Source organism: Rhizobium sp. UGM030330-04, assembly GCF_003208455.1.
GTDB classification, from domain to species: Bacteria; Pseudomonadota; Alphaproteobacteria; order Rhizobiales; family Rhizobiaceae; genus Agrobacterium; species Agrobacterium rhizogenes_A.
This window is the reverse complement of record NZ_QKML01000006.1, coordinates 1-54,716: the sequence shown is the minus strand read 5'-3', so window position 1 is coordinate 54,716 and position 54,716 is coordinate 1. Positions and strand designations below refer to the sequence as shown.

The window sequence follows — 54,716 nt, the reverse complement described above, 5'->3', positions numbered from 1 at the left end:
CCTCCACCGTCGCCAACGCCTGCCCGGCCTCCACCTCATCGCCCTCACCCACCGAAATACCGGTGATGACGCCCGGCATGGGGCAGAGCAGCAGTTTCGATGTATCCGGCGGCAGTTTTTCCGGCATCAGCAGCGCCAGTTCCGCCACACGCGGGCTGCGCACATGGGCGCGAATATCCATGCCGCGCCAGCGCAGGCGGATCGCAGCACCTGCAAGATCGACCTTGGCGGCGATAACCTCACCCGCCACCGTGAACAGGCCGAGGCTCTGGCCGGGAAGCCAGCCGGTATCGACGGTGAGCGCCGCCCCGTCTTCAAAACGGACCGCCGTACCATCCGCCCCGGTTTCAACGGCGACCCTGTGGCGGGATGCGCCTGATGACACCACCCAATCCTGACCGACGATGCGGCGATGATTGCCGATGGTGCCGGAAATTTCGACCGCGCGGCTCTGCAGCCGCTGATGGATGATGGCGGCGATGGCGGAAAGCTGGCGCGCAGCGGCCTCATCCGGTTCCACGCCGGAAAACCCTTCCGGAAATTCTTCCGCGATAAAACCTGTCGTCAGGCGGCCGGCGCGGAAACGCTCGTGCCGCATGACGGCCGACAGGAAGGGCAGATTGTGGCCGATGCCCTCTACCTCGAAACGATCCAGCGCCTGCCCCATGGCATCGATGGCGGTTTCACGATCCTTGCCCAGAGCGCACAGCTTGGCGATCATCGGATCGTAATACATCGAAATCTCGCCGCCTTCGAAAACGCCGGTATCGTTGCGGATCACGGTGCCGTTTTCCTGCGCCCCCTCCTGCGGCGGGCGATATCGCGTCAGCCGGCCGATGGAGGGCAGGAAGTTGCGGTAAGGATCTTCTGCATAAAGCCGGCTTTCGATCGCCCAGCCGTTCAGCTTCACATCCGCCTGCCCAAAGGAGAGCTTTTCACCCGATGCCACACGGATCATCTGTTCGACCAGATCGATACCGGTGACGAGTTCCGTCACCGGATGCTCCACCTGCAGGCGGGTGTTCATTTCCAGAAAGTAGAAATTCCTCTCGCCATCGACGATGAATTCCACCGTGCCGGCCGAATGGTAACCGACCGCCCTCGCCAGCGCCACGGCCTGCTCGCCCATGGCTTTGCGGGTGGCTTCATCCAGAAAGGGCGACGGCGCTTCCTCGATGACTTTCTGGTTACGGCGCTGGATCGAGCATTCACGCTCACCCAGATAAAGTGTGTTGCCGTGCTTGTCACCCAGCACCTGAATTTCAATGTGGCGCGGCTGGGTGACGAATTTTTCGATGAAGATGCGGTCGTCGCCAAAGGAGGATTTCGCCTCGTTTTTCGAGGACTGGAAACCCTCGCGCGCCTCGGCATCGTTGAAGGCAATGCGCATGCCCTTGCCGCCGCCGCCGGCCGACGCCTTGATCATGACGGGATAACCGATCTGCGAGGCGATCCTCACCGCCTCATCGGCATCCTCGATGAGCCCCATATGGCCGGGAACGGTGGAAACACCCGCTTTCGCGGCGAGTTTCTTGGAGGTGATCTTGTCACCCATGGCCTTGATGGCGCCAACAGGCGGGCCGATGAAGACGACGCCCGCCTTTTCCAGCGCCTCGGCGAAGGCGGCATTTTCCGACAGGAAGCCGTAACCGGGATGGACAGCATCCGCCCCGGTCTTCTTGATGGCCTCCAGAATTTTATCGATGACGATATAAGACTGAGACGAGGGGGCCGGGCCGATATGAACGGCCTCATCCGCTTGTCTCACATGCAGCGCATTGGCATCCGCATCCGAATAGACCGCGACAGTGGCGATGCCCATCTTCTTCGCGGTCTTGATGACCCGGCAGGCAATCTCGCCGCGATTGGCGATGAGGATTTTCTTGATCATGCGGTTATTCTCCCCTCGCATCGTCATCATCGTCGCGGAATTTCTTTTCATAGGGCATCATCAGGATTGCCGAGGCGGTGGCGGCGGCGCCGAACAGGGATGCGATGGGCATGACGACCAGCAATACCGGCACGAGCGGATTTGCGGCGCGGCCGATGCGCGCGCCAATGCCACCGATATCGAGAAGGATCAGTCCCGCACCGACGCAGATGCCGATCAAAACACCGACTGCCGCATTGAGCGCCATGAATCGCAGCATCTGGCGGTGATCGTGCCGTGCAGCCTCCGGCGTCATCCTGGGTTTGAGGTTGCGGGTGCCGGGCGCTTTACGGGCGCTGCCGCTACGCCGCTGCCCTAGCCAGCGATGCAGCCAATCCATATCGATCTGAAATATGCCGACGCCCATTTTGCCTCCCTCCTCCATTCCCAAACGTCAGCCCGTCACCCATCGCTCTCCGCTGAGGAAACCTCGAACTCAGCCAGATAGGAAAAGGGCACGGCGTCCGTCAGCCAAACACCGTTATCGGCTCGGTAGAAACTGTAACCATCCGCAAACATCCGGCCGGCATCGACAATCAGGACCACGGGCTTTCCATGCCGCTGTCCGACGGCAATCGCAGTCTTCCGGTCAGCCGAAAGATGAACCTGTTGCCTTTCCCCCGGGCGCAAGCCTTCCCGCAGGATGGGTTCGAGGAAACGGGTCGCCGTACCGTGATACAATTGTGGCGGCGGCTCGACCGGCGGCTGGCCAAGATCGACCTTCACGGAATGCCCCTGCGCCGCCCGGATGCGGCGGCCGTCTTCCGACAGCGTGAAACGCTTCTTGTCGCTTTCTGCGACGACAGAAAAGAGGCCTGCCTCATCGAGCGGCGTGCCGCTCGCATTCGCCTTTGCCAACAGATCTGCGACATCCGCCCAACCCTGAGCATCAAGTGTCAGGCCGATACTTTCAGGCGCATGGCGCAGAACGTAGCTCAGAAATTTGCTGGTCGCTGTCGACATCGAATTTCATTCCCCGTTGGCGGATGACAGCACACTCAAATCTCGAAAAAATTCTCGAAGGATTCCGGGAAGTTCTGCCGCGCGACGCGCTCGTCAATCACCAGCATCGCCTGATAGGAAAGCGGATCGAAATTCTTCTCCGCCGGCACCACCTCGCGGCCGAAGAGCAGGTTGAGGCGGGCGGCGTCGAGATTGCCGCGCTCGAAAGGCTCGGCACCGAAATGGTGCCAGAGCGAGTGCAGGAAGGCGGCATCGATGCGATGCTCCTTGGTGTCGTTGCGCGCCCGGCGGGGTATCATCTTGATAGGTGTTACCCCTTTGGGGTTGGCGCGGCGGATGGTGAACTGGACGCCCGTGCTCGGCATGCCGGAGGGGAATCCCTTGTGTTTGGTCATTTCGGGCAGGTTCGCCATCTCTAGTCCTTCCAGAGCATTTCCAGTAAAAGCTGCCTTGCTTTTACGTCCGGAAATGCGTCAATTCAAATAGTTAGAGCGCTTTTGGCGCTCTAATCTTTGCTTATGCCCTGCCGATCTTATCCTGCGTCTTCGTCTCGAAGTCGGAGGCATCGTGGCGTTCATGCAATTGTTCGGACGGATCGCCCGAGGTCTTGTTGACGATCACGCCGCGCTTGACCGCCGGGCGTTCGCCGATTTCGAGCGTCCAGCGCATGACGTGTCTGTAGCCATCGGCTTCAAGGAAAGCACCGGCATCGCCATAGGCCTGACCGAGCGCGATCTTTCCATACCACGGCCAGACGGCCATGTCGGCGATGGTATATTCCGAACCCGCGAGATAGCGGTTCTCAGCCAGATGCCGGTCCAGCACGTCAAGCTGGCGTTTGACTTCCATGGCGTAACGGTCGATGGCGTATTTGATCTTCACCGGCGCATAGGCATAAAAATGGCCGAAACCGCCGCCGAGGAAGGGCGCGGAGCCCATCTGCCAGAACAGCCAGTTCAGCGCCTGCGTGCGGGCATTGCCCTCTTTCGGCAGGAAAGCGCCGAATTTTTCCGCGAGATAAACGAGGATCGAACCGCTTTCGAAAACGCGCGTCGGCTCAGGCGTCGAATGATCCATCAGCGCCGGGATCTTGGAATTCGGATTGACGCCGACAAAACCGGAACCGAACTGGTCACCTTCACCGATCTTGATCAGCCAGGCATCATAGTCTGCGCCCTTGTGGCCGGCGGCCAGCAATTCTTCCAGCATGATGGTGACCTTCTGGCCATTCGGCGTCGCCAGCGAATAAAGCTGCAGCGGGTGCTTGCCGACCGGCAGTTCCTTTTCATGGGTGGGACCGGCAATCGGGCGATTGATATTGGCGAACTGGCCGCCATTGCCCTTGTCCCAGGTCCAGACCCTGGGCACTTCATATCCAGCGGGGAAATTATCTGCGGAGGAATTTTCGGCCATAAAACTCTGTCCTTGTGCGTTTCGGGAGGACATCCGGACATCCGGGCGCCTGAACATCATTATAGTAAGGTGGCCGAAGCATTTTTCCAGCCCCGCAGCGGATCAGAGCGGAATGGTATCGTGTTTCTTCCAGCGGGTTTCGACACTCTTGTTGCGCAGCGAGGCAAACGCACGGGCGATGCGGCGGCGCGAGGAATGCGGCATGATCACCTCATCAATGAAACCGCGTTCCGCCGCCACGAACGGATTGGCGAAACGCTCCTCATATTCCTTCGTGCGCGCGGCGATCTTTTCCAGATCGGAAAGCTCGGAACGATAGAGAATTTCCGCAGCACCCTTCGCGCCCATGACGGCGATTTCCGCCGTTGGCCAGGCGTAGTTCACATCCGCGCCGATATGTTTCGAGGCCATCACGTCATAAGCGCCGCCATAGGCCTTGCGCGTAATCAGCGTCACCATCGGCACCGTGGCCTCCGAATAGGCGAAGAGAAGTTTCGCGCCGTGCTTGATGACACCGCCATATTCCTGCGCCGTACCCGGCAGGAAGCCCGGCACATCCACCAGCGTCAGCAGCGGAATATTGAAGGCATCGCAGAAGCGCACGAAACGGGCGGCCTTGCGCGAACTGTCGATATCGAGGCAGCCGGCCAGCACCATCGGCTGGTTGGCCACAACCCCCACCGTCTGGCCTTCGAGACGGATAAAGCCGGTAATGATGTTGCGGGCAAAGGCCTCCTGCAACTCAAAGAAATCGCCCTCGTCGGCCAGCGCGTGGATCAGTTCCTTCATGTCATAGGGCTTGTTGGAACTGTCGGGGATCAGCGTATCGAGCCGCGCTTCCAGCCGGGCCGGATCGTCGTGAAACGGACGTACCGGCGGCTTTTCGCGGTTGTTGAGCGGCAGGAAATCGAACAGCAGCCGCACATGTTCCAGCGTTTCGATGTCGTTTTCGTAAGCGCCGTCAGCGACAGAGGATTTTTTAGTATGGGTGGAGGCTCCGCCAAGTTCTTCGGCCGTGACGATTTCGTTCGTCACCGTCTTCACCACATCCGGCCCGGTGACGAACATGTAAGAGGTGTCGCGCACCATGAAGATGAAATCCGTCATGGCAGGCGAATAAACGGCACCGCCAGCACATGGCCCCATGATGACGGAAATCTGCGGCACGACGCCGGAGGCGACGACATTGCGCTTGAACACATCGGCATAACCGCCGAGCGAGGCCACGCCCTCCTGAATGCGCGCGCCGCCGCTGTCGTTGAGACCGATCACCGGCGCGCCGTTGCGCACCGCCATATCCATGATTTTGCAGATCTTCTGGGCGTGGGTTTCCGAGAGCGAACCGCCAAGCACGGTGAAATCCTGGGAAAACACATAGACCTGCCGGCCATTGATGGTGCCCCAGCCGGTGACGACGCCATCGCCGGCGATCTTCTGGCCCGCCATGCCGAAATCCACGGCCCGGTGGGTGACATACATGTCGTATTCTTCGAAGGAACCTTCATCCAAAAGCACGTCGATGCGCTCGCGCGCCGTCAGCTTGCCCTTGCCATGCTGCGCCTCGATGCGCTTGACGCCACCGCCGAGCCGCGCCTCAGCGCGCCGCGTTTCCAACTGCTCCAGAATGCCGGGCATGTTTCCTCCATGCGTTGTGCCACGATCAATAGCCCAGAAAACATTCGCCAAGAAGCCTTGATCGTGCGCGTATGCGTGCCATAAATATTTGCAATGTTTAATTTTGCAAAGTTGCAACATGGCGACGGAAAAACTCTTCATCGGCCGCAAGGTTCGCGGCCTTCGCGAAACCGCCCGCGCCACGCAGGCGCAATTTGCCGAAAGGCTCGGCATCTCCGCGAGTTACCTGAATCAGATCGAAAACAACCAGCGCCCGGTTTCGGCCAGCGTTCTGGTGACGCTGGTGGAAAAATTCCAGCTCGACATGGCGGAACTGGCGACCGGTGAAAGCGACCGGCTGGTTTCCGCCGTGCGCGAGGCGCTGAAAGACCCCCTGTTCCTGAATTACGAGCCGGGGCTTCAGGAGTTGAAGTTGATTGCCCAGAACGCGCCGGGTTTTGCCCATGCCCTGCTGCGCGCCCATCAGGCCTATCGCCAGAACAGCGAGCAGCTGGTGCAGCTGGATGACCGGCTGGGCCGCGGCACCGCGCAGGTGGAAAGAACCCCCTATGAGGAGGTGCGTGACTTCTTCCACTTCGTCGACAATTACGTCGCCGAGATCGATCTTCTGGCCGAGGAGCTGGCGGAAGAACTGGAGATAGAGGGCAGTGAGACCTACGGCATTCTGGCGGCGCATCTGCGCAACCGTTACGGCATCCACATCACAAGAACCGAAGCGGCGGGCGGTCTGATCCGGCACTACGATCCTGCCGGCAAAACCCTCGCCCTCAGCTCCTACATGGCCGCGCCGACCCGCAGCTTTCAGCTGGCGTTGCAGATCGCCCAGCTTCACGCCGGCGCTTCGGTAGACAGGCTGCTGGCCGGCGCCGGTTTCCGCAATGCCGAAGCCGCCGAAATCTGTCGTATCGGGCTGCACAATTATTTCGCCGCAGCCCTCATCCTGCCCTATGGGCGATTTCACCGGGCGGCGCAGGAGCTGCGCCATGATCTCGAGCTTCTGGCAGTGCGTTTCGGCGCGAGCCTTGAACAGGTGGCGCACAGGCTCAGCACGCTGCAACGGCCGGGCATGAAGGGCGTGCCGATCTTTTTTGCCAAGATCGACCGCGCCGGCAACATCACCAAACGCCACAGCGCCACACGGCTGCAATTTGCCCGTTTCGGCGCGGCCTGTCCGCTGTGGAACATCCATCAGGCTTTCGAAAGTTCCGACAGGATCGTGCGGCAGCTGGCGGAAACGCCCGACGGCGTGCGCTATCTTTCCATTGCCACCCAGATCGAAAAGGCCGGCGCCGGTTTCAATACCGAGAGGCCGCGTTACGCCATCGCGCTTGGCTGCGAAATTTCCCATGCGCAGAATTTCGTTTATGCCGATACGCTCGATCTCGGCAATGCGGCCTCCTTCAAACCCATCGGCATTTCCTGTCGGGTCTGCGAGAGGGTGGATTGCGTGCAGCGCGCCGTGCCGCCGCTGAAACGCAAGCTGCATTTCGACCACCTTTCGCGTGGAGCATTGCCCTACAGCATCGCAGATTTTTAGCCTTTGGAGCCCGCTTATGGCAGCGGCACCATGGCGCGACGCATGATATTGGCATAATAACCCCAGAAAAGCCGGGCGGCCACGGAGCGCCACGGCGACCAGAGTGTCGCCCGCTCCGCCAGCCATTTCGCTTCCGGCCTCACTTCCAGATCAAGCGCATGCGCCACTGCCGATCTCAGCGCCACATCGCCGACCGGAAAAATATCCGGATGCCCGCCGCAGAACATCAGATAGACCTCCGCCGTCCATGGGCCGATACCACGAAGCGCGACCAGCTCGGAAAGGGCAGTTCCCGGCTCCTTGCGCACTACGCCGTCCAGATCGACCTGCCCTTCCGTGACGGCACGCGCCAGCCCTTCCAGCGTCGTTGCCTTGGCACGGGAAAGGCCGAAAGTGGCGCGCAGCTCGTCGGGTGCGGCGAGATAATTTTCCGCCGTGACCACGCCGCCAGTGCCGGCAAGTATACGCGCCCAGATGGCATTGGCGCTGGCGCGCGACACCATCTGCGAGACGACGATATGGGCAAGGCCGGAAAAGCCGGGCTCATGAATGCGCAGTTCCAGCGGGCCGGCTTTTTCGATGACGAGGCTGAGCGCAGGATCAAGGCGGGCGAGATGCTCCAGCCCTTCGCTGATGTCAGCCATCCCGGTAATGATTTTCATGTCCATCATTCCATATGCCGCCAGCCGGCTGGTGGGGCGGTTTAAAACATGGCAGAAGAAACCATGCCTTCGCCTCTCCGTCAAAAACCGGTTTACCGTTTCGCACCAAGCCCCAATGGCCCGCTGCATCTGGGCCACGCCCTTTCCGCCTTCCTGAACCACGATATGGCGCGGGACAATGGCGGCCGCTTTCTGCTGCGTATCGAGGATATCGACCAGACACGCTGCACACCGGAATTGGAGCAGGCGATCTATGACGATCTCGGCTGGCTGGGGCTAGCCTGGGAAAATCCTGTCCGGCGTCAATCCGACCATTTCGATGCGTATCGCGTGGCGCTGGACAGGCTGATCGACGCGGGCCTTGCCTATCCTGCCTTTCTGAGCCGTGGAGAAACCAAAGCGATCGTCAAAGCCTTCGAGGCCGATGGCGGGCTCTGGCCGCGCGATCCGGATGGCGCGCCGCTCTATCCATCGATGGACCGCGAAAGGCCCGAGGCGGAACGGGCAATACTCCTCGCCGCCGGTCAGCAACATGCCTGGCGGCTTGATATGGAAAAAGCGATCCGCGCCGCCGGCAGCCCCCTGTTCTGGCAGGAGAGCGGCGATGGCGAGACGGGGAAAATCGAGGCCCTGCCCGCGCTTTGGGGCGATGTGGTGCTGTCGCGTTCCGACGCGCCTTCGAGCTATCATCTTTCCGTCGTGGTGGATGATGCGCTGCAGGGCATCACCCATGTGGTGCGCGGCATGGATCTCTACCACGCAACCGCCATTCACCGACTGCTGCAGCGCCTGCTGGACCTGCCGCAACCCGTCTATCACCATCACCGGCTGATTTTGGGCGCGGACGGGCGCAAGCTTTCGAAAAGCGAAGGCAGCACCGGGCTTTCCGCCCTTCGCGCCGAAGGCGCGACACCCTCAGATATCCGCCGGCTTGTCGGCCTCCTCTAGCGCCCGCTCCCGGCGGGCACCGTTGCCGCCTATATTGCGGCGGATGATCTGCCGCACCTTGTATTTCATCAGCGCGGCATTGACCTCGGCACCCAGCATGAAGATGACGCCGACCATATAAAGAAACACCAGAACCACCATGACAGAGGCGAGACCGGCATAGGTGGCGGCATAATTGGCGAAGGTGGAGAGATAATAGGCGAAGATCGCGGCACCGATGACCCAGAAGATCATCGTCAGCAGAATGCCCGGCCAGACATCCCAGATGCGCCTCTTGCCGGCGGGAAGCCACAGATGCGCCGCCACCAGCCCCGCCGTCAGCACAACGATGGTTCCGTAAAGACCGAGACTGGAAACGGTGTTCAGCACGTCGGTCATCCACGGAAACCGCTCCTCGGCAAAGGACGTGGCGACCGGCACCGCGACGAGCACGATGCTGATGCCGGTAAAGACCACCACCGCGATCAGCACATAAAGCAGGCTGAGCAGGCGGGTGACATACCACCAGCGTGTCTCGGTGACACGATAGGCGCGGTTCAGTGAGATTCTCAGCGCCTCGACGCCGTTGGAAGCAAAGTAGGCGGCCGCCAGCACCGAAATCGTCAGCAGGCCGCCGCGCGGAATGGTCAGCACCTGCTGCACCTGCGCCGCAAGCGGCCCGGCTATCGCCTCCGGCCAGGTATCGAAAATCAGGTGAACCGCCGTTTCGGAAAACTGGTCAGCGCCCAGAAAACCGGCGAGAGCCGTACCGAAGATCAGGAAGGGAAACAGTGCCAGCAGAATGGAAAGCGCCATATGGCTAGCCATCGCCCAGCCGTCATCCTCGGCGAAATGGGAATAGGCATCGAAGGCAACCTTGCCTGCCAGGCGCACTGCGGCAACCATGTCACCTCCATTCATCGGCATTTCATTTGTAACTTCGAGCCGAATATGGGAAATCAGCTTCGCTTTGTACAGCGCGCAAGGGCGGCTTTCGGTTCCGTGCCGAAAAGGATTTTGCGCAATGCGATTTTCACGGGCCGGTCAACCAGGCCAGAGCAACAGTCGGTTTCCCGGAGCGGCAGATGTCTGAAAAGCCCGTCATCATCATCACCGGATGTTCATCCGGCATCGGCGCTTATTGCGCCGGCGCGCTTCACCGGGACGGCTGGCGGGTCTTCGCCACCGTGCGACGCATCGCCGACATGGCGGCGCTTGAAAACCAGGGCATCGAAACCCTGATTATGGACTACACCAAGCCTGAAACCATCGCCGCCCTTGTGAACACCGTCGCGGCCCGGACCGGAGGTCGCATCGACGCGCTGTTCAACAACGGCGCCTACGGACAGCCGGGCGCGGTGGAGGATCTGCCAGTCGACGTATTGCGGGCGCAGTTCGAAACCAATGTCTTTGGCTGGCACGATCTGACGCGGCGGGTCATTCCCTTCATGCGCACCCGGCGCGCGGGCCGCATCGTGCATTGCTCCTCCATTCTCGGCCTTGTGCCCTACCGGTATCGCGGCGCCTATACCGCGTCGAAATTCGCGATCGAGGGACTGGGCGTCACACTGCGCATGGAGCTTCAGGGCAGCGGCATCCATGTCAGCCTCATCGAGCCGGGGCCGATCACCTCGAAATTCACGGCGACGGCGCTTGCGCATGTCAAGGAACACATCGATCTCGAAAATTCGGCCCATGCGGCGGAATATGAACGCCAGCTGGCGCGCATGGATGGTTCCGGCCCCGTCAACCGCCACAAGCTTGGCCCCGATGCCGTTTATGCCGTGCTGAAACATGCCCTGACGGCAGCGAAACCGAAACCGCATTATCCTGTCACCGTTCCAGCCAAACAGGGGCTGTTGCTGAAACGGCTCTTGCCTGCCGGACTGTTCTATCGTCTGCTGCGCAGATTCGATTGAGGAGGAGTAACCCCTAAATGTCCGGCTTCACCAGTGTACTGGCCCTTATTGTCATGGGCCTTGTCGTCATCGTGCTGATACGCGGCCTTTTCAACATGCTGAAGGGACAGGACGCCAACCGGTCCAACAAGCTGATGCAGCTTCGCCTTCTCCTGCAGGCCATCGCCATCGTGCTGATCATGCTCACTCTCTGGCTCACCGGCGGCGGTCGCTGAGATGGTGAAACTGAACAAGATCTACACCCGCACCGGAGACAAGGGCACGACGGCGCTGGTTTCCGGCCCGCGCCGCCTGAAGCACGATCTTCGCGTCGAGGCTTATGGCACGGTGGACGAGACCAATTCGGCAATCGGCATGGCGCGGCTTCATACGGGCGGGCGTGAAAGTGACGGCATGGAAAAGCTGGATGCCATGCTCTTCCGCATCCAGAACGATCTTTTCGACCTCGGCGCCGATCTCGCCACGCCTGACGGCGGTGAACCGCTGTCCTATGAACCGCTGCGCATCGTCGAAAGCCAGGTTACCCGGCTCGAAAACGAAATCGACGAGCTCAACGCGACGCTTGAACCGCTGACCTCTTTCGTACTGCCGGGCGGCACCGCGGCAGCGGCCGCTCTGCACATGGCCCGCACGATCTGCCGCCGCGCGGAACGATTGATGGTGGCGCTTTCGGTCACCGAAAACGAGATTGTCAGCCCGGCGGCGATCAAATATGCCAACCGCCTGTCCGACTTCCTGTTCGTGGCCGCCCGTTTTGCCAATGACACGGGCAAGGCCGATATTTTATGGGTCCCCGGCAAGAACCGCTGACAGAGCGTGATAACCGTTCAGACAAAGGGCATTCGATGTTCATACCGCTGCACGACGCGAATTCCCTCAAACATATCCGGTTGCAATATGTCACGATCGGCCTGATCGCGGTCAATGTGGTGGTCTGGCTGTTTACCGGCGTGATCGCCAGCGACACGCAGGCGAATGCGGCAGCGCTCGGCCTCGGCTTCATTCCCGCCGTCGTGTTCGATTACGCCTATCTGGAGCCCGCCCTGCAGGTGGTGCCCGATGACCTCACCGTCATTACCTATGCCTTCCTCCACCTCGATTTCTGGCATCTGGCCGGCAACATGCTGTTTCTCTGGGTCTTCGGTGACAATGTCGAGGACGCGCTCGGTCACTTCCGGTTCCTGATCTTCTATCTTGCCTGCGCCATTGCCGGGGCATTGCTGCACGGTTTCGTCGCGCCCACCTCGGAGGGACCGCTGATCGGTGCATCCGGCGCGGTTTCCGGTGTCGTGGCGGCCTATTTCCTGCTGCATCCCAAAGTGCGTGTCTGGGTGCTGGTCTTCATGCGTATTCCGCTGCCCCTTCCGGCCTTCATTCCGCTGGCGCTGTGGATCGGCCAGCAATTCCTGATGCTGGCGCTCGGGCTGGAAGAAAACGTCTCGTGGGGCGCGCATGTGGGCGGCATATTGGCAGGCGCCGTCATGGTGCTTTTCATGCGCAGGCCGGGTGTTCCGCTGTTTGACCACACCATAGTTCCGCCGAGGGCGGCGCAGTTCAAGAATCCGTCGCAAACGGCAGGGTTGTCGCAAATCGAACGGGGCTATGACGGGGGCGGATAAGCCCGTCAGGAAGAGATAAAGTATTTACGTTAACGTCAACGTAAGATATGCCTTACGTGCATGTGATAATGAACATTGCTCCGTTGTATTTGCGGGAAAAATGCTTATCCATGTCGCCAACCTGTTTTTGGAGGTCCGCGCGGTCTATTCACCAAGCGGACAGGAGTTTGAGGAAAGCCGCCGATGAAAATCCTTGTCCCCGTTAAGCGAGTCGTCGATTACAACGTGAAGATTCGCGTGAAATCGGATGGTTCGGGTGTCGAGCTTGCCAATGTGAAGATGTCGATGAACCCGTTCGACGAAATCTCGGTGGAAGAGGCGCTTCGTCTGAAAGAGGCGGGCAAGGCCGAAGAGGTTGTGGTCGTCTCCATCGGCCCGGCCAAGGCGGAAGAAACACTGCGCACGGCACTCGCCATGGGTGCGGATCGCGCCATCCTGATCGAGACCGACGAAACGGTCGAGCCGCTGGCCGTCGCCAAGCTCCTGAAGGGCGTGGCGGAAGCCGAACAGCCCGGTCTCGTCATTGTCGGCAAACAGGCGATCGATGACGATTCGAACCAGACCGGCCAGATGCTGGCAGCCCTTCTCGGCTGGGGCCAGGGCACCTTCGCCTCGAAGGTCGAGCCTTCCGATGGCAAGGTTGCAGTGACGCGTGAAGTCGATGGCGGCCTGCAGACGGTGGAGCTGAAGCTTCCTGCCGTCGTCACCACCGATCTGCGCCTGAACGAGCCGCGTTATGCTTCGCTGCCGAACATCATGAAAGCCAAGAAGAAGCCGCTCGACAAAAAGGCTCCGGCCGATTTCGGCGTCGACGTTTCGCCGCGCCTCAAGGTGCTGAAGACCGAGGAGCCGGCAGGCCGCAAGGCCGGCATCAAGGTCGGCTCGGTTGCCGAGCTGGTCGAAAAGCTCAAAGCCGACGGCGTCCTCTAAGGTTTCGGAAAAGGGAGATATTCTCATGACCATTCTTCTTCTGGCAGAACACGACAACGCAACCCTTTCCGACCTGACGGGCAAGACGCTGACAGCGGCAACCCAGATCGGCGGCGATGTCCACGTACTGGTCGCCGGCTCCGGCGCAAAGGGCGCGGCCGATGCGGCTGCGAAACTGTCGGGCGTCTCCAAGGTGCTGCTCGCCGACGACGCATCCTATGCCAATTCGCTGGCAGAACCGCTGGCGGCGCTGATCGTCTCGCTCGCCCCTTCCTATGATGTCATCATTGCGCCAGCCACCGCATCTGCCAAGAACGTGCTGCCGCGTGTGGCAGCGCTTCTCGACGTCGCGCAGGTTTCGGAAATCATCGAGGTCGTCAGCCCGGATACCTTCAAGCGTCCGATCTATGCCGGCAACGCCATCCAGACCGTGCAGGCAACCGACGCCAGGAAGGTCATCACCGTGCGCCCGACCGCTTTTGCGGCAGCAGCGGAAGGCGGTTCGGCAGCGGTTGAAACCATCGGTGCTGCCGAAAACCCCGGCCTCTCCAGCTTCGTTTCCGATGCGCTGGCGTCGTCCGACCGTCCGGAACTGACATCCGCGAAGATCATCATCTCGGGTGGCCGCGCGCTCGGTTCCTCGGAGAAGTTCAAGGAAGTCATCCTTCCCGTTGCCGACAAGCTGGGGGCAGCCGTCGGTGCAAGCCGCGCCGCAGTCGATGCCGGTTATGCGCCGAACGACTGGCAGGTGGGCCAGACCGGCAAGGTGGTGGCGCCGCAGCTTTACATCGCCGCCGGCATTTCGGGCGCCATCCAGCATCTGGCCGGCATGAAGGACTCGAAGGTCATCGTCGCGATCAACAAGGATGAAGAAGCGCCGATCTTCCAGGTTGCCGATTACGGCCTCGTCGCCGATCTGTTCGAGGCTCTGCCCGAACTGCAGAAGGCCCTGTGATTTAAGCCGATACAAGCGGCGGCGCGTTTTTTGAACGCGCCGCCTTCTCTTTTCCGGCGATATGCGTAACATCGCCGACAATGACGCAGACAAATCCCTAAGAGGAGACCAGCCTATGACCGCGCCCTTTAAAAACATCGGTGTCATCGGAGCCGGTCAGATGGGTTGCGGCATTGCGCATGTCTCGGCTGTCGCAGGCTACAAGGTCCATATCTACGATCTCTCCAAGGAAGGCATCGAGGCCGGCCTTGCGACGATCAACGGCAATCTCGCCCGTCAGGTCACCAACGGCAAGCTCTCGGACGAGGCCCGCAAGCAGGCGCTTGCGCTCATCAGCGGCTCGACCGACGTCAACGATCTGGCGCCCATGGATCTCGTCATCGAGGCCGCGACGGAAAACGAGGAAATCAAACGCAAGATCTATGCGCAGATCTGCCCGGTCCTGAAGCCCGAAGCGCTTCTGGCCACCAACACCTCTTCGCTCTCCATCACCCGGCTTGCATCCGCCACCGACCGTCCCGAGCAGTTCATGGGCATCCACTTCATGAACCCGGTTCCCGTGATGAAGCTGGTGGAACTGGTGCGCGGCATCGCCACCAACGAAAAGACCTTCGATGCGGCCAAGGACTATGTGCGCACCCTGGAAAAGGCGATCACCGTCGCCGAGGATTTCCCGGCCTTCATCGTAAACCGCATCCTGCTGCCGATGATCAACGAGGCGATCTATACGCTTTACGAAGGGGTCGGCTCGGTGGAAGCCATCGACACCGCCATGCGGCTCGGCGCCAACCACCCGATGGGACCGTTGCAGCTTGCCGACTTCATCGGTCTCGACACCTGTTTGTCGATCATGCAGGTGCTGCATGACGGTCTGGCCGACAGCAAATATCGCCCCTGCCCGCTGCTGGTGAAATATGTCGAGGCCGGCTGGCTCGGCCGCAAGTCCGGCCGTGGTTTTTACGACTATCGCGGCGAGACGCCGGTTCCGACGCGCTGACACCGAACCGATATCGTCCCTGCCTTCAGCCGAACTCTCAGGCAATCAGCAGGTAAGCAACCGCTCCGACACCGGCGGCAAGGACGGACACGGCCGTGAGCAATCCGCAATAAACGAGCGTTCCAGAAACAGCGGCGACGAATACGCGCCCTGCCGCGTTGGCGGCGAGAGCGGCGAGGATCGCGCTCGCCACGATATCGGGCGAAAGGTTCTGCGCATTGGTTCGCAGTGCGCTAAGGACGGCGACATCGGCATCGAATATGGCCGATAGAGCCGTGAGGGCAATGAAACCACCCGTGCCGATCCAGACGAGAAGAACGGCATTCAGCGTTCTCGTTACGGCAAAGAGCGTGGCGAAGATGGCAAGGGGTGCCATGTCGAACGGGTTTTTTGCGTCGATTTCCTGTCTGGACTGCGTGTTCCGCAGCCCTATCAGGCCGGCGCCGCTCAATCCGAGAACCAGCGCAGCGGCCAGCACCGCCGGTGCGATGAGGGAAAAGGTCGTCAGCGAGAGGGCGAGAACGATAACGAGAACCCGGAGCAGCGATACAGCCGCGGCCAGCGCCGCCACACCGGCCAGAGGCCACACGTTTTCACCGCTTTTCGCCTTCTGCCCGAAGCTGGCGGTTACGGCGGTCGATGAAACGAGCGCGCCCGCCAGCCCGGTCACCAGCAGGCCACGGGTTGAGCCGAGGAGGCGCACGGCAATATAACCGCAATAGGAAATCGTGGCGCTGAGTACGGTGAACAGCCATATTTCCCAGGGGTTGAAGCCGCCCCACGGATCGATCGCCCGGTTTGGAAGGATCGACAGGCCAACGGCGGTCATTACGGCCAGAACCAGTGCGGAGCGTAGCTCGATCCATGTCAGCCGTTTCAGCAGACTGTGGAGAACCTCCCTGCCCGCAAGCAGTGCGGCAAGGGCAGCACCACCAGCCGCCGCCGCCTGATATTGCGCCGTTACCGCAAGCCCGCCGAGGGCAAAGACGCAGAGCGCCGCGACCACGCCGGTGACACTGAAATCATCGTCATGGCGCGCCTCGCGCAGCTTGAACCACGAAAAGCTGAATGCGAATCCCAGAAAACCCGCCGCGAAGGCGAAGGCATTGCCCTGCTCATCGGCCAATATGCCGAAGACGCCACCCAGCAGGCCGGCAATGCCATAGGTCCTGATCCCGGCGGTGCGGCTGCCCGCCGGCGCATCACGTTCCCGCCAGCCACGCTCAAGGCCGACGAGCAGGCCGATGGCGAGGGCAAGACCAAGCCGGGGAATAAGCAACTCCATGTCGGTACCCATTCATGGCGCAAGTCAGGATCATTATACGAGGCGGGCACGGGCTTGTCTGTACCGGCGCGTCCGCTGGAAAAGCCGGCTTTGAAGGCGGTTGCGGCTCCCAACCCTCAATATCCAGCCGCCGGCATCATTTTCCAGTCGCAGCTGTCACCAGCGCCCTGGCATCCTCGCTGTCCCACGCCGCCGGGCCGTTCATGGCCGCAAGCAGGCAACCATTCTCATCCATCAGCAGGGTTGCAGGCAGGCCGAAGGCGAGGCCTTCCTTTTTCAGCACGTTGAAAACGCCCATGGAACTGTCGCGATAGGGCTTCAGCGCGTCGATCTTGTATTCATCCATGAAGGCTTTCGGTTTTTCATCCGCACCGACATCAATATTGACGGCAACGACCTCGAAGCCATCACCGCCCTTTTCCTTCTCCAGCGCGTTCAGGGCCGGCATCTCTTCCCGGCAGGGCACACACCATGTGGCCCACAGGTTGAGAAGAACCGTCTTGCCCTTGAGATCGGCAAGTGTCATGTCCTGCGCCTGCGGCCCCTTGAAGGACAGCGGGATGACACGTGGCTTGTCCGCCGCCGACATGGCCGCAACCTGCCCCTTCAGAAACGGCTTCAGCGAGGCGATGCGGTTTGCCGCCCCCTCACATAAACCGGCGTCAGCGACCGCTGCCCCTTGAACCGGGCTCTCAGACCCAATATGCCTGAACCAGACCGCGCCCGCGCCGCTTAAGACACCGGCAACGGCAGCAATTGCAACCAACTTGGCGGAAGGAAGCCTGAACGGCCTTTTTTCTGTCATCGAATACTCCAGGGCACTGCGAACATGGCTGACGGCACAGATCAGAAATCCTCCAACCAGATGTGGGGCGGGCGTTTCGCTTCCGGGCCATCTGCCATCATGGAAGAGATAAATGCCTCCATCGGCTTCGACAAGAAGCTTTATGCCCAGGACATCCGCGGCTCTATGGCGCATGCCACCATGCTGGCATCTAAAGGCATTATTTCACCTGATGATAAAGACAAGATCATCGAGGGTCTGAACACGATCCTGTCAGAGATCGAAGCCGGCAGCTTCGAATTCTCGCGCAAGCTCGAAGATATTCATATGAACATCGAAGCGCGGCTTGCGACCCTCATCGGCACCGCCGCCGGCCGCTTGCACACCGCCCGTTCGCGCAACGACCAGGTGGCGCTCGATTTCCGCCTGTGGGTGAAGGAAGAACTGCAGAAGACCGAGGGTATGCTGACCGCCCTCATCGCCGCCTTCCTCGACCGCGCTGAAGAAAATGCCGATACCGTGATGCCCGGCTTCACCCATCTGCAAACCGCCCAGCCCGTCACTTTCGGCCATCATTGCATGGCCTATGTGGAAATGTTCGGCCGTGACCGCGCCCGCGTGCGCCACGCCATCGAACATCTGGACGAAAGCCCGATCGGCGCGGCCGCACTCGCCGGCACCGGCTATCCCATCGACCGCCACATGACGGCGAAAACGCTCGGTTTCCGCGAGCCGACCCGCAACTCCATCGACACCGTCTCCGACCGCGATTTCGCGCTGGAATTCCTGTCGATCGCCTCCATCTGCGCCACGCATCTGTCGCGCCTCGCCGAAGAAATCGTCATCTGGTCGACGCCGCAATTCGGTTTCATCCGCCTGTCGGATGCCTTCTCGACTGGCTCCTCGATCATGCCGCAGAAGAAGAATCCCGACGCGGCCGAGCTGGTGCGCGCCAAGACCGGCCGTATCAACGGTTCGCTGATCGCCCTCCTGACGGTCATGAAGGGCCTGCCGCTTGCCTATTCCAAGGACATGCAGGAAGACAAGGAACAGGTTTTCGATGCCGCCGAGAGCCTGGAACTGGCGATTGCCGCCATGACCGGCATGATCCGCGACCTTGAAGTGCGCAAGGACCGCATGCGTGCGGCGGCCGGTTCGGGCTATTCCACCGCCACCGATCTGGCCGACTGGCTGGTGCGCGAGGCGGGCCTGCCCTTCCGCGATGCCCACCATGTGACCGGCAATGCCGTGGCGCTGGCGGAGAAGAAGGGCTGCGACCTCGCCGATCTTTCGCTCGAGGAATTGCAGGCCATCCACCCTGATATCACCAAGGGTGTTTTCGACGTTCTTTCGGTGGAAGCATCGGTCGCCAGCCGCACCAGCTTCGGCGGCACGGCGCCTTCCGAAGTGAAGAAGCAGATCGCCTGGTGGCGCGGACGCAACTGATAAGCCGATTTGACGTCGTCACCCCGGACTTGATCCGGGGTCCAGCGCGATCAAGTCTTTGATCGCAGAAGAGTCTTTTCACGTTGCAGACGCGCCGTGGCTGGATGCCGGATCAAGTCCGGCATGACGGAGGAGAGATTTTCGCGCTTTGCCCCAGTCTGAGGGTGCACAAGCGCCCTGTTTTTCGTTATCAGAGAGGCACATATTTCCTTTGGACAGGCTCATGCTTTCAAAAACCGCGCGTAAACTCATCGTTCCCATCGGCATGACACTCGCTGTCAGCCTTGTTCTCAGCGCCTGCGGGCGTAAGGGCGACATCGATCCGCCGAGCACGCCGGTCGAAATGCGCAACAAGCGCAATGCCGACGGAACGGAGACGAAGCCGGCGACGGCGGAGCGCCCGTTCATTCTCGACAAGCTTCTCTGACGGATAAAAGCCTGTGAACCATTTTGGCTATATCGACGGCGTGCTGCACGCCGAAAACGTGCCTGTGCCCGAGATCGCCAAGGCGGTCGGCACGCCATTCTACGTCTATTCGACCGCGACGCTGGAGCGCCATTACAAGGTGTTTTCCGGCGCCTTTGCCGATGTGGACGCCATGGTCTGTTATGCCATGAAGGCCAATTCCAACCAGGCGGTTTTGAAGACGCTGGCAAAGCTCGGCGCGGGCATCGACGTCGTCTCGGGCGGCGAATTGCGCCGCGCGCTCGCAGCCGGCGTGCCGGCAAGCCGCATCATGTTCTCCGGCGTCGGCAAGACGGTTGCGGAAATGGATTACGCGCTGGAAGCCGGCATCTACTGTTTCAACATCGAATCCGAGCCGGAACTGGAAGTCCTCAACCTGCGCGCCGTGAAAATGGGCAAGCGGGCGCATGTCTCCTTCCGCATCAACCCGGATGTGGATGCGCGCACCCACGCCAAGATTTCCACCGGCAAGAAGGAAAACAAGTTCGGCATTTCCTATGAACGCGCCCGCGCGGTCTATGCCCATGCCGCCACCCTGCCCGGCATCGAAGTGACCGGCATCGACATGCATATCGGCAGCCAGATCACCGAATTGCAGCCTTTCGAGGATGCCTTCCGGCTGCTGCGCGAACTCGTGGAAGTGCTGCGCACCGATGGCCACACGATCAGCCATGTCGATATTGGCGGCGGTCTCGGCATTCCCTATCGCGAGGACAATAATCCGCCGCCGCTGCCGGATGCCTATGCCCATATCGTCAAAAACGAGCTGAAGAGCCTCAACTGCAAGATCGTCACCGAGCCCGGCCGCCTGATCGTCGGCAATGCCGGCATTCTGGTGACCGAAGTGATCTATGTGAAGGATGGCGGCGAGAAGACCTTCGTGATCGTCGACGGCGCCATGAATGACCTCATCCGCCCGACGCTTTACGAGGCCTATCACGGCATCCGCCCGGTGGTTCAGCCCGTCGAGGACACACCGCGCATCAAGGCCGATATTGTCGGTCCCGTTTGCGAGACCGGCGATTATCTGGCGCTCGACCGCGAAATGGCGGCACCGCAGCCGGGCGATCTGATCGCCGTCAGTTCCGCCGGGGCTTATGGCGCGGTGCAGGCCGGCACCTATAATTCGCGCCTGCTGGTGCCGGAAGTGCTTGTCAAGGGTGACAAATTCCACGTCATCCGCCCGCGTGGCACCTATGAGGAGCTGATCGCCCTCGATTCGGTTCCCGCCTGGCTCGATTGATCTCACCTGCCACACAGTCGGTCGATCACAATTGAGCGAAGCTGCCTAAAAAATGGGGGTGAGGGTCTGGCTGCCCTCGTCTTCGCCACAAAGAATGTTATCCTTGCCTCCGTGATATGAACAGCGCGCCGTTCCGGGAATGGCGTTCGACGTGGCCAGAACCGGGAGAACGGATTGATGACCACTGCCGGAGAGGACAAGGCTGGCGGAGAGGACAGGACAGGCAGAAAGCGCCCGACCGGCGCATTCGCGCAACGGCCGGACCTTGCCCGCCGGGTTGCCGCCAAGCGCTTCTTCGCGAAAATCGTGCTGCTTTCGGAAAAAATAGCGCCGAAAACGCTGTGGCCTCTCTCCATCGCCGCCGTGTTTCTGGCGCTTGCATGGTTCGGTCTTTACCGGCATATGCCGGATTTCCTCCGGCTCGGCATCGTCTTCGTGCTGGTTTTCAGTTTCATCGCCACGCTTCTGCCGATCCTTCGGCTGAAATGGCCGACGGATCACGACGCGTCCCGCCTTCTTGAAGATCGCAACGGCCTGGCGCACCAGCCAGTCGGCGTGCAGGAGGACGAACCGGCCTTCGACACGCCTTTTTCCCGCACACTCTGGAAAGAACACCAGATCCGCATGGCGGAGCGCATCGCCGCGCTCAATGCCGGTCTGCCGAAACCCGACATCGCCCGTTATGACCGTCTGGCGCTGCGCGCCGTTCCGGCGCTGCTTCTGGTCACGGCCTTCGGTTTTTCCTATTCGAACGGCGCGGGCACGGTTGCCGATGCCTTCCGCAGCCGGCCAGCCGTCGGTCCGCTCAATCCCGATATCCGTCTCGATGCCTGGGTCACGCCGCCTGCCTATACCGGCCGCGCGCCGATTTTCCTGACCGGACGTGATGCCAGCGGTCGTGACGCGGTTTCCGTGCCACAATCCTCCAGGCTGACGATCCGCATGACCGGCGGCGATGGCGGTGAGGAAGTGACCTTCGAGCCGGAAATGGCCGGCGCATTGCAGAAGCTTGCGCCGGAAGCTGCACGCACCGACAGCGCAAGTGGCGATATCGCGGTTCAAACACCGACACGCTCTGCGGATCAGCCCGTTGCGCCGCGCACCTTTGCCATGGATGTGACCGAAAGCGGCATGATCACCGCCAATGGCGAACAATGGGTGTTCAACGTCATCCCCGACCAGCCGCCCAGCATCGCCTTCGACAACATGCCGCGCCGTGCCGTCAATGGTGCGCTGGAAATCGGCTTCACCGCCAAGGACGATTATGGGCTGAAGGAAGCCCATGCCATCATCGAGCCGCTCGGCGTGGCCGAAGGCGCGACCGCACTTTACCCACCGCCGGAATTCAAACTCGACCTGCCGCGGCAGAACAATCGCGAGATCAAGGGCCTGACCAGCCGCAACCTGACCGAACATCCGATGGCGGGAAAACGCGTGCGCATCACGCTGGTGGCAACCGACGGTGCGGGCCAAACGGGCCGCAGCCCTGCGCATGAAATGGTTCTGCCGGGCCGCAATTTCTCCGAACCGCTAGCAGCTTCCATTGCCGAACAGCGGCAGATTTTCTCGCTCGATACACGCCAGATGCCGAAGGCCATCGCCTATAACGAGGCCGTCGGTCTGCGTCCGGAAGAAACCATTCCCAACACCACGCATTATCTCCTGCTGCAATCGGCGCAGACCCGCATGCGGCTTGCTTATAATCAGGAGATGCTGAAGGACACGGCCGATTATCTCTGGGAGATTGCACTCGGTATCGAGGACGGCGATCTCTCGCAGGCGGAAAAACGCCTGCGCGATGCCCAGACCGCGCTTTCGGAGGCGTTGCAGCGCAACGCTTCCGACGAGGAAATCGCCAAGCTGATGCAGGAACTGCGGGAAGCCATGCAGCAGTTCATGAGCGAGCTTGCGCAACGCATGCAGAATGCGCCGCAGGCCAACATGAACCAGCAGGCGCAGAACGTATTGCGCCAGCGCGATCTGGAAAACATGATGAACCAGATCGAGAACCTTGCCCGCTCCGGCAACCGCGACGCGGCGCAGGAAATGCTCTCGCAGTTGCAGCGCATGATGAACAATCTGCAGGCGGGCCGCCCGCAGCGCCAGGGCCAGCAGGGGCAGCAGCAGAGCAGCAAGATGCGCCAGCAGATCGACAAGCTGGGTGAAATCCTGCAGCAGCAGCAGAAGCTGATGGACGAAACCTTCAAGCTCGATCAGGCGCTGCGCGACCGCATGCAGCGCGGCGACCCGCAGCAGGGCGGCGAAGGCGACGACCAGCAGATGGGTGAAAACGGCGGGCAGCAGCAACCGCAGGGCCAGCAAGGTCAACAGGGCCAGAACGGTCAGCAGGGCGGACAGCAGCAGACCGACCAGATGACCGCTGAACAGCTACGCGAAGCGCTGAAAAACCTGCGGGCGCAGCAGGATGCGCTCGGCAAGCAGCTTGGCGAATTGCAGCAGGGCCTTCGTGATCTCGGCATGGAACCGGGCGAAAACTTCGGCAAGGCGCAGCAGGAAATGCAAGGCGCCGGCGAGGCGCTGGGCAAGGGCCAGGGCGAACAGGCCGTCGAAGGTCAGGGCAATGCGCTGAACGCCCTGCGGCAGGGCGCACAGGACATGATGGGCCAGATCATGCAGGCCATGCGCCAGCAGGGCCAGCAGCCCGGACAGGGTCAGGAAGGCATGGCGGGACAGGGCGGGCAGAACGGCCGCGACCCGCTCGGCCGCCCGCGCAGCACCACCGGCCCGGATTTCGGCGATCAGGTGAAGGTGCCTGACGAGATCGACGTGCAGCGCGCCCGCGAAATTCTCGAAGCGATCCGTGAAAAGCTCGGCAACAATCCTCCGGGTGAAGTGGAACGGCGTTATCTCGAGCGGTTGCTGGATATTCGGTGAGGGTTCGCACAGTCGTACTGCGCTTCGATACAGCCTCAAAGCTAAAATTTTCCGTCATGCCGGACTTGATCCGGCATCCAGCCGCAGCGCGTCTGCGCGGCGAGGAAGAGTTCTTTCAGCCCAAGGACTTGGGCTGGCTGGATTCCGGCTCAGGGCCGGAATGACGGAGGTGGGGAATTGCGCAGAGCAGAGAATGGGGCAGACCAACAAAAAGGCGGCTCGAAGGCCGCCCTTTAATCTCTGCAATCCCGTCGCTCAGGCGGCAAGCGCGCGCGCCACGGCCTTGCGGATATCCGGAAGCGCGAAGGGCTTCGAGACGACATCAACGATCTTCTCCGCCAGATCGTCGGCGCGTTCACGCTGCTCGGCATAACCCGTCATCAGCAGGATACGCATGGCCGGGAAGCTCTCGGCGGCGCGATGCGCCAGCTCGATGCCATCCATGACCGGCATGCGGATATCCGAAAGGAGAAGATCGAAACTGGTTTCCTGGAGCTTCTCCAGCCCCTGCTCGCCATCCGCCGCCTCATAGGTCTCGTGACCGTCGAGACGGAGCGCCCGCGCCACGAAAGAACGCAGCGCATCCTCGTCTTCGGTAATCAGAATCTTCGCCATTACTCATTGCTCCTGGGCATCATTTCCAGCCGTGAGCAACATCGCAGGCTCCTCTTTTCAAGAGGTAAACACCCAGGCTTTGGCTGGGTGAATGGTTAATGAGGCGTCTCCGCCCTGTGCCGTTCCGATACGGTAAATAGGCTCAGGCGTCGCCGGTCACGACGCCGACAAAGGGCAGTTCGCGGAAGGCATAAGCGACATCCATGCCGTAGCCCACGACGAAATAGTCAGGACATTCGAAACCGACATAATCGGCCTCCAGATCTTCCTTGCGCTTCACCTTCTTGTCGAGCAGCACGGCGATGGTGACGTTGCGGGCGCCGCGCTCGTAGAGCAGTTCCTTGGCGAAACGCAGCGTGCGGCCGGATTCGAGAATATCGTCGATCAACAGGACATCGCGGTCTTTCACGTCGCTGTCGATATCCTTGACGATCCTGACCCCTTGCGAAACCGTGCCGCTGCCATAGCTCGACAGCGTGATGAACTCGACCTCGGGAGCAAGGCCGCTGTCATGCAGCGCGCGGATAAGATCGGCCGCGAAAATGAACGATCCCTTGAGCACGGCAATGACCAGCAAATCCTTGGTCGGGCCACCGGCAATGTGCTTGGCCATATCGCGATTGCGCTCGGCGATCTGCTCGGCGGTATAAAGCGGCTCGATATTTTTTCCACGGACGACGGGCATTCTTACTCCTGTGCTGCGCCTTGCCGATTTTACCTTTCAGTAAAAATAGAAGACACGCGTTAGCACAGTCAGCGTTCGGACGCACCCGCCTCGACGAAGGAAAGCTTGATCTCAGGCGTTTTTCCACCGGGATGGCGCAGTTTTGCCGAGAAACCGTGGCTGAAACCGGGCTGCATCTCTTTCACCGGCGGCTCGATAACCATGCTCGCCACTAGTTGTCCCTTGGCGGCGAAGAGATCGGCGCGAAGGGCCGGCACCTCTTCCAGATTGCCGCCATTGTTTTCCACGATGCCGTTGATGAGCAGGATATCCATGCCGTCCGCTTCCTGCGGGGTTACGGTGACATGGGAAATGGCGAGAGGATTGACCGAGGCCGCGACAGCCGTCTTTTCCGGCACCACGACCGAGAGGCCGCCCGAACATACGAAGACAAAAATGGCGAGGCCGGCCACCAGCGCCGAATAGGCATCCGCCGACAGGCGAGACAATCTGCGATCCACCCAGCCGATGAAAGCGAGGCAAAGAATGGCGAGGGTGACGGGCGGTTTTTTCACCTGCCGGCGCGCTGCGCCGCGATTGTCGTTTCCGGGCTGACGCGCACGGTTTTCCTTGATGGTGACAAATTCCGCGTCTACCACGTCGCGGTCGGGATTTGCCGCCTGCGACGTGCGGCGCACCGGCGTTTCCGGCATCAGGAGGTCGAAATCGAATGCCGCTTGCCGGCGAGATGAACGGAACATAGCCATAGAATTCCTTGGGTGAGGTTTTCCGGCCCGCAAAACTGGGCATTGCAACGAATCCTGCCAAGTTTTAAATTTAATTGGTTAATGCTTCGCAAAAACGGCTCGCGCAGGCTGCCGGATCCGGGTTAAACCCCGACATCCGAACCCCACGCGCCAGCGGCTTGCGAACCACCACGAAACGAAGAGACTGGAAGTCCGTTGATCCATTTCGAAAATGTCGGGTTGCGTTACGGCATGGGACCCGAGATCCTGAGGGACATGACCTTCGACATTCCCAAGGGTTCGTTCCAGTTTCTGACCGGCCCTTCGGGTGCGGGCAAGACCACGCTGCTCCGCCTGCTTTTGATGTCGCTGCAGCCGACCCGTGGCAATATCCGCATGTTCAACCGGGATGTGTCGCGTATTCCGCGCAGCGAGTTGCCGATGCTGCGCCGCCGCGTCGGCATCGTGTTTCAGGATTTCCGGCTGCTCGATCATCTGACGACCTATGAGAATGTCGCCCTGCCGCTGCGCGTGCGCGGCAAGGAAGAAAGCGCCTATCGCAACGACGTGATCGAGCTTCTGAAATGGGTCGGGCTCGGCGAGCGTATCAACGTGCTGCCGGCCATTCTTTCCGGCGGGGAAAAGCAGCGCGCCGCCATCGCCCGCGCGCTGATGGACCAGCCGGAAATATTGCTGGCCGACGAGCCGACCGGCAACGTCGATCCGCCGATGGCCAAGCGCCTTCTCAACCTTTTCCTGGAACTCAACCGGCTGGGCACGGCCGTCGTCATCGCCACCCATGATTTTGGCCTGATGGACCAGATCGATGCGCGCCGGATGATCCTGACCGAAGGGCGGCTCGACATCTATGAATGAGATCAACCGCAAACCATTGAAACCGGAAGCGGCGCAGCCGAAGCGCCCGCCCATGCGCATCCGCCCGATGGCGCCCATCCTGCCGCCCTCCAATATTCAGGGTAACGCGCTGATGGTGGTGATCGCCATCATGGCCTTTCTCGCCTGCCTCACCCTTGGCGCCGTCTCCATGGTGCGCGCCACCGCCGCCACCTGGCAGAGCCAGATTTCCCGCGAGATCACCATCCAGATCAAGCCCGAGGACGGGCTGGACATGGATGCGGCGCTCTCCAAGGCGCGCAATCTGGCGCTCACCTTCGTCGGCACGCGCGACGGTACGATCCTTGACGATGCGGCAACCTCCCGTTTGCTGGAGCCATGGCTCGGCAGCGGTCTCGATCTTTCCGAACTCCCTGTGCCGCGCCTCGTCGTCATCACCATCGACGAAAACAATCCGCCCGATTTCCAGGCGATGCGGGATATGCTGAAAGCCGAGATTCCGCAGGCATTTCTGGACGACCACCGCACCTGGGTCGACAGGCTGGTCTCCATGGCCAGAACCACGGTTATGATCGGTGTCGGCGTTCTTATCCTCGTCTTCACCGCCATGGTGCTGACGGTGGTGTTCGCCACGCGCGGCGCTCTTTCCGGCAATCGGCATATCGTCGAGGTTCTGCATTTCGTCGGCGCCGAAAGCAGTTTTGTGGCGCGCGAATTCCAGAAGCATTTCCTGAAGATCAGCCTCAAGGGGGCAGCGGCGGGCAGCGCGCTTGCGGCCGCCGTGTTCCTCGTCGCCGGTTTCTGGCAGTCGAGCACGGTCGCGACACCCCAGAGCGACCAGGCAAGCGCGCTTTTTGGCTCGTTTTCGGTCGGTCTCGGCGGCTATTTCGGTATCGCCATGACGATGATCATCATCGCGCTTCTCACCACCATCACGGCGCGCATGACGGTCATCCGCACCATTGACGATATTGACCGCGTCCGGTCCGATCCGTCAAAAAGCGACGGCCTTGCATCGTGAGATCATCCCCGAAATTCCGCGGGAAAACTGAAACCGTCACAAGTCGGATGTAACCTGCGGACGGTGGACAAAAATGCCTGTTCCTTGCCTTAATCGGCGAGTATTCAGGAGGAATGTTTGTGAGTCGGATGGACCAGGATCAGACGACGACGCGGCCGGCCAGAAAGGGCCTGTTGTCGCGGCGTGGTCCTCTGCGCCGTTTTATTCGCGGCCTCATCCTGCTTTGTGTCATCGCACTCGGCGCTTTTTCCGGCGGTTTCCTGTGGTTTGCCGATTCGGTCGCCTCCATGCGCCCGCCGGAGGGGGCAAGAGGCGATGCCATCATCGTTCTCACCGGCGGTTATCAGCGCATCGAACAGGCGGTGGGCCTGCTCCGGGATGGTGTGGGCAAGCGGCTGTTGATATCGGGCGTCAACCCCGCCACCACCCGCTCGCAGATCCGCAAGATGACGCAAGGGTCATCCGACATGTTCACCTGCTGCGTGGATATGGGCTACAAGGCGATCGATACGATCGGCAACGCCAATGAGGCGGCCAGCTGGATACGCGACCACAATTATTCCTCCATTGTCGTCGTCACCAACAATTATCACATGCATCGCAGCCTGCATGAGTTGCGCAGCGCCAGCCCACAGACGGAATTCATCGCCTATCCCGTCATCAGCGCGGATCTCGCCCGCACGAACTGGTTCGTGGAGCCGGATGTGGTCCGAACCATGCTCTACGAATATCTGAAGTTCGTGGCGGCGGCGGGACGCGACCTCACCGGCTTCGGCAAGGGCGACGGTCTGCGCAAGGCGGCCGCCGATCATTCCGCACCCAAGGTGGCGACCGCTTCTCCATGACCGGCGAGAAACGCGCTTGATGCGAGGCCTTGTTTTCGTGTAGGCGTCTGGCATCGGCATCCGGCATCGAGGCCTGTCCAAGGCTTCGGAACGGCTGCGCTCCGGGAAGGCTGTTGATGCTCAAGCTGCGCTCTTTTCTTTTCAATACGCTGTTTTATCTCAACCTGATTGTCCGCATGATCGTGCTGACGCCGATCTATTTCATCCTGCCCCGCAAGATCGCCTATGAAATCCCCAAGAACTGGGCGCGGTCCAACCATTGGCTGATGAAGACCATCGTCGGCACCACCTTCGAGATCGAAGGGCTGGAAAACATTCCCGAAACCGGCTGCATCTTTGCGCCCAAGCACCAGTCCTTCTGGGACACCTATGCGCTGCTGCCCAATCTTCCCGATCCGGTCTATATTCTGAAACGCGAGCTTTTGTGGATTCCGCTATTCGGCTGGTACGCCATGAAACAGCGCATGATCCCGGTCAACCGCGCCGCGCGCGGCAAGGTGATGCTGAAGGTGATGGAGCGGGCGCGCGAGGAAATGGCCGCCGGCCGCGAACTCATCATCTATCCCGAAGGCACGCGCCGCCCACCCGGCGCCGAACCCGAATATCGTTATGGCATTGCCCGGCTTTACCGCGATCTGCAGGTTCCGGTCATTCCCGTCGCCATGCATCCCGGCCTTTTCTGGCCGCGCCGTTCCACCATGCGTTATCCCGGCCATTTCAAGGTGCGCATCCTGCCGGCCATCGAGCCGGGGCTGGACCCCGACGTATTCTTCAAGCGCCTGATCGAGGTGACGGAAAAGGCGAGCGATGAATTGCTGCTGGAAACCGTGCGCAACAACCCGCATTTGCCGTTGCCGCCGACCGCCGTGAAGCGGATCGCCGAACTTCAGGGCAAGGAAACCGCCGCCGGCTGAGCGGCGAGCGTACCGACATTTTTCGCGATGCTCTCCAGCAGGGAGTCGCGAATGCCCATTTCCTGCAGATGCTGCACGGTGTTGAAGACATAATCCGTATTCGGCCCGGAGCGACCCGATGCGGCAGCGATGATGGTCGCCGATTCGGCAACGCCGAGGCCACCGATATATTGCTCATGCGCGGGATCGGCCACATAGGTCACGGCGCTGCTGCGCCGGCCATTGGCGAGCGCGATGGAAACCACACGCTCCTTGTAGACATTCGTCACCAGCTCGCGCTCCCGCAGATAGGCCATGACGGGATCGTGGTCCTGCGCCCGCACGCGGAAGGCAACGCCAAGGCAGGAGCCGCCGCGCTCCAGACCAAGGACGAGACCGGGCTTTTCTTCGGTGCCTCTATAAAAGTTGGAACTGATGCAGAGCGAGCGCCGATAGCCGTGCAGCCGCGCCTGCTGCCTCTCCTCGAAGGCGAAGCCGGGGTTCCACATCAACGAACCGTAGCCAAAGACCCAAAAATCGTCCATATCCCAAGCCAAATCGAAATTATCTGAAGTCTGTTCATCGGAGATCAATATGGCAGCGTCAAGCCAATCCGGCACGGCCAGGAAATTCCTCTGGCTCGCCATCGCCATCCTCGTGGTCATCGGACTTTATACCGCCGGGTGGTTTTATGCCGCCGACAGGTTGAAGCAGACGGTTCTGAACGTCATTGCCCCCTCGCAGGCCCGCAGCGTCAGCGGCGAATGCGGCGATATCGCCTTCAAGGGTTACCCCTTCCGCATCGGCCTCTTCTGCTCCAAAGTGACGGTGGATGACAGCGGCAACGGCGTTTCCGCTTCTTTCGGGCAATTACGCTCGGCGGCGCAGGTCTATAATCCCGGCCATATCGTCTGGGAACTGGATTCCCCCGCGGAAATCCGCTCCGCCCATGGCCTGACAGTCTCGGCCACCTGGCAGAACATGCAGTCGAGCATCGTCACCAAGCTGAAGGGCATCGACCGCAGCTCGCTCGTCATTGACGGGCTGAAGGCGCAGGCGGTCTCCTCCGTTACCGGCCAGACGATCGATTTTGATGCCGTCAAGACGGAAATGCATCTTCGCCAGAACGGTGCCGATCTCGACGGTGCGATCACGCTCACCGACTCGGCCACCGTCATCAAGGACTGGCCGCAGGTTCTTCCGCGCCTCGACGCCATCGTTGATGTCACGCTCGCAGGCAAGGCGGGCATGGTGGACGGCAGCGACACGTCAGGCCTTTATGGCACAAGCGGCGAACTTCGCCGGCTGGTGGCCGATATTGGCGAAGGCCGCACCATGCGCATCAGCGGCCCCTTCTCCTTCGACAATGAGGGGTATCTCTCCGGCCAGTTCAAGCTGGAGATCGAAAAGCTCGGCGCATGGTCGGACAATGCCAAGCAGGCGTTTCCGCAGCTGCAATCCACCATCGACACGGCCCGCAAACTGCTCGGCGCGCTTGCCGGCGGTGGCGACAGGGCATCCGTCGATCTCGTGGTGGATCGCGGCCGCGCCACCGTCAGCGGCTTCATCCCGCTGGGCAAGATTCCGCCGATCTGAGCGCCCGAATCTTCTCCGTCACCCCGGGCTTGATCCTGGCCCAGCACGATCAAGTCATTGACCGCAAAAAACTCTCCCCACGGCGCAGACGCGCCGCGGCTGGATGCCGAATCCAATCTGGCATGACGGGAGAGATATTTGCAGGCTTTGTCCCCTGCCCTACTTCTTCTGGTCCAGCGCGTGACGGCCGAAGTCCGGTGCGTCGACATCCTGACCAGCCTCAACGATGGAGCGGCGGATAGCGCGGGTGCGGGAAAACAGCTCGAACAGCTTGTCGCCCTCTCCCCAGCGTATCGCCCTTTGCAGGGAGGCGAGGTCTTCAGAAAACCGTGCCAGCATCTCAAGGATGGCATCCTTGTTATGCAGGCAGACATCGCGCCACATGGTAGGATCTGAAGCCGCCAGACGGGTGAAGTCACGGAAGCCGGAGGCGGAATATTTGATGACTTCCGATTCGGTCACCGTCTCCAGATCATCCGCCGTGCCGACGATATTATAGGCGATGATGTGCGGCAGATGCGAAACGATCGCCAAAACCTTGTCGTGGTGCTCGGCATCCATCTCGTCCACGCGCGAACCGAGCGCCCGCCAGAAATCCTTGAGCTTTTCCAGAGCTTCGGCATCGGTCCCCGGCAAAGGCGTGAAAATGCACCAACGGTCGCGGAAGAGGCCGGCAAAACCGGCATCCGGGCCGGATTTTTCCGTACCCGCCAGCGGATGGCCGGGAATGAAATGCACATTGTCAGGCATATGCGGCGCCATCTGCGCGATGACCGAAGCCTTGGTGGAGCCGACATCGGTAACGATGGCGCCAGGTTTCAGATGCGGCGCGATCTGCTGCGCCACGCTTTCCGAAGCCCCCACCGGCACCGAGACGATAACGAGATCGGCATCCTTTACCGCCTCCGCCGCCGAAACCGTGTAATCCGTGCCAAGTTCCAGTTCTTCCGCCCGTTTCAGCGTGGCTTCGCTGCGGGTGGAAATCGTCACGTGGCGGGCAAGCCCAAGCTCTTTGACATCACGGGCAATCGACGAGCCGATCAGGCCGATGCCGATCAGCGCGATGCGTTCAAACATGATCTCAGCCATCACGCCTGCCCCATGAACTCGGTAAGGGCCGCGATGACGCCGAGATTGGCCTCTTCGGAGCCAACGGTCATTCTCAGCGCATTCGGGAAGCCGTAACCGCGCACCGCACGCAGGATGTAGCCACGGCGGCTCAGGAACTCATCCGCATCCGCCGCACGCTTGCCGTCCTGATCCGGGAAATGGATGAGGATGAAGTTGGTGACCGAAGGCGTGACGGTGAGGCCGAGGCCGGTAAAGCTCGTGACCAGCTTTTCCATCCACAGCGTGTTATGCGCCACGGCCTTCTCTACGAAGGCCTGATCGCGGATTGCCGCAGCACCCGCCGCGATAGCCGGCGCGCTCATGTTGAACGGGCCGCGCACGCGGTTCAGTGCATCGATGACAGCGGCAGGGCCATACATCCAGCCGACGCGCAGGGCCGCCAGACCATAAACCTTGGAGAAGGTGCGGGTCATCACCACGTTGCGGTTGCCGGAGACCAGCTCGAGACCGGCCTCATAGTCGTTCTTGCGGACATATTCGGCATAGGCCGCATCCAGCACCAGCACGACATGTTTCGGCAGCCCGGCCTGCAGGCGACGGATTTCCGCGACGGGAACATAGGTGCCGGTGGGATTGCCGGGATTGGCGACGAAAACCATCTTGGTCTTCGGTGTCACGGCGGCGAGGATCGCATCCACGTCCACCGCGCAATCCTTTTCCTTCACCGTCACCGGGGTCGCGCCCGCGCCCATGATCTGGATCTTGTAGACGAGGAAACCGTGTTCGGTGATGATCGCCTCATCGCCGGCACCCAGATAGACGTGGCAAAGCAGGCCGAGGAGCTCGTCCGAACCGTTGCCGCACAGGATATTCGCGATGTTGAGACCATGCACGTCGGCAATCGCCTGACGCAGCGCAATGGCCTGACCGTCCGGATAGATTTCCAGATGGCTGGCCGCCGTGCTGAAAGCCTCTATCGCCTTCGGGCTCGGCCCAAGCGGCGTCTCGTTGGAGGAGAGCTTATAAACCTTCGCAACGCCGTCCACATGTTCCTTGCCCGGAACATAAGCGGCGATATCCAGAATACCCGGACGCGGAACAGGTTGGCTAAGCTCTGCACTCATTTGATCGACCTTTGGAAAAGCGCCGGAGAACCCGGCAAAAGCAATGCCGGAGGCATTAGACCGGAATGGGCGCTTTGTCGAGGGTCAGCGCGGCTTTCCCTGGCTTGCGGCAGCGCGGGTGGTGGGCACCCCCTGTGGCGCAAGCACGGGCACGAACACCCGGCGCGAGGCGCGCTGTGTGACGGGCAATCCCTGATAGAGACGTTTCTGGGCTTCCACCACGATGACGCCGGAAAACAGCGGCCAGAGGCGACGGCCGGTATGTTCGAGATAACGGCGGAACTTCAGCACCGGTCGGCTTGTGGTGGGCGGGAAAAACAGCGCCTCGGCGGTGGCGCCCGGCGTGAAATTGGTTTCGCGCAAAAGCGCCGTCAGCTGCCCGCGTGAATAGGGGCGGCCGGAGCCGAAGGGCGTGTGTTCCATGCGCGCCCACACACCGCGCCGGTTCGGCACCACGATGACCAGACGCCCGCCCGGCGCCAGCACCCGCCACAGTTCCTTTAAACTCTCACGCGGATTTTCGGCAAATTCCAGCGCATGCACCATGAGGACCCGGTCTATCGACGAATCGGGCAGGGGCAATTCCTCGTCGAACACCAGCGCGGTGGAGGAAAATTCGCCCGCCGGCCAGTTTACCGCCCCCTGCCCCGCCGGCATGAAGGCGAAGGTGCGCTCCGTATCGCGGCGGAATCGCTCCAGAAACGGCACGGCATAACCGAGACCAACCAGCCGCTCTTCCGGCAAGGGCGGCCACAGCGTCGAAAGCGCCATGGTAATCGCCTGCTCGGCGGAGCGGCCAAGCGGGGAATGATAGAATTCGCGCAGATCGACGATATCGGTATTCATGGTCGAGAATGTAGCATCAGGCGGTTGGACTTCAAGGCGTCTGCCCCTACATTGGAAATCAGTTGGGAAAGTCAGGCGGGTGAATGCGCCGGTTTTGGCCGGCAAACGGAGAGGATACGATGAAACCTTTGGAAATAGACGTCTTTCTTTGCCGTAGCGACAATTTCGGGGTGCTCCTGCACGATCCCGAAAGCGGAGCGACAGCCGCCATCGACGCGCCGGAAGAAGGGCCGATCCTGCACGCTCTCGACGGCCACGGCTGGAAGCTCACCCATATCTTCACCACCCACCACCATCAGGACCATGTGGAAGCCAATCTGGCGCTGAAGGACAAGTTCCGCTGCGAGGTGCACGGCCCCTATGACGAGGCGGTTGCCATACCGGGCCTTGACCGTTCGCAGGCCGATGGCGACGAGTTCGAATTCGCCGGGCGCCGGGTTCAGATCATTGCCACACCCGGCCATACGGCGGGGCATATCTGTTATTATCTGCCCGATGACGGCCTGCTGTTTGCCGCCGATACGCTGTTTGCCATGGGCTGCGGCCGTCTTTTCGAACGCCCGGCGGCGGATATGTGGCATTCCTTCCAGAAGCTGATGGCGCTACCGGACGAGACCAAGGTTTATTTCGGCCATGAATATACACTGACGAATGCCCGTTTCGCGCTGACCGTTGACCCGGAGAACGCTGTGCTGAGCGCGCGCGCGGCCCACATCGAGAAGGCGCGGCAGGCGAATGAATTCACCATTCCCACCACCATCGGGCTCGAAAAACAGACCAATCCTTATATGCGGGTGGCCGATGCCGGTATTCGCAAATATCTTGGCCTTGAAAGTGCCACCGATGCTGATGTCTTCGCGGAAATCCGCACACGCAAGGACAATTTCTGATGGGAACGGATATATCGGCGCAGGCGATCATTCGCGAACTGGGGCTGGAGCCGCATCCCGAGGGCGGTTTTTACCACCAGACGTTCCGCGACAGGGCAGGCGGGGAGCGCGGTCATTCGACGGCGATCTATTATCTTCTGGAAAAGGGCGACCGCTCGCACTGGCACCGGGTCACCGACGCGGTGGAGGTCTGGCACTATTATGCCGGCGCGCCCATCGCGCTGCATCTTTCGCAGGACGGCCAGGAAATGCAGACCTTCACACTCGGCCCCGCCATTCTTGAGGGCGAGCGCCCACAGGTCATCGTTCCCGCCAATTGCTGGCAATCGGCCGAAAGCCTTGGCGATTTCACCCTTGTCGGCTGCACCGTCTCGCCGGGCTTCGCCTTTTCGAGCTTCGTTATGGCAGAGCCCGGCTGGTCGCCGGGCGACGCGCCGTAATTGCCTGAGTCATATCGGTGGGGTGAGCGGATGCCGCATGTTTCTTCTCCCCGCCGGGGAGAAGAAACCCAGCAGCAACGCCGAGCGTCACTTGCCCTGCTATCGATCCCGGTCAGCCGCCGTATTTCGTAGCGGTGATATAGACCTGCCCTACCCGCGTCGGAATGATCGCATAAACAGGCGCATAGACATCCATATTGTTGGATTTGGCGAACCAGATCTCCATCGAGATGGATTTCAGGTATTCGATATCCTTGCGCCCCTGCCGGTAACCCGACTTCGGCACATACCGCGCCTTGCAGACCACGGCATCGCCGCTGAAACCGTTGGTCTTGAACGGCTTGGTGCCGCTGGAGCTCAAAACCAGATCGAGTCGCGATTCGCCGTCATAGATCGGCAGGCGAGTCGGGCAGATGCGGCCGCCCGAGGGAATGATGAGGCCGGAAATCGGATCGAGAACCGAGCGCAGATCGCGGTCCTTCACATCCACCCAGTTATCCGGCCGGGCTTTCGGCTCAGGCTTCACCGTCGTCGATGTGACATTGCCGTTGCGATAGACAACGTCATAGGTCCGCACCCGCTTGCCATCCTTGTAGACCAGCGAATATTCGTTGGCCTGCAGCCGGTGGCCACGCTTGGCGCCGGAAACGGTCGTCTTGCCGGAAATATCCTTGAGGATGCTGGCAAGGCCGGCGGCGCTGAAGGAACCGGAGATCGAATAATTCGGCCCATCCATGCGAGTCGAAAAACTGGCCCTGGCAATCGGCAAAATGCCGAGATTGATGCTGTATTCGCTTGTGTGGCGCGCTTCGGCGGCGAGCGAGGGGGAGACGCCCGCTAACGCCATTGTCGCGGCCACGAAAATGCTTTTTCCTCTGGCAATCATTTCGATATCACCTTAAAAGAGGCGCGGAAGCGGCCTTATCGGGCGATCATATACGCTGACTTGTGGCAATAAAAAAGCGGACGACGGTTGAAAACGCCGGAATTTCCTTTCATTTGATCGCGAGCGGCTTGACTGTTAAGTCTCGTCTGACTATAGAACCGCAACTCTCCAATCATGGCCAGTTGGATTGCCACCCCGGTTTTGCCGGTGGCGAGCCAGTGGTGAAACAGACGAAACGAAATAGGTGTACCCATGTCCCGTGTATGCGAATTGACCGGCAAGGGCGTCCAGACGGGCAACAACGTCAGCCACGCCAACAACAAGACCAAGCGCCGGTTCCTTCCGAACCTCTGCCAGGTCACGTTGATCTCCGATGCTCTCGGCCAGCGTTTCCGCCTGCGTGTTTCCGCAGCTGCTCTGCGCTCCGTTGAACACCGTGGCGGCCTCGATGCCTTCCTTCTGAAGTCCGGCGAAAATGAACTGAGCATGCGCGCTCGTCTCCTGCGCCGCCAGATCGCCAAGAAGACGGCCGAAGCTGCTTAATAGCGGTTTCGACATCATCTGATATTCAGAAGGCTTGAATGGCTTTTTGCCGCTCAAGCCTTTTGTTTGTTTCAGATTTTAATTGCGTCGGAGTTTCCGAAAATGTTTCGGCCGATGTTTGGCTCCAACTGGTGGCATCACCCAGGATAAAAAAAATGCCCTATCTGCGCTTTACGCTTATCTATGTCCTGCTGATGACACTGGTGGTCGTCGCCTCCAACATTCTGGTGCAATATCCGCTTTCCGGCTCGTTGTTCGGCGTCAATCTCGGCGACCTTCTGACCTGGGGCGCCTTCACCTATCCCATCGCCTTCCTCGTCACCGACCTGACCAACCGCCAGTTCGGCCCCTCCATCGCGCGCCGCGTCGTGCTTGCCGGCTTCGTCGTCGGGGTCACTCTGTCCTTCTGGACATCGATCCCGCGCATCGCGGTCGCTTCCGGCACCGCCTATCTGATCGGCCAGCTGCTCGATATTTCCGTTTTCAACCGCCTGCGCCGCCAGCGCTGGTGGCATGCGCCGCTTGCCGGCTCGATGCTGGGTTCGGTGCTGGATACCGCACTGTTCTTCTCCATCGCCTTTGCCGCAAGCTTCTCCTTTGTCGGCCCCAACGATGCCTTCGCCATCGAAAACGCTCCCATTCTCGGTGTCTTTGCCCTGGAAGCACCCCGGTGGATTTCCTGGGCGCTGGGTGATCTCTCGGTGAAGGTTCTCGTCGGCCTCGTCATGCTGCTGCCTTACGGCGCGCTGATGAGCACGCTGAGGCCGATGCCGGGCGCCGTCAAATCGGGCTGAGAATATCGCCAGTCATATTTGCGGCGGGCAAGCGTGGATCAAATCACGCTTGCCAACCAGCCGGCGTCGTTGCAGTCTGCCGTCCGTGGCACAGCGCGGGGCAGGACGACATGCAGATCAAGGACGTCATCGACATTGTGGATGCCACCAGCGCCACGCTTTCGGGCTCCAGCTTCGATGACGTCAATCTGTCGGGAACGGTCTTCAACAATGTCAATCTGGCCGGCACACGCTTCAACGACATCAACTTCTCCGGTGCGTCGTTCACGGACAGCAACATGTCCGGCTGGTCGATCGATGACGTCAATTTTTCCGGTCTGAAACTGAGCAACTCCAACCTGTCGGGCGCGCAGATAACAGGATGCAGAATGACCGGCATGAAGATCGACGGCATTCCCGTCGAGGATTTGATGGCTGCCTACAAGGCGGCACAGGAGCAGGCCTGATATTTCATTCCACCAGCTTGAATTCCAGCATCAGGTTGCGCTGGAGGAACGAGTGATTGTCATCGGAAACGATGATGAGGCGCGTGGAGCCATCCGGCCCCTTCACCACATCCATGCCTTCCATATTATCGATCTGGTAGGCCATGCCGGCTTCCATGAGGATTTCGCCATCCACGACCGCCCCCGGCTGGATATCGCCCCCGCGGATGCGGCGAATACGCATGCCCACACCTTCGGCGAAATTGAAACGCCGCTCCAGAAGCAGCAGATCGCCATTGGGAAGAAAGGCACCGTCCGTCACATCGAATGACGGATGATGGGTGACGGCGAATGTGCCTTTCAGCGGGCCTTCCAGTATAGCGGCCAGAAGATTACCATCCGTGTCGATGCTTTTTTCGGCCACCACGACCAGCGCACCGGCAAGCGGCGAATCGGCCGGCGATACCGCCAGGGCCTCCATGCCGCCATTGTGGCGCAATTCATTGTTGGGGATGAGATGCGGCAGGCGCCCGAGCGGCTTGGAGGTGGCAAAGCCCGGATCGGGATAGATATCGATCCTGTGCCGTTGCTCGTAACTGACGAAAACCTTACCGTCGCGCAACGCCAGCCCTTCCGCATCCATTTCCATCTTGCGGGTCGGTTCACGGCCGCTGGCATCCAGCATGGGCGTAATACGAACTTCATCCAGCCCGGCAAGCGCCCCGGATTGACCACGGGTGATGCGGCCCGTCAGCCAGTGACCGGTATCCAGAACGGCCACGAATTCCTGCCCGTCCGGGCGGAAACGGATGGAGGACATCGCCCCGAACAGCTTTTCCGGCGCGCTCATCACCATGCCGCCGACAAATTCCAGCTTGCCGAAACGTTTTTCGCTGGTGCCGACCTCAAAGCCGGACAGCAATCGAACGCTTACCGGCACATCGATGGTCGACGCGCCGATGGAAGCCGGAAAAAGCGAACCCGCCGCAAGAATGGCCGCCAAAGCGAGAGACTTGCAGGAAAAGGAAGCCCGGCCCCGCTTATCCGGCACGGCGGACCCTGCGGGACGAACCGGAGGCACTGCTCGTATCCTCAAAGAGAGCCGCGAGCTGCTCGGTCATCGCGCCGGCCAGTTCATCCGCATCGACGATGGTCACGGCGCGGCGGTAATAACGCGTCACGTCATGGCCGATACCGATTGCCAGAAGTTCCACCGGCGACCGTGTTTCGATCTGCTCGATGACGGCGCGCAGGTGCCGCTCCAGATAGTTGCCCGGATTGACCGACAGGGTCGAATCGTCCACCGGCGCGCCGTCCGAGATCATCATCATGATCTTGCGCTGCTCGGGACGGCCGATCAGGCGGTTATGCGCCCACATCAGCGCTTCACCGTCGATATTTTCCTTCAGCAGGCCCTCGCGCATCATCAGGCCGAGATTGCGCCGGGCGCGCCGCCACGGGGCATCCGCCGACTTGTAGATGATGTGGCGCAGATCATTGAGACGGCCCGGCGAAGCGGGCTTGCCATTGGCGAGCCACTGTTCGCGCGATTGCCCGCCCTTCCACGCCTTGGTGGTGAAGCCGAGAATTTCGACCTTCACGCCCGACCGCTCCAGCGTGCGCGCCAGAATGTCGGCGCAGGTGGCGGCCACGGTAATGGGACGGCCGCGCATCGAACCGGAATTGTCGATGACGAGCGACACGACGGTATCGCGGAACTTGGTGTCGCGTTCCTTCTTGAAGGAAAGTGGCTGCATGGGATCGATGATGAGCCTGACCAGACGGGCCGGATCGAGATAACCCTCTTCCAGATCGAAATCCCAGGAACGGTTCTGCTGTGCCATCAGGCGGCGTTGCAGCCGGTTGGCCAGACGCCCGACAGCACCCTGTAGATGGGCGAGCTGCTTGTCGAGGAAAGCGCGCAGACGGTCGAGTTCCGCCTCGTCGCACAGTTCCTCGGCGTGGATTTCCTCGTCGAATTCCTGCGTGAAAATGCGGTAATCGACCTTCTCGTTGAAATCGTCGAAGGGGCTGTTGGGACGGCGGGTTTCGCCGGGCGTTTCGGAATCCTCGTCGAGATCGTCGGACATTTCCTCGTCCGACATCTCGGCGCCGTCCATCTCGCCTTCTTCCATTTCCTCCTGCGAGGCCTCGTTTTCATCGGCGGGCGTCGCGTCCGAACCGGCCTCCTCCTCGACCTGCTCTTCTTCGGTCTCGTTGGTGCGCGGCTGGTCCTCGTTGGATTCCGCCTCCTGGCTTTCAGGCTCGTTATCCTCGTCGCCGAAATCCTCCGCCATCTGCATGGAGGTCAGCATCTTACGCACCAGCCGCGAAAACGCCTTCTGGTCGGTGATGACGCTGGAGAGATCCTTGAGGTCGCCGGCCGCCTTGTCCTCGATGAAATCGCGCCACAGGTCGACAACCTTGCCGGCGCTTTCCGGTGGCTTCTCACCGGTCAGCTTCTCGCGCACCAGAAGCGCAACGGCTTCCGCAAGCGGTGCATCGTCCTTGTTGTTGATGCCGGCGAAGTTGGCCTTGGCATATTTTTCCGTGTTCATGGCATGGATGTTGGAGGCCATGCCCGGCATACGCAGCGCGCCGATGGATTCCACGCGCGCCTGTTCCACCGCATCGAAGATCAGCCGCGCCTCGGCACCCTGCGGCGACATCACCGCATGGGTGTCAGCATCATGGCAGGCGAGGCGCAACGCCATGGAATCGCCGAGACCACGGGTGATGGCGATTTCCTGAGCGGTCGGTTTCTTGGAAATTTCCGGCAGGCGCATGCGCTCGCCGGCAAGACCCGGTCGCTCATTGGCGAAGACGACCTCCACCTCGGCGTCGCCGGCAACGGATCGCACGCATCCGGCAATCGCCTGACGCAACGGCTCCGTATCGACCGCCGTACCCGGTTTCGCTCTGGAATTGTCGCCGCGCCCTGCCATTGTCTTTCCTGTCAGTTGCCGACGCCTGCGGCGCGCCCATCAGAGGATGCGCGGCCACCGGCGTCTTCAAGTCATCGGTGATCTTCTCCGGAAAACCGGGGATGATCAGGCGCTGAGAACGATGTTCGCGGCGCTTTCTTTCAGCTCGACACCAAAGGCGCGCTGATATTGCTCGGCCACCAGGGTACGCTCAAGCTCGTCGCACTTGTTGAGGAAGGTCACGCGGAAGGCAAAGGCGAGATCGCCGAAGATTTCCGCATTTTCCGCCCAGGTGATGACGGTACGCGGGCTCATGACCGTGGAAAGGTCGCCGTTGACGAAGGCCGAACGGGTAAGGTCGGCCACGCGCACCATCTTGGAAACGGTTTCGCGACCCTTCGGATTGTCGAGGCTCTTCACCTTGGCGGCGATGATGTTCACTTCCTGCTCATGCGGCAGGTAGTTCAGCGTGGTAACGATGGACCAGCGGTCCATCTGCGCCTGGTTGATCTGCTGCGTGCCATGGTAAAGGCCGGTCGTATCGCCAAGCCCGACCGTGTTGGCGGTCGCGAAAATACGGAAGGCCGGGTGAGGACGGATGACGCGGCTCTGATCGAGCAGGGTCAGGCGGCCGGAGGATTCCAGCACGCGCTGGATGACGAACATCACGTCCGGACGGCCGGCGTCATATTCGTCGAAGACGAGCGCGACATTGTGCTGGTAGGCCCAGGGCAGAATGCCGTCCTTGAATTCGGTGACCTGCTTGCCGTCCTTCAGGACGATGGCGTCCTTGCCGACGAGGTCGATACGGCTGACATGGCTGTCGAGGTTGACGCGCACGCAGGGCCAGTTGAGGCGGGCAGCGACCTGCTCGATATGGGTGGATTTACCCGTACCGTGGAAACCGGAAACCATGACACGTCGGTTGTGAGCAAAACCGGCTAGGATCGCAAGCGTCGTATCGCGGTCGAAAAGATAGTCGGGATCGAGGTCCGGCACATAGGCGTCGCCCTGGGAATAGGCGGGAACCCGCAGATCCGTATCAATGCCGAAAACCTCCCGCACGGACACCGTTGTGTCAGGCAGGTTGGAAATATCAAGGTCGATTTTGCTCATCACGTCTCCAAGGCGGGCGGCAGCCACCCGGCCACATCATCAATCAGGCGGTAAACACATAAGTTGGCTTAGCAGAAACCTGACTGCTTTAACAATTGATATGCTTGAACAACAGCCCGAAAACGCTCTTCCGAACCACGATCGCCACCATTAGCATCAGGATGGTGCTTTTTGACAAGCTCCTTATAGCGCCTTTTTATGTCTTCCTGCTTCGCACTGGCAGAAAGACCGAGCGTATCGAAGGCTTTTGCCTCCAGCGTCTTCAATTTGCGGTCCTGCTGCATGCGCGTGCCGCCTGCCCTTGAGCCACCTGCAAAACCGCCGGCAAAGCCGAAAGGATCGCGGATGCGGGCATTGCCGCTGGCCGTGCCGGAGCGCAGCGTGGAATGCAGCGGGCTGTCGCGCGCCGTCTTGTTGACACCCACCGTCCAGGTGGGGCGATGGCCGGTGATCGCTTCCTTCTGGTAACGAGCGATCTCGCTGTCGGACAGGCCGGAAAAATAATTATAACCCTTGTTGTATTCCTTCACGTGCTCAAAACAGAACAGGAAGAATTGCCCCTCGGCATTGCGGCCGACAGGTGCCCGGTGAACGCCCGGCTTGTCGCATCCGTCCCACTGGCAGGTGGGGGCCTGAACCTCAGGTTCCCGCTCCCTTTTCCGGCGCGTGCGGATGCGATCGAAATATTTCGAATCCAGTTTCATGATGCCCTGATTATGGGGTGCGAAAAGCCGCACAACAAGAATTGACAAAGTGGAATGTTACAGGCTTTTAGGGAGCCCCCTTCAAGACCAGCCAACAGGAATGGAGCCCTTCGCATGTCCCTGCGAGAACGCATAGAAACGAAGCTTCGGGAAAGCTTTTCACTGGAGCGACTGAAGGTCGTCGATGAAAGCCGGATGCATGCGGGCCACCAGCCGGATATGACCGGCACGGGCGAGACGCATATGCGTGTTCAGATAGTGTCGGAAAGCTTTTCCGGCAAGTCTCGCGTCGAGCGCCACCGGGCGATCAATGCGCTTTTGAAGCCGGAACTCGATGCCGGGCTGCATGCGCTGGCCATAGAGGCGGCGGCACCGGGGGAAGCGGTGCGGTTCTAGTGTAGTAGTGCAGCATTACTTTCGTATTTCCGGGTTAGGAATTCAGTCGGCGCAAAGATTCTGCATTCCAAGACAGAAGCTTAACTCGATGGATTATCCCAATGTCGACAGCAGACAATCCTCCGCTCCGCATCGCCATCATTGGCAATAGCGGCTCCGGCAAAAGCAGCCTCGCCGCAAAAACCGGTTCGGCGCTGAAATTGCCGGTTTACGATCTCGATCACCTTCACTGGCTGGAGGATGGCCGCAAGCGGGACGAGGCGGAAGCGAGACTTCTGGTGACACAGTATGCCAATACCAGCAACTGGATCATCGAAGGAGTCTATGGCTGGCTGGTTGAAACGGCGCTGCCTCGCGCGAAGATGCTAATATGGCTCGACCTGCCCTGGAAGGAATGCCGCGAGGGCCTGTTGCGGCGCGGAACACAGCACGGCGAGACCGAGAGCGATCAGGCGGCACTTCTAGCTTGGGCAGGAGAATATTGGACACGAACGACGTCCTCCTCCTTTGCGGGACATCTGCAGCTTTATGAAACCTTCGACGGCGGCAAAATCCGCCTTCAAACGCGGGCAGACGCATCAGTGTTGTCGCCGCAGACGCTAAAACACCCGCGACCGACAACGACGCTTTTTGATTAAACGGCGGCCTGCATTGGCTCACCCCGGATGCTTTTCCGACAGGAAGGACTGCACCTCGGACGCCGCAACATCATCGGCCACGAAGGACTGGCCGATGCCGTGGGTGAGGATGAAGGTGAGCTTGCCGCCCTTGACCTTCTTGTCCTGCGCAATTGCCGTCATCAGCGTCTCGACCGGTGGCAACTCACCGGGAATATCCTTCATCGTCGTCGGCAGGCCAACCGCCTTCAGATGCGCTTCGAGGCGCGCGGCATCATCCGGGCTGGCGAGGTTGAGACGGGCGGAGAACTGGTGCGCCAGCACCATGCCGATGGCAACGCCTTCGCCATGCACCAGCCGCTTGCTGTCGTAATTCGTCGCCGCCTCCAGCGCGTGGCCGAATGTATGGCCGAGATTGAGGAGGGCGCGCACGCCGTTTTCCTTCTCGTCGGCCACCACCACATCGGCCTTGGCCTGGCAGCTGGTCGCAATCGCCTGGATGCGGGCGGGGCCGCCGGTGCGGATTTCGTCCCAGTTCTTTTCCAACCAGAAGAAGAAATCCGGCTTGTCGATCAGCCCGTACTTCACCACTTCGGCATAACCGGCGCGGAATTCACGCGGGCTCAGCGTATCGAGCACCGCCGTATCCGCCAGCACCAGATCGGGCTGGTGGAAAACGCCGACGAGGTTCTTGCCGTGACGGCTGTTGATGCCGGTCTTGCCGCCGACGGAGGAATCGACCTGCGCCAGAAGAGAGGTCGGTATCTGCACGAAGCGCACGCCCCGGCGCACGATGCCCGCTGCAAAACCGGCGAGATCGCCGATCACGCCGCCGCCGAGCGCGATCACCGCATCGTTGCGTTCCACCCTTGCGGCCAGAACCGCATCGCAGACGGTGACCAGATGTTCGAAGCTCTTGGTCTTTTCACCGGCCGGCAGGGTCAGCGAAACCGCCTCGATGCCATCCGTCTGCAGACCATCCATCAGGCCTTCGAGGTAAAGCGGTGCCACATGCTCATCGGTAATGATCGCCGCGCGCCGGCCCTTCAGCCGCGCCGAAATCTCGCCGCCCGCCCGGCCGATCAGCCCCGGCCCGATCAGAATGTCATAGGCGCGCTCGCCGAGCGGCACATGGACGAGACGTTCATCGGCATGGATTTCGGAAGGCGTCATGGGGATCTGTCTTTCTGTTCGATGCCGGCTATGGCGGCCAGCACTTCTGTCACGATGATTTCCTTGCGGACATCGCGGGATTCGATGGTCAGATCCGCTTCCGCATAGATCGGATAGCGCTTCTCCATCAGGGCCGCCAGCGTGGCCTTGGGGTTTTCGGTCTTCAGAAGCGGGCGGTGGTCGCGCTTGTTGACCCTCTCCCACAACACCTCGAGATCGGCCTTCAGCCACAGCGAAATGCCGCCGCGCGTGATATGCCGGCGGGTATTGTCGTTGATGAACGCGCCGCCACCGGTGGAAATGACCTTGGGCCCACCGCGCAAAAGCCGCTTGATGACCCGCGTTTCCAGCGCCCGGAATTCCTCCTCGCCATAGGTGGCGAAGAGTTCCGATATCGTCATGCGCGATACACGCTCGATTTCGACATCCGTATCGATGAACGAGACTTTGAGTTGCTGGGCGACCATGCGGCCTATTGCGGACTTTCCAGCCCCCATCAGCCCGACAAAGACGACGTTGCGCCGTCCGAGCTTTGCCCGTGCTTGCTCCCCGAGTGTGGCCGGGACGGATAAATTCGTTTCATTCATAAATTTGAAAGCCCGTTTGGCATGGATATCTGCAAATGTTTACGAAGCGTCAAGCCAAATTGCTGACTGAATTGCGTTGAATCACAATCATCGCCGCATGCGGCACGGGGCGGAAGCCGGCTTTTTGATCTTGCCGCCGCTTTCGCCGCACCGCATATACATTTCGACCGCCACCTTCATGGAGCCGCCATGCCCACCCTCTTCCGCTTCACGATGATACTGGCGACCATCGCGGGGTTGATCTATGGCGGCATGGTGCTGCTCGTCATGGTCGTCAAACCGCGCGACCGCGAGGTGACGGTGCGCATCCCCTCCGAGCGGCTGAACCCGCCGGTGGCGGAACCGGCAAGGCGCGCGCCATGAGCGGACAACAGGCAGGAGGGCGCGATGGTGCCCGGCTCGAAAGTTTTCTGGAGATGATGAGCGCCGAGCGGGGTGCGGCGGCCAATACGCTGTCCTCCTATGAGCGCGACCTGACGGACCTGCGCGAATTCCTCGCCGGGCGGGGCCAGTCCCTGACGGCGGCGCAGACACCCGACCTGTCCGCCTATCTGACCGATCTTTCCACGCAGGGCTTCGCCGCCACCTCACAGGCGCGGCGCCTCTCCTCCATGCGGCAATTCTATCGCTTCCTTTATTCGGAAGGGCTGCGCGGTGACGACCCGACCGGCATCATCGACGCGCCGAAGAAGGGGCTCAGCCTGCCGAAAACGATGAGCGTTGCCGACGTGACGAAACTTCTCCGCATCGCAGCGGAAGAGGCCGCGGCCCCGGGCCCCGGCCAGCTTGGCCGCATCCGCATGCGTCTGCTGCTCGAGCTGCTTTATGCCACCGGCATGCGCGTCAGCGAACTCGTCTCCCTGCCGGTCAAGGTACTACGTCAGGAAGGGCGCTTCCTGATGATACGCGGCAAGGGCAACAAGGACCGCATGGTGCTTCTGTCACGCGCAGCCATCGAGGCGATGGAAAAATACGACGCCGTCAGAAAGACGCTTGTGCCGGAGAAAAGCAAGGCAGCCATTTCCCCCAAAAAAACGGAGACGACGGAGAGCCCCTGGCTGTTTCCTGCGAACAGCAAGGAAGGCCACCTGCCCCGCCAGGTCTTCGCCCGTGACCTGAAGGATATTGCCATCCGCGCGGGCCTGACCGCCTCGGCGGTGTCGCCACACGTCCTGCGCCATGCCTTTGCCAGCCACCTCCTGCAGAACGGCGCGGATCTGCGCGCGGTGCAGGAGCTTCTCGGTCATTCCGACATTTCCACGACACAAATCTATACACATGTGCTGGAAGAACGCTTGCAAGAACTGGTACAAACACATCACCCCCTTGCCAAACAGGGCAAAAACCTTGATTAGAGCGACCGGAACCGCCGGATAATCCGGTCAAACCTTGCGCAAAACGATCGGAAACGGATCTCATGCACAATTATCTCGACTTCGAAAAACCTATCTCTGACCTTGAAGGCAAGATCATCGAGCTGAAGAAGCTTGCCACCGAAGACGAGAGCATAGACACCTCGGAGGAGATCAGCCGTCTTGAAGTTCGCGTCAACGATGCGATGCAGGACATCTATTCGAAACTGAACGCCTGGCAGAAAACGCAGGTCGCGCGCCATCCGCAGCGCCCGCATTTCGTCGACTACGCCAAGGCGCTGTTCACCGATTTCACGCCGCTTGCCGGCGACCGCAAATTTTCCGAAGACGCCGCCATTCAGGCGGGCCTTGCCCGTTTCAACGGCCAGCCTGTCGCCATCATCGGTCAGGAAAAGGGTAACGACACCAAGAGCCGCCTGAAGCATAATTTCGGCAGTGCGCGCCCGGAAGGTTACCGCAAGGCGATCCGCGTGCTCGAACTGGCCGACCGCTTCTCGCTGCCGGTCGTCACCCTCATCGATACCGCAGGCGCCTATCCCGGTGTCGGCGCCGAAGAACGCGGCCAGGCCGAAGCCATCGCCCGCTCGACGGAAATGTGCCTTAACGTCAAGGTGCCGATCGTCTCGGTCGTCATCGGTGAAGGCGGCTCGGGCGGCGCGATCGCCATCGCCACCGGCAACCGCGTTTATATGCTCGAACATTCGATCTATTCGGTGATTTCACCGGAAGGTGCTGCCTCCATTCTCTGGCGTGATTCGACCCGCGCCAAGGAAGCGGCCACCAACATGAAGATCACCTCCGAAGACCTGAAGTCGCTCGGCGTCATCGATGGAATCATTCCCGAACCGATCGGCGGCGCTCATCGCGATCCGGCAACCGTGATCGACGCGACGGGTGACGTGATCGCCAAGGCGCTGGCCGATCTTTCACAGCGTTCGGGCACGCAGCTGCGCGCCGAACGCCGCCAGAAATTCCTGGATATCGGCCGGAACCTCTAACCCGGCCTTATTTTCCTTGAATATCGCCCCAACTCGGCCATAGTCCGGTCACATCAACAGATGTATCGGCGGCCGCGGGGGCGGATCCGATTTGAGTTAAGAAGATGTAAACGGTTAATACCGTATTTAAAATACACGCGGGACGGTGTAGAACTCCGCCGCTTCGTGCCATCGTCTTTCGGATCAGATCATGCGTTTGACACATTTTGCCCTTCTCGCCTGCACCGCGCTCGTTCTCGCCGGCTGCAACGATACGCTCGAAACCGTCGAACGCGACGTCTCCCACGTCAAGAACAAGGTCGATTATCCGCTGTCTCCGTCCATTCTGGCCGAGATCGACAAGCGGGGCATGGATCGCACCTCGCCGATCATGATCCGCATCTTCAAGGAAGAAGGTGCGCTGGAAATCTGGAAGGCCAGGCGCGACAACCGTTTCGAGAAGATCGCCGGCTACGAGATTTGCGCATGGTCCGGCAAACTCGGCCCGAAGGTGAAGGAAGGCGACCGGCAGGCGCCGGAAGGTTTCTACAACCTGACGCCCGCGCATCTCAATCCGAACTCGAAATATTATCTCGCCATCAATACCGGCTTTCCGAACCGCTACGATGCCGCCAATGGCCGTAACGGCACCAATCTGATGATCCATGGCGCCTGTTCGTCCTCCGGCTGCTATTCGATGACGGATGCGCAGATTCTTGAAATCTACGGTTTTGCCCGTGACGCCTTCAAGGGCGGCCAGAAGACCGTGCAGTTGCAGGCATTCCCGTTCCGCATGACGGCGGAAAACATGGCCCGCCATCGCCAGAGCGAACATCTCGAATTCTGGAAGATGCTGAAGGTCGGTTACGACAATTTCGAAGTGACCAAGCGCCCGCCGGAAGTGAATGTCTGCGAGAAGAAATATGTCTTCAACCAGCAGACGGAAGGCGGCAGCTTCAACGCCTCTGCCCAATGCCCGGCCATGAGCACGCCGCCGGCGCTCGTCAGCGCGCTTTCGAGCTACGAGAAGACCTATGATCTCGCCTATGAAAAGGCGATGAAGAAATATGACGGCATGGCCTGGTACGACCCGAGCGAAGCCGAGCGCAAGGCGCTGGTTGCCGAAAAGCGCAAGGGCCGCGAGCCCGCCTATGCCCCGACCGGCTCGGCGCTGAAGGCCGGCAAGCTGATGAAGGAAACGGAATATGCCGCGCTGATGGAGAAAAAGGCGCAGCAGGTGACCTCGTCCTCACCGGCGACGACCGCAACCGCCTCGGCCCTGCGCGGCCCGCGTCCTTCGTCTGTCCAGCCCACTGCACCACAATCGAACCCCGCACCCGCGGCCCCGACCATGGTTGCCACGGCTGCCCCCGCACCTGCGGCAAATGGCCAGGGTGGCGCAACGGCACAGGGCATTCCCGTTCCAGCCCTCAACCCCCTCGCCTATTCGGCGGCACCTGCACCGGAAGCACCGGAAAAGAAGCCATTCTGGAAGTTCTGGGCCAAGGAATGAGCGACGCGGCCGAGACGATTTACGATTTGAGGGGGCTTAAATGCCCCCTTCCGGTTTTGAGAAGCCGCAAGAAACTCGCAACCCTGAGGGCAGGCGATATTCTAACCGTCGAGACGACCGATCCGCTGGCGGTGATCGATATTACCCATATGTGCAATGAGGATGGGCATAGCCTGCTCGAGACGGTTGCGGTGAATAAGGGGCATCGGTTCCGGATCGTGAAGGGCGGGTAACCGACGTTCAACGGCGCCGGCTGTGGTTACCCCCCTCTGTCCTGCCGGACATCTCCCCCTCAAGGGGGGAGATCGGCAGGAAGCACTAACGTCACTTCATTCTCAAACGTCGAGATGGCCGAGACCTTGCCGCTTGTCGATCTCCCCCCTTGAGGGGGAGATGTCCGGCAGGACAGAGGGGGGTGAACCACACCCACCGACCTAGACCATCACGCCGCCGCCCTAAAACCGCAACCCCGAAACCGCCAGCGGATTATCCGTCATCGCCTGCCTGTCCGGCCGGTCGATACCCGGTACGCCGGTGAAGGCCGCGAACAGGTCCTGCACGAAAGCCTCCGGCAAATCCTTCGTGATCAGCACCATGCGCGTGCGCTGATCAGACGGGTCCGGCCAGGCCGAAAGACGTTCAGGCGTGTGGAAAATGCTCTGCACCCCATGCAACACCAAAGGCCGGTCCGGATTGTCCGACAGCTTGACGATGGCCTTCATGCGTAACAGTCGCTCCCCGTGCGCCGAGCGCAGCAAATCCACGAACATTTCGACCGCCATCGGCTGGATCGGCTGATCGTGAATGATCGAGAAGGAACGGATCGATGCATCGCGATGATGGTGATGGTGGTGATCATCACCGTGATGGTGATCATGCGCATGGTCGTGGTCATGATCATGGTGGTGGTCATGATCGTGTACCGCCTCTTCGCCCAGCCAGCGGCCGACATCGGCATTTTTGCTGCCGGCATCGTAAAGGCCGTTGTCGAGAAGTTCCGCAGCACTCCAGTCGGCGCTGTCGCCATCCTCGATCGTTGCCCGCGGATTGAGCGCCTGCAGGCGTGCCGTCAGCGCCGAAATCGTGGAAGCGTCGGCAAGCATGCGCTTGGTCATGACCAGACGGTCGGCCACCGCCGCCTGCTTCACGGATTCCTGATGATTGTCGAGCGTGGACAGGCCGTTTACGGCATCCACCACGGTAATCATGCCGTTGAGCACGAAATTCTGCGCGATCACCGGATTGCCCATGATCGATTGCATGACCGGGGCAGGATCGGCAAGACCCGTGGTCTCAATCACCACCCGCTTTACCGGCTTCAGCTTGCCGGTCTGGATACCGTCCATCAGTTCGGCCAGTGTATCCACCAGTTCGCCGCGCACTGTGCAGCACAGGCAGCCTTCCGCCAGTTCGATGATGCCTTCGCCGGCGCTTTCAACCAGCATGTGATCGATGCTGACATCACCAAATTCATTGATGATGATTGCGGCGTCGCTCATCTCGGGGTCTTTGAGAAGCCGGTTGAGCAGCGTCGATTTTCCGGCGCCGAGAAATCCGGTGATGATGGAGACCGGTATACGCTCGCGAGACATGCCTTGCCTGTATGGTTGAGGGCCGCTCCGGCAGATCGTTGAACGATGTTCGAGCCGGAACCGCGCGATAAAACAGAAATCGCCCAAGGCCTGAAGCCACGGGCGAGACTGTAATATCATAACAGATCAGAGCTGCGAATAGCCAATCCGCAAAGCTCTCCGGGAGAAGCCGCTCGCTCTCAAGCGCAACAGGCAATCGTATAGAGGCGGCGTTGCGGCTCGTTTCTTCTCCCCCGACGCGGAGAAGGTGGTCCGAAGGATCAGATGAGGGGGCGACGTTATCGGATTTCGGAGAGCTTGCCCCTCATCCCGCTACCGCGACCTTCTCCCCCTCGGGGAGAAGGCGAAAGACATACCCTCTCGCTTCATGGTCGACGGGGCGGCCCCTGGAGGCATAATCCCTTAAAAATCAGAATGTCGGGCGTGGGATCGGGATCGGCACGTTGGCCAGTTCACCCTTGGCCGCAGCTCCCTTGGTCGTGTTGACAGCCACTGTCTCGCTGCCCGGAATGAGGCCTGCGAAGGAATATTCCGGCGGGCGGGTCATCTCCGTCACATAGGGCGAATGGATGACCATACGGCCGGCTTCATCGCGGCTTTCGCTGCGAACCTTGGCAGCCTTCGGATTGCAGATTTCCGCGCTGACATCGTTCACATCGCCGGTATCGCCATAGGGCGCCAGCGAAGCGAGCGAAACGCCCTGACCGGAAGGCGCCGTCAGCCCCATCTGCAGCAGATCGGCCGACTGGTCGGTTCGTCCGGCAAGGCTGTCCGCGCCCAGCACCACGGTGATGACCGAACGGCCATTGCGCACGGCGGACGAGACCTGGTTAAAACCGGAGGCACAGATGAAGCCGGTCTTCATGCCGTCGGCACCATCAAAACGGCCGACCAGCATGTTGAAATTGGCGTAGTTCTTCTTGCCGGTGGTGACGCCTTCCAGCGAGAAATAGCCGGCATATTCCGGGAACTCACGCTTGATGATCAGCGCCAGCAGCGCCAGATCCCGGGCCGTCGTGTATTGTCCCTTGCCGGGCAGGCCGTTGGGGTTCACATAACGGGTGGAACTCATGCCCAGCCGCTGCGCCTGCGCATTCATCTGCGCCACAAAATTATCGGACGTGCCGCCGATCGTCTCGGCAATCGCCACCGCAATATCATTGGCGGATTTGATAAGCAGCAGCTTCAGCGCGCTGTCCATCGTCAGCTTCTGACCGGGCTTGAAATACATTTTCGAGGCCGGCTGATCGGCCGCCTTCTTGCTCATCACCACTTCCGTCTGCGGGCTGATCTTGCCGGCCTTCATCTGCGAAAAGGCGATATAGGCGGTCATCAGCTTGGTCAGCGAGGCGGGATACCACTTGCGGAAGGCTTCCTGATGGGCAATCACCTTGCCGGTTTTGACATCCACCACCATTTTCGGATTGGCATTGGCCACGGGTGCCGCGGCAACGAGGCCTGCGGTCATGATGGCAATAGCTGCGGAGAGCCGCCGGGCGGCGTTTGGCGATTTGAAAGTCTGTGGCAAGGCTTGTCCTCGAATTCCCGTCTTCGGTCGGGGAATGGCAATATTCACCATATATGTCCTAGCAATGGCAAAGTACATTGATTACGTCAATTATGCGGCGCACTATCCACCACGGAGGATAGGATTTTAAGACACGCCGTGCCGATGAACCCAGGAATGAACGAATGCCGATTTTGAACAGAGCCGCCGAACTTCAACAGGAAGTCAGCGAATGGCGGCATCACCTGCATGAAAATCCCGAGATTTTGTATGATGTCGACAACACTGCGGCCTTCGTTGCCGACAAGCTGAAATCCTTTGGCGTTGACGAAATCGTGACCGGGCTCGGTCGCACCGGGGTGGTGGGCATTATCAAGGGCAATCTTCCGGGCAATCGCACCATCGGCTTTCGCGCGGATATGGACGCGCTGCCCATTCTGGAAGAGACCGGCAAGCCCTGGGCATCAAAAACGGCAGGCGCGATGCATGCCTGCGGCCATGACGGCCACACAGCCATGCTGCTCGGCGCGGCCAAATATCTCACCGAGACCCGCAATTTCGCCGGCTCGATCGCTGTCATCTTCCAGCCTGCCGAAGAAGGTGGTGCTGGCGCGCTCGCCATGGTGGAGGATGGGCTGATGGAACGTTTCGGCATCGACGAGGTCTATGGCATGCACAACATGCCGGGAATTCCGCTCGGCGCCTTCGCCATCCGCAAGGGCGGCATCATGGCAGCACCGGACAAATTCTCGATCACCGTCAAGGGCCGTGGCGGCCACGCGGCACAACCGCACCGCACTATCGACCCGATTACCATCGGCGCGCAGATTGTCGGCAACCTGCAGATGATCGCCTCGCGCAATGCCGATCCGATCCGTTCCGTCGTCGTCTCCGTCACCCGTTTTCAGGCCGGTTCCAGCCACAACATCATCCCCAATGAGGCGCTGATTGCCGGTACGGTGCGCAGCCTCGACGAAACGGTGCGTGATCTCGCGCAGGACCGCATCAAGCAGATGGCGGAAGGTATTGCTGTTGCCAACGGAGCGGAAGCGGACGTTGTCTACGAGCGTTACTGCCCGGTAACCTTCAACCATGCCGCCGAAACCGACCATGCCATCCGCGTGGCCCGCGATGTGGCGGGGGAACCGAATGTCGACCCCGATGTCGATCCTTCCATGGCGGGAGAAGATTTCTCCTTCATGTTGAAGGAACGGTCGGGCTGTTTCATCTTCATCGGCAACGGCGATTCGGCAGGCCTCCACAATCCCGGTTATGATTTCAACGACGAGGCCATCGCCTATGGCATTTCCTACTGGGTGAAACTGGCCGAACAACGCCTGACGAGCTGATTGCCGGCCAAAGCGAAGAAAGCCGAGGAAGAGATCGACCGCAATGAAGAACGCGGTTGATCCGCAGGCATCGCCGGGTTAAAGAGCAGTTCAGTGTCCACGTAGCTCAGCAGGATAGAGCACAGGATTCCTAAGACAAATTGGGGGTTGCGCCCGGAAACGACGCAATCGATCTGCTCAAAGTCGGGGAAAGCTTCGCTGGTCTTCCAGCATGCCAATCCCGAGCCAAGCTCCGGAGAAATCCGGTGAAGGTGTAGAGACTGGATGGGCAGCACCTAAAGGCCGCAAGGCCCATGGTGAAGGGACAGTCCAGACCACGAACGTCCTGTCCATTGGCGACCGGACGGCGGTTAAAGCCGAAGTGGTATGAATCCTGGGGTCGGAGGTTCGAATCCTCTCGTGGACACCATTTTACTGTTTATCCGCCGTGAAGACGCAGGCCCTGATGATTGCGCTCCGTAGGTTTGTCGCTATTTCACTTGGTCGGGTCGAAATGCGCCGATAGGTTTGCCCTTTCCTAAAAATGGCGTCTTCATCGAACACCTGCCGAGCCTGCGGATAGGTAAGGCAATCAAACGATCCAGGGTTATTGAGTTCGCAAAGGCGAGGAAGCGCTCATGCGGCCGTCGCCAAACTCCTAGTTTGCACCTTCAACCAAGGTCAAGTTGAATAGCCCCGAGATTTGTAGACGCCTTCTTTCCTAATTTTGAGGCAAGAAGCGCCTCATGAGCAAATCGAATTTCAGCGAAGAGTTTAAGCGTGACGCGGTGTGTCAGATCACTGAGCGAGGCTATCCGGTTGCGGAGGTTTCGCAGCGGGTGGGGTGAGGCAGCATTCTTTGTACGAGTGGAAAAAGAAGTTTGCAGCCTCGAACGCCAAGGGCAGCGACGAAGCCGAAGAGATCAGACGGCTGAAGAGGGAATTGGCTCGCGTTATCGAGGAGCGAGACATCCTAAAAAAAGCGGCCGCGTATTTCGCCAGGGATGCAAAGTGAAATACGCATTCATTGCCCTGCATCGCTTGCAGTT

At 60.5% G+C, this 54,716-nt stretch carries 57 protein-coding genes and 1 pseudogene (1 of these 58 running past the window's edge); 32 read left to right on the top strand and 26 right to left on the bottom strand.

Annotation, left to right across the window (positions count from 1 at the left end):
• From N434_RS10850 to N434_RS10825, 6 genes are all read right to left on the bottom strand, one after another.
• Positions 1–1,891, bottom strand: the 5' portion of a protein-coding gene (locus tag N434_RS10850; RefSeq protein ID WP_110757708.1) for an acetyl-CoA carboxylase biotin carboxylase subunit. 113 nt of this gene lie to the left of the window's left edge; the window shows 1,891 of its 2,004 coding nt (coding positions 1–1,891); it begins with the start codon at positions 1,889–1,891; its stop codon lies off the left edge, out of view.
• Between the two features lie 4 nt (positions 1,892–1,895).
• Positions 1,896–2,297 (bottom strand): hypothetical protein, encoded by a 402-nt coding sequence (locus N434_RS10845; RefSeq protein ID WP_181423941.1) that lies wholly within the window; start codon positions 2,295–2,297, stop codon positions 1,896–1,898.
• A gap of 35 nt (positions 2,298–2,332) precedes the next feature.
• Complete coding sequence (locus N434_RS10840; protein ID WP_110757704.1) at positions 2,333–2,893, bottom strand: RNA 2'-phosphotransferase; 561 nt, start codon at positions 2,891–2,893, stop codon at positions 2,333–2,335.
• A 35-nt stretch (positions 2,894–2,928) separates the two neighbouring features.
• A complete protein-coding gene (locus N434_RS10835; protein ID WP_003520841.1) occupies positions 2,929–3,306 on the bottom strand; it encodes a hypothetical protein in 378 nt (125 codons plus the stop codon).
• 103 nt (positions 3,307–3,409) lie between these two features.
• Positions 3,410–4,306, bottom strand: a complete 897-nt coding sequence (yghU, locus tag N434_RS10830) for a glutathione-dependent disulfide-bond oxidoreductase (RefSeq protein ID WP_110757702.1) — start codon at positions 4,304–4,306, stop codon at positions 3,410–3,412.
• Positions 4,307–4,408: 102 nt separating this feature from the next.
• Positions 4,409–5,941 carry an acyl-CoA carboxylase subunit beta gene (locus N434_RS10825; RefSeq protein ID WP_110757700.1) on the bottom strand — a complete coding sequence of 511 codons (1,533 nt, stop codon included), beginning with the start codon at positions 5,939–5,941 and terminating at the stop codon, positions 4,409–4,411.
• Positions 5,942–6,059: 118 nt separating this feature from the next.
• On the opposite strand from N434_RS10825, the gene N434_RS10820 reads away from it, so the two are divergent.
• A complete protein-coding gene (locus tag N434_RS10820) occupies positions 6,060–7,478 on the top strand; it encodes a helix-turn-helix domain-containing protein (protein WP_110757698.1) in 1,419 nt (472 codons plus the stop codon).
• 14 nt (positions 7,479–7,492) lie between these two features.
• Here the strand turns inward: N434_RS10820 and N434_RS10815 are convergent, their stop codons facing one another.
• Positions 7,493–8,149, bottom strand: a complete 657-nt coding sequence (locus N434_RS10815) for a DNA-3-methyladenine glycosylase family protein (RefSeq protein ID WP_181423940.1) — start codon at positions 8,147–8,149, stop codon at positions 7,493–7,495.
• 39 nt (positions 8,150–8,188) lie between these two features.
• Here N434_RS10815 and gluQRS point away from each other — a divergent pair, with 39 nt between their 5' ends.
• Entirely contained in the window at positions 8,189–9,088 is a 900-nt protein-coding gene (gene gluQRS / locus N434_RS10810) for a tRNA glutamyl-Q(34) synthetase GluQRS (RefSeq protein WP_110757696.1), read from the top strand.
• Here gluQRS and N434_RS10805 read toward each other — a convergent pair.
• Complete coding sequence (locus N434_RS10805) at positions 9,056–9,973, bottom strand: YihY/virulence factor BrkB family protein (protein WP_065118118.1); 918 nt, start codon at positions 9,971–9,973, stop codon at positions 9,056–9,058. The genes gluQRS and N434_RS10805 overlap by 33 nt on opposite strands.
• A 179-nt stretch (positions 9,974–10,152) precedes the next feature.
• On the opposite strand from N434_RS10805, the gene N434_RS10800 reads away from it, so the two are divergent.
• The 7 genes from N434_RS10800 to N434_RS10770 all read left to right on the top strand — a co-directional run bounded on the left by N434_RS10800 (position 10,153) and on the right by N434_RS10770 (position 15,487).
• Complete coding sequence (locus tag N434_RS10800) at positions 10,153–10,986, top strand: SDR family oxidoreductase (RefSeq protein WP_110757694.1); 834 nt, start codon at positions 10,153–10,155, stop codon at positions 10,984–10,986.
• 17 nt (positions 10,987–11,003) lie between these two features.
• Positions 11,004–11,201, top strand: coding sequence for a twin transmembrane helix small protein (locus tag N434_RS10795; protein ID WP_046799819.1), 198 nt, complete (start codon positions 11,004–11,006; stop codon positions 11,199–11,201).
• Between the two features lies 1 nt (position 11,202).
• The gene (locus N434_RS10790; protein WP_110757692.1) at positions 11,203–11,796 is read left to right on the top strand and encodes a cob(I)yrinic acid a,c-diamide adenosyltransferase; all 594 of its coding nucleotides are present in this window, start codon (positions 11,203–11,205) and stop codon (positions 11,794–11,796) included.
• Between the two features lie 35 nt (positions 11,797–11,831).
• Positions 11,832–12,605, top strand: coding sequence for a rhomboid family intramembrane serine protease (locus tag N434_RS10785; RefSeq protein WP_110757690.1), 774 nt, complete (start codon positions 11,832–11,834; stop codon positions 12,603–12,605).
• 183 nt (positions 12,606–12,788) lie between these two features.
• Positions 12,789–13,535 (top strand): electron transfer flavoprotein subunit beta/FixA family protein, encoded by a 747-nt coding sequence (locus N434_RS10780; protein WP_035222604.1) that lies wholly within the window; start codon positions 12,789–12,791, stop codon positions 13,533–13,535.
• Between the two features lie 25 nt (positions 13,536–13,560).
• Positions 13,561–14,490: an electron transfer flavoprotein subunit alpha/FixB family protein gene (locus N434_RS10775; RefSeq protein ID WP_110757688.1), complete on the top strand. Its 930-nt coding sequence runs from the start codon at positions 13,561–13,563 to the stop codon at positions 14,488–14,490.
• A gap of 115 nt (positions 14,491–14,605) precedes the next feature.
• Positions 14,606–15,487: a 3-hydroxybutyryl-CoA dehydrogenase gene (locus N434_RS10770; protein ID WP_065117991.1), complete on the top strand. Its 882-nt coding sequence runs from the start codon at positions 14,606–14,608 to the stop codon at positions 15,485–15,487.
• A gap of 37 nt (positions 15,488–15,524) precedes the next feature.
• Here N434_RS10770 and N434_RS10765 read toward each other — a convergent pair whose 3' ends face one another.
• Positions 15,525–16,772 carry an MgtC/SapB family protein gene (locus tag N434_RS10765; protein WP_110757973.1) on the bottom strand — a complete coding sequence of 416 codons (1,248 nt, stop codon included), beginning with the start codon at positions 16,770–16,772 and terminating at the stop codon, positions 15,525–15,527.
• Between the two features lie 136 nt (positions 16,773–16,908).
• On the bottom strand, positions 16,909–17,577 hold the full coding sequence (tlpA, locus tag N434_RS10760; RefSeq protein ID WP_065117989.1) for a thiol:disulfide interchange protein TlpA: 669 nt from the start codon (positions 17,575–17,577) through the stop codon (positions 16,909–16,911).
• Positions 17,578–17,601: 24 nt separating this feature from the next.
• Between tlpA and argH the strand changes: the two genes are divergently transcribed.
• The 4 genes from argH (at position 17,602) to N434_RS10740 (ending at position 23,606) form a co-directional block, all read left to right on the top strand.
• The gene (argH, locus tag N434_RS10755) at positions 17,602–19,002 is read left to right on the top strand and encodes an argininosuccinate lyase (protein ID WP_110757686.1); all 1,401 of its coding nucleotides are present in this window, start codon (positions 17,602–17,604) and stop codon (positions 19,000–19,002) included.
• Between the two features lie 223 nt (positions 19,003–19,225).
• Positions 19,226–19,429, top strand: coding sequence for an LPS translocon maturation chaperone LptM (gene lptM, locus N434_RS10750; RefSeq protein ID WP_003497438.1), 204 nt, complete (start codon positions 19,226–19,228; stop codon positions 19,427–19,429).
• A 13-nt stretch (positions 19,430–19,442) separates the two neighbouring features.
• Positions 19,443–20,711, top strand: a complete 1,269-nt coding sequence (gene lysA, locus N434_RS10745) for a diaminopimelate decarboxylase (RefSeq protein WP_110757683.1) — start codon at positions 19,443–19,445, stop codon at positions 20,709–20,711.
• 177 nt (positions 20,712–20,888) lie between these two features.
• Complete coding sequence (locus tag N434_RS10740; protein WP_110757681.1) at positions 20,889–23,606, top strand: TIGR02302 family protein; 2,718 nt, start codon at positions 20,889–20,891, stop codon at positions 23,604–23,606.
• A 255-nt stretch (positions 23,607–23,861) separates the two neighbouring features.
• Here the strand turns inward: N434_RS10740 and N434_RS10735 are convergent, their stop codons facing one another.
• The 3 genes from N434_RS10735 to N434_RS10725 form a co-directional block, all read right to left on the bottom strand.
• Entirely contained in the window at positions 23,862–24,221 is a 360-nt protein-coding gene (locus tag N434_RS10735; protein WP_020012162.1) for a response regulator, read from the bottom strand.
• Between the two features lie 142 nt (positions 24,222–24,363).
• A complete protein-coding gene (gene hpt / locus N434_RS10730; RefSeq protein ID WP_065117985.1) occupies positions 24,364–24,906 on the bottom strand; it encodes a hypoxanthine phosphoribosyltransferase in 543 nt (180 codons plus the stop codon).
• A gap of 68 nt (positions 24,907–24,974) precedes the next feature.
• On the bottom strand, positions 24,975–25,646 hold the full coding sequence (locus N434_RS10725) for a DUF3426 domain-containing protein (RefSeq protein WP_110757678.1): 672 nt from the start codon (positions 25,644–25,646) through the stop codon (positions 24,975–24,977).
• A gap of 201 nt (positions 25,647–25,847) precedes the next feature.
• Here N434_RS10725 and ftsE point away from each other — a divergent pair, with 201 nt between their 5' ends.
• The 4 genes from ftsE (at position 25,848) to N434_RS10705 (ending at position 29,266) form a co-directional block, all read left to right on the top strand.
• Entirely contained in the window at positions 25,848–26,507 is a 660-nt protein-coding gene (ftsE, locus tag N434_RS10720; protein WP_003497447.1) for a cell division ATP-binding protein FtsE, read from the top strand.
• On the top strand, positions 26,500–27,507 hold the full coding sequence (locus N434_RS10715) for a cell division protein FtsX (RefSeq protein WP_110757676.1): 1,008 nt from the start codon (positions 26,500–26,502) through the stop codon (positions 27,505–27,507). Before ftsE ends, N434_RS10715 begins: the two co-directional genes overlap by 8 nt.
• Positions 27,508–27,635: 128 nt before the next feature.
• Entirely contained in the window at positions 27,636–28,352 is a 717-nt protein-coding gene (locus N434_RS10710) for a YdcF family protein (protein WP_065117982.1), read from the top strand.
• Between the two features lie 116 nt (positions 28,353–28,468).
• The gene (locus tag N434_RS10705; protein ID WP_110757674.1) at positions 28,469–29,266 is read left to right on the top strand and encodes a lysophospholipid acyltransferase family protein; all 798 of its coding nucleotides are present in this window, start codon (positions 28,469–28,471) and stop codon (positions 29,264–29,266) included.
• On the opposite strand, the gene N434_RS10700 is transcribed toward N434_RS10705, so the two are convergent.
• On the bottom strand, positions 29,239–29,790 hold the full coding sequence (locus tag N434_RS10700; protein ID WP_110757971.1) for a gamma-glutamylcyclotransferase: 552 nt from the start codon (positions 29,788–29,790) through the stop codon (positions 29,239–29,241). The genes N434_RS10705 and N434_RS10700 overlap by 28 nt on opposite strands.
• A gap of 49 nt (positions 29,791–29,839) precedes the next feature.
• Here N434_RS10700 and N434_RS10695 point away from each other — a divergent pair, with 49 nt between their 5' ends.
• Complete coding sequence (locus N434_RS10695; protein ID WP_065117979.1) at positions 29,840–30,841, top strand: DUF2125 domain-containing protein; 1,002 nt, start codon at positions 29,840–29,842, stop codon at positions 30,839–30,841.
• Between the two features lie 159 nt (positions 30,842–31,000).
• Here N434_RS10695 and N434_RS10690 read toward each other — a convergent pair whose 3' ends face one another.
• The 3 genes from N434_RS10690 to N434_RS10680 all read right to left on the bottom strand — a co-directional run bounded on the left by N434_RS10690 (position 31,001) and on the right by N434_RS10680 (position 33,882).
• Entirely contained in the window at positions 31,001–31,930 is a 930-nt protein-coding gene (locus N434_RS10690) for a prephenate/arogenate dehydrogenase family protein (protein ID WP_110757672.1), read from the bottom strand.
• A complete protein-coding gene (gene hisC, locus N434_RS10685; RefSeq protein ID WP_110757670.1) occupies positions 31,930–33,036 on the bottom strand; it encodes a histidinol-phosphate transaminase in 1,107 nt (368 codons plus the stop codon). The genes N434_RS10690 and hisC overlap by 1 nt, the downstream gene beginning before the upstream one ends.
• Before the next feature lie 84 nt (positions 33,037–33,120).
• Complete coding sequence (locus N434_RS10680; RefSeq protein ID WP_110757668.1) at positions 33,121–33,882, bottom strand: class I SAM-dependent methyltransferase; 762 nt, start codon at positions 33,880–33,882, stop codon at positions 33,121–33,123.
• A gap of 119 nt (positions 33,883–34,001) precedes the next feature.
• On the opposite strand from N434_RS10680, the gene gloB reads away from it, so the two are divergent.
• Entirely contained in the window at positions 34,002–34,772 is a 771-nt protein-coding gene (gene gloB / locus N434_RS10675) for a hydroxyacylglutathione hydrolase (RefSeq protein WP_110757969.1), read from the top strand.
• Positions 34,772–35,212, top strand: coding sequence for a cupin domain-containing protein (locus N434_RS10670; protein WP_174034036.1), 441 nt, complete (start codon positions 34,772–34,774; stop codon positions 35,210–35,212). Before gloB ends, N434_RS10670 begins: the two co-directional genes overlap by 1 nt.
• A gap of 112 nt (positions 35,213–35,324) precedes the next feature.
• Here N434_RS10670 and N434_RS10665 read toward each other — a convergent pair whose 3' ends face one another.
• Positions 35,325–36,098, bottom strand: coding sequence for a DUF3108 domain-containing protein (locus N434_RS10665; protein ID WP_065117974.1), 774 nt, complete (start codon positions 36,096–36,098; stop codon positions 35,325–35,327).
• Between the two features lie 252 nt (positions 36,099–36,350).
• Between N434_RS10665 and rpmB the strand changes: the two genes are divergently transcribed.
• From rpmB to N434_RS10650, 3 genes are all read left to right on the top strand, one after another.
• Positions 36,351–36,641, top strand: coding sequence for a 50S ribosomal protein L28 (rpmB, locus tag N434_RS10660; RefSeq protein WP_003509888.1), 291 nt, complete (start codon positions 36,351–36,353; stop codon positions 36,639–36,641).
• Between the two features lie 155 nt (positions 36,642–36,796).
• On the top strand, positions 36,797–37,435 hold the full coding sequence (locus N434_RS10655; protein WP_110757666.1) for a queuosine precursor transporter: 639 nt from the start codon (positions 36,797–36,799) through the stop codon (positions 37,433–37,435).
• Between the two features lie 110 nt (positions 37,436–37,545).
• Positions 37,546–37,881: a pentapeptide repeat-containing protein gene (locus tag N434_RS10650; protein ID WP_065117972.1), complete on the top strand. Its 336-nt coding sequence runs from the start codon at positions 37,546–37,548 to the stop codon at positions 37,879–37,881.
• A gap of 4 nt (positions 37,882–37,885) precedes the next feature.
• On the opposite strand, the gene N434_RS10645 is transcribed toward N434_RS10650, so the two are convergent.
• From N434_RS10645 to N434_RS10630, 4 genes are all read right to left on the bottom strand, one after another.
• Entirely contained in the window at positions 37,886–38,911 is a 1,026-nt protein-coding gene (locus tag N434_RS10645; protein WP_110757661.1) for an esterase-like activity of phytase family protein, read from the bottom strand.
• Positions 38,901–40,805, bottom strand: a complete 1,905-nt coding sequence (gene cobT / locus N434_RS10640; RefSeq protein ID WP_065117971.1) for a cobaltochelatase subunit CobT — start codon at positions 40,803–40,805, stop codon at positions 38,901–38,903. The genes N434_RS10645 and cobT overlap by 11 nt, the downstream gene beginning before the upstream one ends.
• Positions 40,806–40,910: 105 nt before the next feature.
• The gene (gene cobS, locus N434_RS10635) at positions 40,911–41,900 is read right to left on the bottom strand and encodes a cobaltochelatase subunit CobS (protein WP_003509875.1); all 990 of its coding nucleotides are present in this window, start codon (positions 41,898–41,900) and stop codon (positions 40,911–40,913) included.
• Positions 41,901–41,968: 68 nt separating this feature from the next.
• Positions 41,969–42,604 carry a J domain-containing protein gene (locus N434_RS10630; protein ID WP_110757964.1) on the bottom strand — a complete coding sequence of 212 codons (636 nt, stop codon included), beginning with the start codon at positions 42,602–42,604 and terminating at the stop codon, positions 41,969–41,971.
• Between the two features lie 114 nt (positions 42,605–42,718).
• Between N434_RS10630 and N434_RS10625 the strand changes: the two genes are divergently transcribed.
• Both N434_RS10625 and N434_RS10620 read left to right on the top strand, forming a co-directional pair.
• On the top strand, positions 42,719–43,000 hold the full coding sequence (locus N434_RS10625) for a BolA family protein (RefSeq protein WP_110757658.1): 282 nt from the start codon (positions 42,719–42,721) through the stop codon (positions 42,998–43,000).
• Positions 43,001–43,101: 101 nt separating this feature from the next.
• A complete protein-coding gene (locus N434_RS10620; RefSeq protein WP_110757656.1) occupies positions 43,102–43,638 on the top strand; it encodes a P-loop NTPase family protein in 537 nt (178 codons plus the stop codon).
• 18 nt (positions 43,639–43,656) lie between these two features.
• Here the strand turns inward: N434_RS10620 and aroB are convergent, their stop codons facing one another.
• A complete protein-coding gene (aroB, locus tag N434_RS10615; RefSeq protein WP_110757654.1) occupies positions 43,657–44,790 on the bottom strand; it encodes a 3-dehydroquinate synthase in 1,134 nt (377 codons plus the stop codon).
• Positions 44,787–45,377, bottom strand: coding sequence for a shikimate kinase (locus N434_RS10610; protein ID WP_065117969.1), 591 nt, complete (start codon positions 45,375–45,377; stop codon positions 44,787–44,789). Before N434_RS10610 ends, aroB begins: the two co-directional genes overlap by 4 nt.
• A gap of 189 nt (positions 45,378–45,566) precedes the next feature.
• On the opposite strand from N434_RS10610, the gene N434_RS10600 reads away from it, so the two are divergent.
• From N434_RS10600 to N434_RS10580, 5 genes are all read left to right on the top strand, one after another.
• Positions 45,567–45,740 (top strand): histidine kinase, encoded by a 174-nt coding sequence (locus N434_RS10600; RefSeq protein ID WP_065117968.1) that lies wholly within the window; start codon positions 45,567–45,569, stop codon positions 45,738–45,740.
• Positions 45,737–46,732, top strand: coding sequence for a site-specific tyrosine recombinase XerD (gene xerD / locus N434_RS10595; protein ID WP_110757653.1), 996 nt, complete (start codon positions 45,737–45,739; stop codon positions 46,730–46,732). The genes N434_RS10600 and xerD overlap by 4 nt, the downstream gene beginning before the upstream one ends.
• Positions 46,733–46,794: 62 nt before the next feature.
• Positions 46,795–47,748 (top strand): acetyl-CoA carboxylase carboxyltransferase subunit alpha, encoded by a 954-nt coding sequence (locus N434_RS10590; protein WP_065117966.1) that lies wholly within the window; start codon positions 46,795–46,797, stop codon positions 47,746–47,748.
• 190 nt (positions 47,749–47,938) lie between these two features.
• Positions 47,939–49,240, top strand: a complete 1,302-nt coding sequence (locus N434_RS10585) for a L,D-transpeptidase family protein (RefSeq protein ID WP_110757651.1) — start codon at positions 47,939–47,941, stop codon at positions 49,238–49,240.
• Positions 49,237–49,473 (top strand): sulfurtransferase TusA family protein, encoded by a 237-nt coding sequence (locus N434_RS10580; RefSeq protein WP_110757648.1) that lies wholly within the window; start codon positions 49,237–49,239, stop codon positions 49,471–49,473. Before N434_RS10585 ends, N434_RS10580 begins: the two co-directional genes overlap by 4 nt.
• Before the next feature lie 222 nt (positions 49,474–49,695).
• On the opposite strand, the gene N434_RS10570 is transcribed toward N434_RS10580, so the two are convergent.
• Together N434_RS10570 and N434_RS10565 are read right to left on the bottom strand one after the other, a co-directional pair.
• Entirely contained in the window at positions 49,696–50,832 is a 1,137-nt protein-coding gene (locus N434_RS10570; RefSeq protein WP_110757646.1) for a CobW family GTP-binding protein, read from the bottom strand.
• A gap of 409 nt (positions 50,833–51,241) precedes the next feature.
• The gene (locus tag N434_RS10565) at positions 51,242–52,300 is read right to left on the bottom strand and encodes a D-alanyl-D-alanine carboxypeptidase family protein (protein ID WP_065118113.1); all 1,059 of its coding nucleotides are present in this window, start codon (positions 52,298–52,300) and stop codon (positions 51,242–51,244) included.
• A 224-nt stretch (positions 52,301–52,524) separates the two neighbouring features.
• Between N434_RS10565 and N434_RS10560 the strand changes: the two genes are divergently transcribed.
• Together N434_RS10560 and N434_RS10555 are read left to right on the top strand one after the other, a co-directional pair.
• Positions 52,525–53,688, top strand: coding sequence for a M20 aminoacylase family protein (locus tag N434_RS10560; protein WP_110757644.1), 1,164 nt, complete (start codon positions 52,525–52,527; stop codon positions 53,686–53,688).
• A 725-nt stretch (positions 53,689–54,413) separates the two neighbouring features.
• Positions 54,414–54,716 (top strand): annotated as a pseudogene (locus tag N434_RS10555) (transposase); the annotation flags it as partial.

What these genes read in the sequence shown, in the direction of transcription:
- N434_RS10700 (WP_110757971.1), bottom strand. Translation starts at nt 29,790, where the DNA reads ATGGACGATTTTTGGGTCTTTGGCTACGGTTCGTTGATGTGGAACCCC.
- hpt (WP_065117985.1), bottom strand. Translation starts at nt 24,906, where the DNA reads ATGCCCGTCGTCCGTGGAAAAAATATCGAGCCGCTTTATACCGCCGAG.
- xerD (WP_110757653.1), top strand. Translation starts at nt 45,737, where the DNA reads ATGAGCGGACAACAGGCAGGAGGGCGCGATGGTGCCCGGCTCGAAAGT.
- N434_RS10740 (WP_110757681.1), top strand. Translation starts at nt 20,889, where the DNA reads ATGACCACTGCCGGAGAGGACAAGGCTGGCGGAGAGGACAGGACAGGC.
- N434_RS10650 (WP_065117972.1), top strand. Translation starts at nt 37,546, where the DNA reads ATGCAGATCAAGGACGTCATCGACATTGTGGATGCCACCAGCGCCACG.
- N434_RS10695 (WP_065117979.1), top strand. Translation starts at nt 29,840, where the DNA reads ATGGCAGCGTCAAGCCAATCCGGCACGGCCAGGAAATTCCTCTGGCTC.
- aroB (WP_110757654.1), bottom strand. Translation starts at nt 44,790, where the DNA reads ATGACGCCTTCCGAAATCCATGCCGATGAACGTCTCGTCCATGTGCCG.
- N434_RS10600 (WP_065117968.1), top strand. Translation starts at nt 45,567, where the DNA reads ATGCCCACCCTCTTCCGCTTCACGATGATACTGGCGACCATCGCGGGG.
- N434_RS10825 (WP_110757700.1), bottom strand. Translation starts at nt 5,941, where the DNA reads ATGCCCGGCATTCTGGAGCAGTTGGAAACGCGGCGCGCTGAGGCGCGG.
- N434_RS10835 (WP_003520841.1), bottom strand. Translation starts at nt 3,306, where the DNA reads ATGGCGAACCTGCCCGAAATGACCAAACACAAGGGATTCCCCTCCGGC.
- argH (WP_110757686.1), top strand. Translation starts at nt 17,602, where the DNA reads ATGGCTGACGGCACAGATCAGAAATCCTCCAACCAGATGTGGGGCGGG.
- N434_RS10655 (WP_110757666.1), top strand. Translation starts at nt 36,797, where the DNA reads ATGCCCTATCTGCGCTTTACGCTTATCTATGTCCTGCTGATGACACTG.
- yghU (WP_110757702.1), bottom strand. Translation starts at nt 4,306, where the DNA reads ATGGCCGAAAATTCCTCCGCAGATAATTTCCCCGCTGGATATGAAGTG.
- N434_RS10610 (WP_065117969.1), bottom strand. Translation starts at nt 45,377, where the DNA reads ATGAATGAAACGAATTTATCCGTCCCGGCCACACTCGGGGAGCAAGCA.
- N434_RS10790 (WP_110757692.1), top strand. Translation starts at nt 11,203, where the DNA reads ATGGTGAAACTGAACAAGATCTACACCCGCACCGGAGACAAGGGCACG.
- N434_RS10775 (WP_110757688.1), top strand. Translation starts at nt 13,561, where the DNA reads ATGACCATTCTTCTTCTGGCAGAACACGACAACGCAACCCTTTCCGAC.
- gluQRS (WP_110757696.1), top strand. Translation starts at nt 8,189, where the DNA reads ATGGCAGAAGAAACCATGCCTTCGCCTCTCCGTCAAAAACCGGTTTAC.
- N434_RS10800 (WP_110757694.1), top strand. Translation starts at nt 10,153, where the DNA reads ATGTCTGAAAAGCCCGTCATCATCATCACCGGATGTTCATCCGGCATC.
- N434_RS10725 (WP_110757678.1), bottom strand. Translation starts at nt 25,646, where the DNA reads ATGTTCCGTTCATCTCGCCGGCAAGCGGCATTCGATTTCGACCTCCTG.
- lptM (WP_003497438.1), top strand. Translation starts at nt 19,226, where the DNA reads ATGCTTTCAAAAACCGCGCGTAAACTCATCGTTCCCATCGGCATGACA.
- N434_RS10580 (WP_110757648.1), top strand. Translation starts at nt 49,237, where the DNA reads ATGAGCGACGCGGCCGAGACGATTTACGATTTGAGGGGGCTTAAATGC.
- N434_RS10845 (WP_181423941.1), bottom strand. Translation starts at nt 2,297, where the DNA reads ATGGGCGTCGGCATATTTCAGATCGATATGGATTGGCTGCATCGCTGG.
- N434_RS10590 (WP_065117966.1), top strand. Translation starts at nt 46,795, where the DNA reads ATGCACAATTATCTCGACTTCGAAAAACCTATCTCTGACCTTGAAGGC.
- N434_RS10670 (WP_174034036.1), top strand. Translation starts at nt 34,772, where the DNA reads ATGGGAACGGATATATCGGCGCAGGCGATCATTCGCGAACTGGGGCTG.
- N434_RS10795 (WP_046799819.1), top strand. Translation starts at nt 11,004, where the DNA reads ATGTCCGGCTTCACCAGTGTACTGGCCCTTATTGTCATGGGCCTTGTC.
- N434_RS10735 (WP_020012162.1), bottom strand. Translation starts at nt 24,221, where the DNA reads ATGGCGAAGATTCTGATTACCGAAGACGAGGATGCGCTGCGTTCTTTC.
- N434_RS10715 (WP_110757676.1), top strand. Translation starts at nt 26,500, where the DNA reads ATGAATGAGATCAACCGCAAACCATTGAAACCGGAAGCGGCGCAGCCG.
- hisC (WP_110757670.1), bottom strand. Translation starts at nt 33,036, where the DNA reads ATGAGTGCAGAGCTTAGCCAACCTGTTCCGCGTCCGGGTATTCTGGAT.
- N434_RS10620 (WP_110757656.1), top strand. Translation starts at nt 43,102, where the DNA reads ATGTCGACAGCAGACAATCCTCCGCTCCGCATCGCCATCATTGGCAAT.
- N434_RS10680 (WP_110757668.1), bottom strand. Translation starts at nt 33,882, where the DNA reads ATGAATACCGATATCGTCGATCTGCGCGAATTCTATCATTCCCCGCTT.
- N434_RS10665 (WP_065117974.1), bottom strand. Translation starts at nt 36,098, where the DNA reads ATGATTGCCAGAGGAAAAAGCATTTTCGTGGCCGCGACAATGGCGTTA.
- N434_RS10840 (WP_110757704.1), bottom strand. Translation starts at nt 2,893, where the DNA reads ATGTCGACAGCGACCAGCAAATTTCTGAGCTACGTTCTGCGCCATGCG.
- N434_RS10820 (WP_110757698.1), top strand. Translation starts at nt 6,060, where the DNA reads ATGGCGACGGAAAAACTCTTCATCGGCCGCAAGGTTCGCGGCCTTCGC.
- N434_RS10570 (WP_110757646.1), bottom strand. Translation starts at nt 50,832, where the DNA reads ATGTCTCGCGAGCGTATACCGGTCTCCATCATCACCGGATTTCTCGGC.
- N434_RS10805 (WP_065118118.1), bottom strand. Translation starts at nt 9,973, where the DNA reads ATGGTTGCCGCAGTGCGCCTGGCAGGCAAGGTTGCCTTCGATGCCTAT.
- cobT (WP_065117971.1), bottom strand. Translation starts at nt 40,805, where the DNA reads ATGGCAGGGCGCGGCGACAATTCCAGAGCGAAACCGGGTACGGCGGTC.
- N434_RS10705 (WP_110757674.1), top strand. Translation starts at nt 28,469, where the DNA reads ATGCTCAAGCTGCGCTCTTTTCTTTTCAATACGCTGTTTTATCTCAAC.
- N434_RS10565 (WP_065118113.1), bottom strand. Translation starts at nt 52,300, where the DNA reads ATGACCGCAGGCCTCGTTGCCGCGGCACCCGTGGCCAATGCCAATCCG.
- N434_RS10690 (WP_110757672.1), bottom strand. Translation starts at nt 31,930, where the DNA reads ATGGCTGAGATCATGTTTGAACGCATCGCGCTGATCGGCATCGGCCTG.
- N434_RS10785 (WP_110757690.1), top strand. Translation starts at nt 11,832, where the DNA reads ATGTTCATACCGCTGCACGACGCGAATTCCCTCAAACATATCCGGTTG.
- N434_RS10780 (WP_035222604.1), top strand. Translation starts at nt 12,789, where the DNA reads ATGAAAATCCTTGTCCCCGTTAAGCGAGTCGTCGATTACAACGTGAAG.
- tlpA (WP_065117989.1), bottom strand. Translation starts at nt 17,577, where the DNA reads ATGACAGAAAAAAGGCCGTTCAGGCTTCCTTCCGCCAAGTTGGTTGCA.
- N434_RS10710 (WP_065117982.1), top strand. Translation starts at nt 27,636, where the DNA reads ATGGACCAGGATCAGACGACGACGCGGCCGGCCAGAAAGGGCCTGTTG.
- N434_RS10765 (WP_110757973.1), bottom strand. Translation starts at nt 16,772, where the DNA reads ATGGAGTTGCTTATTCCCCGGCTTGGTCTTGCCCTCGCCATCGGCCTG.
- N434_RS10625 (WP_110757658.1), top strand. Translation starts at nt 42,719, where the DNA reads ATGTCCCTGCGAGAACGCATAGAAACGAAGCTTCGGGAAAGCTTTTCA.
- gloB (WP_110757969.1), top strand. Translation starts at nt 34,002, where the DNA reads ATGAAACCTTTGGAAATAGACGTCTTTCTTTGCCGTAGCGACAATTTC.
- rpmB (WP_003509888.1), top strand. Translation starts at nt 36,351, where the DNA reads ATGTCCCGTGTATGCGAATTGACCGGCAAGGGCGTCCAGACGGGCAAC.
- N434_RS10815 (WP_181423940.1), bottom strand. Translation starts at nt 8,149, where the DNA reads ATGATGGACATGAAAATCATTACCGGGATGGCTGACATCAGCGAAGGG.
- N434_RS10585 (WP_110757651.1), top strand. Translation starts at nt 47,939, where the DNA reads ATGCGTTTGACACATTTTGCCCTTCTCGCCTGCACCGCGCTCGTTCTC.
- N434_RS10770 (WP_065117991.1), top strand. Translation starts at nt 14,606, where the DNA reads ATGACCGCGCCCTTTAAAAACATCGGTGTCATCGGAGCCGGTCAGATG.
- cobS (WP_003509875.1), bottom strand. Translation starts at nt 41,900, where the DNA reads ATGAGCAAAATCGACCTTGATATTTCCAACCTGCCTGACACAACGGTG.
- N434_RS10560 (WP_110757644.1), top strand. Translation starts at nt 52,525, where the DNA reads ATGCCGATTTTGAACAGAGCCGCCGAACTTCAACAGGAAGTCAGCGAA.
- N434_RS10630 (WP_110757964.1), bottom strand. Translation starts at nt 42,604, where the DNA reads ATGAAACTGGATTCGAAATATTTCGATCGCATCCGCACGCGCCGGAAA.